General features: G+C 61.5%; 47 protein-coding genes and 1 tRNA gene (2 of these 48 cut by a window edge). 24 read left to right on the top strand and 24 right to left on the bottom strand.

Translation table 11 applies throughout. The features are described from left to right. On the bottom strand, positions 1 to 900 hold the 5' portion of the coding sequence (locus tag AAA021_RS00475) for a Fic family protein (protein ID WP_195445967.1). The gene continues 273 nt to the left of window position 1, outside the view; 900 of the gene's 1,173 nt are visible here — the first part of the coding sequence; its start codon is at positions 898 to 900; its stop codon lies off the left edge, out of view. A gap of 576 nt (positions 901 to 1,476) precedes the next feature. On the opposite strand from AAA021_RS00475, the gene AAA021_RS00470 reads away from it, so the two are divergent. Together AAA021_RS00470 and AAA021_RS00465 are read left to right on the top strand one after the other, a co-directional pair. Next, positions 1,477 to 2,013, top strand: coding sequence for a PTS glucose transporter subunit IIA (locus AAA021_RS00470; protein WP_035136613.1), 537 nt, complete (start codon positions 1,477 to 1,479; stop codon positions 2,011 to 2,013). A gap of 267 nt (positions 2,014 to 2,280) precedes the next feature. Then, positions 2,281 to 2,808 carry a hypothetical protein gene (locus AAA021_RS00465; RefSeq protein ID WP_349087534.1) on the top strand — a complete coding sequence of 176 codons (528 nt, stop codon included), beginning with the start codon at positions 2,281 to 2,283 and terminating at the stop codon, positions 2,806 to 2,808. Between the two features lie 490 nt (positions 2,809 to 3,298). On the opposite strand, the gene AAA021_RS00460 is transcribed toward AAA021_RS00465, so the two are convergent. From AAA021_RS00460 to trxA, 8 genes are all read right to left on the bottom strand, one after another. Further along, positions 3,299 to 3,967: an HAD-IA family hydrolase gene (locus AAA021_RS00460; protein ID WP_349087532.1), complete on the bottom strand. Its 669-nt coding sequence runs from the start codon at positions 3,965 to 3,967 to the stop codon at positions 3,299 to 3,301. 123 nt (positions 3,968 to 4,090) lie between these two features. Continuing rightward, a complete protein-coding gene (gene hypE, locus AAA021_RS00455) occupies positions 4,091 to 5,125 on the bottom strand; it encodes a hydrogenase expression/formation protein HypE (RefSeq protein ID WP_349087530.1) in 1,035 nt (344 codons plus the stop codon). Positions 5,126 to 5,173: 48 nt separating this feature from the next. Further along, entirely contained in the window at positions 5,174 to 6,286 is a 1,113-nt protein-coding gene (hypD, locus tag AAA021_RS00450) for a hydrogenase formation protein HypD (protein WP_349087528.1), read from the bottom strand. Next, positions 6,286 to 6,546: a HypC/HybG/HupF family hydrogenase formation chaperone gene (locus tag AAA021_RS00445; RefSeq protein WP_195521097.1), complete on the bottom strand. Its 261-nt coding sequence runs from the start codon at positions 6,544 to 6,546 to the stop codon at positions 6,286 to 6,288. Before AAA021_RS00445 ends, hypD begins: the two co-directional genes overlap by 1 nt. Before the next feature lie 131 nt (positions 6,547 to 6,677). After that, positions 6,678 to 9,149 (bottom strand): carbamoyltransferase HypF, encoded by a 2,472-nt coding sequence (gene hypF / locus AAA021_RS00440; protein WP_349087526.1) that lies wholly within the window; start codon positions 9,147 to 9,149, stop codon positions 6,678 to 6,680. A gap of 117 nt (positions 9,150 to 9,266) precedes the next feature. Further along, complete coding sequence (gene nikR / locus AAA021_RS00435; protein WP_118205863.1) at positions 9,267 to 9,779, bottom strand: nickel-responsive transcriptional regulator NikR; 513 nt, start codon at positions 9,777 to 9,779, stop codon at positions 9,267 to 9,269. 1 nt (position 9,780) lies between these two features. Then, positions 9,781 to 10,029: a hypothetical protein gene (locus AAA021_RS00430; RefSeq protein WP_006235225.1), complete on the bottom strand. Its 249-nt coding sequence runs from the start codon at positions 10,027 to 10,029 to the stop codon at positions 9,781 to 9,783. Positions 10,030 to 10,260: 231 nt separating this feature from the next. Beyond that, positions 10,261 to 10,581 (bottom strand): thioredoxin, encoded by a 321-nt coding sequence (gene trxA / locus AAA021_RS00425; protein ID WP_022093990.1) that lies wholly within the window; start codon positions 10,579 to 10,581, stop codon positions 10,261 to 10,263. A gap of 136 nt (positions 10,582 to 10,717) precedes the next feature. Here trxA and AAA021_RS00420 point away from each other — a divergent pair, with 136 nt between their 5' ends. Continuing rightward, positions 10,718 to 11,293, top strand: a complete 576-nt coding sequence (locus AAA021_RS00420; RefSeq protein WP_260699689.1) for a hypothetical protein — start codon at positions 10,718 to 10,720, stop codon at positions 11,291 to 11,293. A 64-nt stretch (positions 11,294 to 11,357) separates the two neighbouring features. Here the strand turns inward: AAA021_RS00420 and AAA021_RS00415 are convergent, their stop codons facing one another. After that, a complete protein-coding gene (locus AAA021_RS00415) occupies positions 11,358 to 12,635 on the bottom strand; it encodes a GHKL domain-containing protein (RefSeq protein WP_349087524.1) in 1,278 nt (425 codons plus the stop codon). Further along, a complete protein-coding gene (locus AAA021_RS00410) occupies positions 12,635 to 13,357 on the bottom strand; it encodes a LytTR family DNA-binding domain-containing protein (RefSeq protein ID WP_022093993.1) in 723 nt (240 codons plus the stop codon). Before AAA021_RS00410 ends, AAA021_RS00415 begins: the two co-directional genes overlap by 1 nt. Before the next feature lie 292 nt (positions 13,358 to 13,649). Here AAA021_RS00410 and nadA point away from each other — a divergent pair, with 292 nt between their 5' ends. Genes nadA through AAA021_RS00390 form a run of 4 tightly spaced genes read left to right on the top strand, consistent with a single transcriptional unit; the run spans position 13,650 to position 17,516 of the window. Then, positions 13,650 to 14,675, top strand: coding sequence for a quinolinate synthase NadA (nadA, locus tag AAA021_RS00405; RefSeq protein WP_349087523.1), 1,026 nt, complete (start codon positions 13,650 to 13,652; stop codon positions 14,673 to 14,675). A 55-nt stretch (positions 14,676 to 14,730) separates the two neighbouring features. Next, the gene (locus tag AAA021_RS00400) at positions 14,731 to 16,107 is read left to right on the top strand and encodes an FAD-binding protein (RefSeq protein WP_349087521.1); all 1,377 of its coding nucleotides are present in this window, start codon (positions 14,731 to 14,733) and stop codon (positions 16,105 to 16,107) included. Between the two features lie 3 nt (positions 16,108 to 16,110). Next, entirely contained in the window at positions 16,111 to 16,971 is an 861-nt protein-coding gene (gene nadC, locus AAA021_RS00395) for a carboxylating nicotinate-nucleotide diphosphorylase (RefSeq protein ID WP_117793939.1), read from the top strand. After that, positions 16,971 to 17,516 carry a transcription repressor NadR gene (locus AAA021_RS00390; protein WP_055310045.1) on the top strand — a complete coding sequence of 182 codons (546 nt, stop codon included), beginning with the start codon at positions 16,971 to 16,973 and terminating at the stop codon, positions 17,514 to 17,516. Before nadC ends, AAA021_RS00390 begins: the two co-directional genes overlap by 1 nt. 200 nt (positions 17,517 to 17,716) lie before the next feature. Here the strand turns inward: AAA021_RS00390 and AAA021_RS00385 are convergent, their stop codons facing one another. Further along, a complete protein-coding gene (locus AAA021_RS00385) occupies positions 17,717 to 17,902 on the bottom strand; it encodes a 4Fe-4S binding protein (protein ID WP_006235216.1) in 186 nt (61 codons plus the stop codon). A 658-nt stretch (positions 17,903 to 18,560) separates the two neighbouring features. Here AAA021_RS00385 and dnaK point away from each other — a divergent pair. The 5 genes from dnaK (at position 18,561) to AAA021_RS00360 (ending at position 25,605) form a co-directional block, all read left to right on the top strand. Further along, positions 18,561 to 20,453 carry a molecular chaperone DnaK gene (gene dnaK, locus AAA021_RS00380; protein ID WP_055310046.1) on the top strand — a complete coding sequence of 631 codons (1,893 nt, stop codon included), beginning with the start codon at positions 18,561 to 18,563 and terminating at the stop codon, positions 20,451 to 20,453. 2 nt (positions 20,454 to 20,455) lie between these two features. Then, positions 20,456 to 21,298, top strand: coding sequence for a nucleotide exchange factor GrpE (locus AAA021_RS00375; protein WP_117746522.1), 843 nt, complete (start codon positions 20,456 to 20,458; stop codon positions 21,296 to 21,298). Positions 21,299 to 21,406: 108 nt separating this feature from the next. Next, the gene (locus AAA021_RS00370) at positions 21,407 to 22,372 is read left to right on the top strand and encodes a DnaJ C-terminal domain-containing protein (RefSeq protein ID WP_055285310.1); all 966 of its coding nucleotides are present in this window, start codon (positions 21,407 to 21,409) and stop codon (positions 22,370 to 22,372) included. Between the two features lie 72 nt (positions 22,373 to 22,444). Next, on the top strand, positions 22,445 to 22,861 hold the full coding sequence (locus AAA021_RS00365) for a helix-turn-helix transcriptional regulator (protein ID WP_006235210.1): 417 nt from the start codon (positions 22,445 to 22,447) through the stop codon (positions 22,859 to 22,861). 443 nt (positions 22,862 to 23,304) lie between these two features. Beyond that, entirely contained in the window at positions 23,305 to 25,605 is a 2,301-nt protein-coding gene (locus AAA021_RS00360; RefSeq protein WP_349087518.1) for a hydratase, read from the top strand. A gap of 207 nt (positions 25,606 to 25,812) precedes the next feature. On the opposite strand, the gene AAA021_RS00355 is transcribed toward AAA021_RS00360, so the two are convergent. Then, positions 25,813 to 26,460, bottom strand: coding sequence for a hypothetical protein (locus tag AAA021_RS00355; RefSeq protein WP_349087517.1), 648 nt, complete (start codon positions 26,458 to 26,460; stop codon positions 25,813 to 25,815). A gap of 605 nt (positions 26,461 to 27,065) precedes the next feature. On the opposite strand from AAA021_RS00355, the gene clpB reads away from it, so the two are divergent. The 3 genes from clpB to AAA021_RS00340 all read left to right on the top strand — a co-directional run bounded on the left by clpB (position 27,066) and on the right by AAA021_RS00340 (position 31,702). After that, the gene (gene clpB / locus AAA021_RS00350) at positions 27,066 to 29,693 is read left to right on the top strand and encodes an ATP-dependent chaperone ClpB (RefSeq protein ID WP_349087516.1); all 2,628 of its coding nucleotides are present in this window, start codon (positions 27,066 to 27,068) and stop codon (positions 29,691 to 29,693) included. Positions 29,694 to 29,823: 130 nt separating this feature from the next. Beyond that, complete coding sequence (locus AAA021_RS00345) at positions 29,824 to 30,027, top strand: hypothetical protein (RefSeq protein WP_138340859.1); 204 nt, start codon at positions 29,824 to 29,826, stop codon at positions 30,025 to 30,027. A 322-nt stretch (positions 30,028 to 30,349) separates the two neighbouring features. Then, positions 30,350 to 31,702: an ATP-binding protein gene (locus AAA021_RS00340; protein ID WP_195535668.1), complete on the top strand. Its 1,353-nt coding sequence runs from the start codon at positions 30,350 to 30,352 to the stop codon at positions 31,700 to 31,702. A 73-nt stretch (positions 31,703 to 31,775) separates the two neighbouring features. Here AAA021_RS00340 and AAA021_RS00335 read toward each other — a convergent pair whose 3' ends face one another. The 3 genes from AAA021_RS00335 to AAA021_RS00325 form a co-directional block, all read right to left on the bottom strand. Continuing rightward, entirely contained in the window at positions 31,776 to 33,278 is a 1,503-nt protein-coding gene (locus AAA021_RS00335; RefSeq protein WP_349087514.1) for a hypothetical protein, read from the bottom strand. Positions 33,279 to 33,511: 233 nt separating this feature from the next. Then, the gene (locus AAA021_RS00330; RefSeq protein WP_349087513.1) at positions 33,512 to 34,519 is read right to left on the bottom strand and encodes a DUF5692 family protein; all 1,008 of its coding nucleotides are present in this window, start codon (positions 34,517 to 34,519) and stop codon (positions 33,512 to 33,514) included. A gap of 63 nt (positions 34,520 to 34,582) precedes the next feature. After that, positions 34,583 to 35,245: a TetR/AcrR family transcriptional regulator gene (locus AAA021_RS00325; RefSeq protein ID WP_349087512.1), complete on the bottom strand. Its 663-nt coding sequence runs from the start codon at positions 35,243 to 35,245 to the stop codon at positions 34,583 to 34,585. Positions 35,246 to 35,433: 188 nt separating this feature from the next. Between AAA021_RS00325 and AAA021_RS00320 the strand changes: the two genes are divergently transcribed. The 7 genes from AAA021_RS00320 (at position 35,434) to AAA021_RS00290 (ending at position 42,573) form a co-directional block, all read left to right on the top strand. Next, on the top strand, positions 35,434 to 38,211 hold the full coding sequence (locus tag AAA021_RS00320; RefSeq protein ID WP_349087511.1) for an FAD-dependent oxidoreductase: 2,778 nt from the start codon (positions 35,434 to 35,436) through the stop codon (positions 38,209 to 38,211). A gap of 34 nt (positions 38,212 to 38,245) precedes the next feature. Continuing rightward, positions 38,246 to 38,674 (top strand): hydrogenase maturation nickel metallochaperone HypA, encoded by a 429-nt coding sequence (locus tag AAA021_RS00315; protein ID WP_349087510.1) that lies wholly within the window; start codon positions 38,246 to 38,248, stop codon positions 38,672 to 38,674. Between the two features lie 405 nt (positions 38,675 to 39,079). Beyond that, positions 39,080 to 40,069: a PTS sugar transporter subunit IIB gene (locus tag AAA021_RS00310; protein ID WP_349087508.1), complete on the top strand. Its 990-nt coding sequence runs from the start codon at positions 39,080 to 39,082 to the stop codon at positions 40,067 to 40,069. A gap of 18 nt (positions 40,070 to 40,087) precedes the next feature. Further along, a complete protein-coding gene (locus tag AAA021_RS00305; protein ID WP_006235195.1) occupies positions 40,088 to 40,906 on the top strand; it encodes a PTS mannose/fructose/sorbose transporter subunit IIC in 819 nt (272 codons plus the stop codon). A 16-nt stretch (positions 40,907 to 40,922) separates the two neighbouring features. Next, on the top strand, positions 40,923 to 41,843 hold the full coding sequence (locus tag AAA021_RS00300) for a PTS system mannose/fructose/sorbose family transporter subunit IID (protein ID WP_055310058.1): 921 nt from the start codon (positions 40,923 to 40,925) through the stop codon (positions 41,841 to 41,843). Between the two features lie 120 nt (positions 41,844 to 41,963). Beyond that, positions 41,964 to 42,362, top strand: coding sequence for a DUF956 family protein (locus AAA021_RS00295; RefSeq protein WP_006235193.1), 399 nt, complete (start codon positions 41,964 to 41,966; stop codon positions 42,360 to 42,362). 135 nt (positions 42,363 to 42,497) lie between these two features. After that, positions 42,498 to 42,573, top strand: a tRNA-Arg gene (locus tag AAA021_RS00290). Between the two features lie 299 nt (positions 42,574 to 42,872). Here the strand turns inward: AAA021_RS00290 and pknB are convergent. The 7 genes from pknB to AAA021_RS00255 form a co-directional block, all read right to left on the bottom strand. Further along, positions 42,873 to 44,834: a Stk1 family PASTA domain-containing Ser/Thr kinase gene (gene pknB / locus AAA021_RS00285; protein WP_349087507.1), complete on the bottom strand. Its 1,962-nt coding sequence runs from the start codon at positions 44,832 to 44,834 to the stop codon at positions 42,873 to 42,875. A gap of 132 nt (positions 44,835 to 44,966) precedes the next feature. Next, entirely contained in the window at positions 44,967 to 47,837 is a 2,871-nt protein-coding gene (locus tag AAA021_RS00280; RefSeq protein WP_349087506.1) for an FtsW/RodA/SpoVE family cell cycle protein, read from the bottom strand. Positions 47,838 to 47,853: 16 nt separating this feature from the next. Continuing rightward, a complete protein-coding gene (locus tag AAA021_RS00275) occupies positions 47,854 to 49,653 on the bottom strand; it encodes a Stp1/IreP family PP2C-type Ser/Thr phosphatase (protein ID WP_349087504.1) in 1,800 nt (599 codons plus the stop codon). After that, the gene (locus tag AAA021_RS00270; RefSeq protein WP_006235180.1) at positions 49,650 to 50,066 is read right to left on the bottom strand and encodes an FHA domain-containing protein; all 417 of its coding nucleotides are present in this window, start codon (positions 50,064 to 50,066) and stop codon (positions 49,650 to 49,652) included. Before AAA021_RS00270 ends, AAA021_RS00275 begins: the two co-directional genes overlap by 4 nt. Before the next feature lie 6 nt (positions 50,067 to 50,072). After that, positions 50,073 to 51,086 carry an FhaA domain-containing protein gene (locus tag AAA021_RS00265; protein ID WP_195503750.1) on the bottom strand — a complete coding sequence of 338 codons (1,014 nt, stop codon included), beginning with the start codon at positions 51,084 to 51,086 and terminating at the stop codon, positions 50,073 to 50,075. Beyond that, the gene (locus AAA021_RS00260) at positions 51,083 to 52,936 is read right to left on the bottom strand and encodes a serine/threonine-protein kinase (RefSeq protein ID WP_349087502.1); all 1,854 of its coding nucleotides are present in this window, start codon (positions 52,934 to 52,936) and stop codon (positions 51,083 to 51,085) included. Before AAA021_RS00260 ends, AAA021_RS00265 begins: the two co-directional genes overlap by 4 nt. Positions 52,937 to 53,320: 384 nt before the next feature. Then, positions 53,321 to 54,037, bottom strand: coding sequence for a hypothetical protein (locus AAA021_RS00255; RefSeq protein ID WP_271746831.1), 717 nt, complete (start codon positions 54,035 to 54,037; stop codon positions 53,321 to 53,323). Positions 54,038 to 54,152: 115 nt separating this feature from the next. On the opposite strand from AAA021_RS00255, the gene dnaX reads away from it, so the two are divergent. After that, on the top strand, positions 54,153 to 56,630 hold the full coding sequence (gene dnaX, locus AAA021_RS00250) for a DNA polymerase III subunit gamma/tau (protein WP_349087500.1): 2,478 nt from the start codon (positions 54,153 to 54,155) through the stop codon (positions 56,628 to 56,630). Between the two features lie 21 nt (positions 56,631 to 56,651). On the opposite strand, the gene AAA021_RS00245 is transcribed toward dnaX, so the two are convergent. Then, positions 56,652 to 57,125, bottom strand: a complete 474-nt coding sequence (locus AAA021_RS00245; protein ID WP_161178034.1) for a hypothetical protein — start codon at positions 57,123 to 57,125, stop codon at positions 56,652 to 56,654. 340 nt (positions 57,126 to 57,465) lie between these two features. Between AAA021_RS00245 and AAA021_RS00240 the strand changes: the two genes are divergently transcribed. After that, a protein-coding gene (locus AAA021_RS00240; RefSeq protein ID WP_006235174.1) for a YbaB/EbfC family nucleoid-associated protein crosses the window boundary here: on the top strand, positions 57,466 to 57,671 show its 5' portion. Its footprint extends 115 nt past the window's final position; 206 of the gene's 321 nt are visible here — the first part of the coding sequence; it begins with the start codon at positions 57,466 to 57,468; its stop codon lies off the right edge, out of view.

Genomic DNA, 57,671 nt, shown 5'->3' with positions numbered 1-57,671 from the left:
ATGGAGGTCAACAAGGTTTTTTAAAGACCCTACCGAGTCCTCCGCACTCTCGAGAAGACTGTTGCAGAAAAACTCTATCCATTCCTCGTAAGTGCCTCTCTCCCTTACGGATGTGAGTTGCCGGTAGTACTCGCTTCGATTTTTCTTGAACTGGAACGATGGATAGAACAAGCAAGAATGAAGAACGCCATCATTGATGAGCATAAGTGTAATGAGAAGCCTGCCCAGGCGACCGTTTCCGTCTAGGAATGGATGGGCAGTTTCAAATTGGTAATGGACGAGCGCCGCCCGCACAATCGGATCCATTTCGACTTGAGGCTCATTGATAAAGCGTTCGAGGTCCTGGAGCGTGTTACTCAAATCTTCAATGTTTGGAGGGACAAACGATGCGGTTGCAATGGTGCAGCCTGAGGGGCCAATCCAGTTTTGTGAGGAGCGCAGCTCGCCTGGATTCTTCTCCGTTCCGCGCACTCCGTCCAGCAGGACCGCATGAACTTGCCTAAGAAGTCTCGTGCACAAGGGCATCTTTTTGAGCAGTTCTACGCCGCGGTCGACAGCACGGACGTAATTCACGACGTCTGCGACATCTTTATGATGGAGTCGTGTTTGCGATGGACTAAGTAGGTCGTCAAACGTGCACTGGGTTCCCTCAATTTGCGAAGAAAGGAGTGCTTCTTTGCGCACGTACATTGTCAGATACATGTCGGCGTTGGGAACAAAGTAGAGCATGCCTTCAAGCTCTCCAAGCTTTCGTGAGCATGCGGAAAGCGTGCGATAGGTTTCCTCGGTGAGGTTTAGCTGCCTCAATGATTGCAAGGGCGTTGGAAAAAACGAATAGTAAGCCAATTTCCCCGATAGATTATTGCGGAGCGTTCCCTGGCCGTTCTCCTCGATTTGCATCGCGCCCTCCATATCTTTAGTGCCGGAAACTCGTTATTAGGCTAATCATATCAATTCTAATAACGAGTTTAAGGATTAAATAGTTATTAGAATTGATGTAAACAATCTAATGATGAGAAGTCGTTATTACTTGACCATGGAGCTCGGCTTGGTACAAGGGGGTCATCCAAAATGAACGTGGATAATCTCCCGTTTTTGGCTCGGTGACGGCCTCAAAGTGGGAGATTATCCACGCTCGTTAGTTAAGCGTCCGAAAATCCACACTCGCCAAACCTACCAAAAAGGGACAGGTTTATTTTGGCACGTTTCGGTCGGTATCAGGAAGTGTCAGGGACGGGGCGGCGGCAGGACTCGAGAGCGAAAAGAAGTATCGGGTTTGGCGTGCCCGCTTCTGCCCGTCCCGCGCGTGGGCGATACTCGGCTTATCGAACCGCGATGCAAAGGAGATGCTCATCCCACGAGCACTACCGAGAAGGGCTTGCGATTCGAGTCCCCACCTTAGCATTTGAACCATTTGGCACTATAATTACCGTAGGCATGCGCACAACGTTGCGCTTAATCAAGAGGAGAAAACGTATGGGTCTGTTTGATATGTTCAAGAAGAAGGCTGAGCCCGCGGCTGCCGCTGCTCCGGCCTCCATCTCTGCTTCTGCCGGCGCCGACGTGCTGTGCTCGCCCGTCAAGGGCAAGGTCATCAAGATGGCCGACGTGCCCGATCCCGTCTTTGGTGGCGAGGTTCTGGGCAAGGGCTGTGCCGTGTGGCCCGAGGACGATCTGGTCTACGCTCCCTGCGACGGTAAGGTGACCGTCACCATGGGTCACGCCGTGGGTCTGCAGTCCGATAGCGGCATCGAGGTTCTGGTGCACGTTGGCGTCGATACCGTCAACATGAACGGCGATGGCTTCGAGGGCTTCGTCAAGGCCGACGACGTTGTGAAGGCCGGCCAGCCCATACTCAAGATCGACCGCGCCAAGATCGCCGCTGCCGGTTACAAGGACTGCGTCGTGGTGGCCGTGTCCAACACCGCCGAGTTTGCCGACGTCGAGCTCACCGTTGAGGCAGAGTCCGCCGTCGCCGCCGGTGACGCCATCGTTAAGGTCGTTCGCAAGTAAACTGCGGCGTTCAAAGGATGTGCAAGGGTGGTCGGGTTTTCCGGCCACCTTTTTTATTGCACCGTGGGGAAGCGTTTTATTGCGCGTTGGGCGGGCTTGCAAACCGTTCGGACGCTAAAACGAACCGACCGCGCCTTCGCGTTGCCGAGGGTGTTCATAAGTGGATAGTATGGGCTTACTTATTACAACGTGTGCCGCGTCCGGGAAGCGCGGTGCCGCTCATTGGGAGGAACAACATGAAAAAAGAAGCTGCTGCTTGCGCCCCTCATGGCCGTCTTGGTTGCATGCGTGGTCGTGCTTTCCGGCTGTGGAGGTCCTTCGGTTGAGGAGCTCATCACCGAGGATCTTACGACGCAGTTTGACGAGGTCAAGAACGGTGGCGACGACTTCCTTTCTGGTCTGGAGGAAGCTTCGGGCGACGAGTTCGAGCAGCTGGGTATCGATCCCAAGGAGTATGCCAAGACCTATCTCGAGGGCTTTGACTACAAGATCGGCGACGTGACGGTCGACGAAGACAAGGGTGTCGCGACCGCCGAGGTCTCTATCACATGCAAGTCTATGAACAAGATCGTCGAGGACTTCTCCACCCAGTATCAGGAGAAGGTCGCTGCGCTTGACACGGTTCCTTCCGATGACGAGCTGTACAAGATGGCCGGTCAGGTTATGGTCGATGTGACCAAGGCCACCGAGCCCAGGAAGACCACGGTTATCTTCAAGTACACCTGCAACGACGACGGCGAGTGGTCTGCCGACGACTCCGTCAACTCCGAGATGATGGATGCAATGCTGAGCTAGTTCGTTGCGCGGTAGTTCGTTACGGCGTTTTACCAAACGCCGTAACTGCTCGACGCTGCAAACACCCCTAAGCGGCAATCTGACGTTCAATTTCAAGGGCGCGACCAGAAGGTCAGCGCCCTTTCATTTCACGTCACCTTGCTCGCTTAGGGGCGTTTTCGCTGTCCGTTCTCTACCTGCGGCGTTGCCATGGTGGTCATTGGGGCGGCACTTGGGGACGTTCCTTTTCTGCCGGCAGTTGGGGACACTCCTTGTGCCAGCGTTGCATCGAGTGCTTGGGAAACCGCGACCCGGTTTTTGGCCGAATAGTGGGTCGCATTTTCCGGATGGGGTGGGTTGCGGAAAGTACGACCCGGAATATTGCTCTGAAACGGGATGCGGTTTCCCTGATGAGTCTCAAACGGAAAGCGCATCCCATTCCGGAGCTCCAAAACGGGATGCGCTTTCCGCGCGGAAGAATTGTCGCAGCTGCGTTAAGCAGTGTCGCTCGTTACTCGCCCAGGATCAGCGCCGCGAGCTCGTCCTGGGTGTCCACCACGTAGTCGGCGCCGGCGGCTTCCAGCTCTGCGCGGCCGCGGAAGCCCCAGCTGACGCCCGCGCTCTTAAGGCCGGCGTTGTGACCGGTCAGGATATCGACATTGGAATCGCCCACATAGAGCGTGGTCGCCGGATCGGCGCCTAGCTCTTCCATCACATGCAGCGTAACAGGCGCCTCGGGCTTGGGGGGAAACGCATCGATGCGGCCCTGCACCAGCGCAAAGCGCTCGGAACCAAAATACTTCTCGATAAGCGGAGCCGCCGAGACGTGGTCCTTGTTAGTGAGCACGGCAAGCTGCACGCCCGCGGCGCGCAGGCGGTCGAGCATCTCGATCGTACCGGCATAGGGGGCGGTGTGGTCCTCCTTGTGCTCGCCGTAGTAAGCCCTAAACTCGGCAAGCGTTTGCTCAAACATACGGCTGTCGCCCGCATACTCGGCAGGCATAAAGCGCTCAACCAGCTTGAGCATGCCGTTTCCCACCTTGTAGCGGTACTCGTCAACGGCAAACGTGGGCCAGCCGTGCGCCTCGCAGGTATGGTTGCCGGCGGCCGCCAGGTCCTCGAGCGTGTTGAGGATGGTGCCGTCCAGGTCAAAGATCACATGGGAAAAAGCTGCTGCCATAAAAACTCCCGTCATTGGGTTTAAAACGCACCCCATGATACTGGGCTTCCGCGTTGGGCGTGCTTGGAATCTGAACATCTCCAGGGGTATCAGGCCGCATCGCGCCGACCGTGTGGTTTCGCCCTAGCAAATTCTCGGCAGCTGCTCTCCTACGAGCATGTCGAGGATGCGGGTCGAGCCCCAGCCGGTGCGCACGCGCACGGCGGGTCGAGCGCTCGATCCAAGCGGCACCACGCGGCCGATAATCGCGGCGTTCTCGCCGTAGCGGGCGGCGCGCATGGCGGCCAGCGCCGCATCGGCTTGTTCGGCCGGCACGACGGCAACCATCTTGCCCTCGTTTGCCACCTGCAACACGTCATAGCCGAGCATTTCGCAAGCCGCCTGCACGTCGGGACGCACGGGCACGGCATCCTCGTCGACCTCCATGGCAACATTGCTGGCCTGCGCAAACTCGTTGAGCGTCGAGGCCAGGCCACCGCGCGTGGGGTCGCGAAAGCAGCGCGTGTCGGGTGCTGCGGAAAGCACATCGGCAATCAGGTGGTTGAGCGGTGCGGCATCGCTTTCGATGGTGCTCGAAAACGCCAAGCCCTCGCGTTGGCTCATGATGGCGATACCGTGGTCGCCCAGCGTACCCGATACCAGAATGACATCGCCAGGCTGGCAGTTTGCGCCACTGAGCGTTACGCCCACGGGCATTTCGCCCACGCCGGCGGTATTGATGTAGACGCCGTCGGCCCCGCCGCGCTCAACCACTTTGGTGTCGCCGGTGATGATCGCCACGCCCGCCTCGCTCGCCGTCTCGGCCATGGTCTGCACAATCTGACGCAGCTTGTCCATGGGATAACCCTCTTCGAGGATAAAGCCGCACGACAGGTAGCGCACATTGGCACCCGAGGTCGCGACATCGTTGACGGTTCCGCACACGGCGAGTCGGCCGATATTGCCACCGGGGAAGAACTGCGGCGAGACTACAAAGCTGTCGGTCGACATGGCGATGCGCCCGCTCGCGGGCAGCGCGGCGACGCCGGCGTCGTTGCCTTCGAGCAGCTCGGGCGACCCAAAGGCATCCAAAAAGACCTCATCGATGATGCGTTTCATCATCTGTCCGCCAGAGCCGTGGCCCAACAGGACGGTGCTATCGGTGATGCTATGGGACATATCCAAAACTCCAATCGTGGGTGGTGCCAGTGTGCGGGTGCGTCCGGGCTAGTTACGGTAGCGATAGTACGCCGCGCAGCTGCCCTCGGAGCTCACCATGCAGGGGCCGACGGGATGCTCGGGTGTACAAGCGTGGCCGAACAGAGGGCAGTCGCTCGGCGTAATGGCCCCGCGCAGCACGTCGCCGCAGCGGCACCCACGCGGCTCGACCGTCTCCTCGACGGGCACGTCAAAGCGGGTACGGGCATCAAAGCGCGAGAACTCGGGGCGGATGGAAAGGCCCGAGTTAGCAATCAGCCCCAGCCCGCGCCATGTGGTATCGCACGGTTCAAATACCTGCTCGACCAGCTGGCGCGCCACGGGATTGCCGTCGGCATTGACGCCACGGCGGTAAGCGTTATCGATCGCGGGTCTGTCCTCGACAACCATCTGGACCAGCATGCAGATGCCCTGCAGGATATCGACCGGTTCAAATCCCGTGACCACGCCCGGGGTATCGAACTCATCGACCAAAAAGCTAAAGGGCGCCAAGCCCGTGATGGTGGCGACGTGGCCCGGCAGGATAAAGCCGTCGATGGCGGTCTCGGGGTCGTTGGCGATGGCGCGCAGAGCCGGCGGCGTGGTCTTGTGGGCGCAATAGACCGAGAAGTTCAAAAGCCCGCGCGCCTCGGCCTCCAAGATGGCGGCGGCGATGGTGGGCGTCGTAGTCTCAAAGCCTACGCCCATAAAAATGACCGGGCGATCGGGGTTTTGCTCGGCAATGTCGAGCGCGTCGAGCGGGGAGTAGACGATGCGGATGTCGCGCCCGGCCGCCTTTTGCGCAGCGAGCGAGGTAGACGATCCGGGCACGCGCATCATGTCGCCAAAGGTGGTGATGATGGCGCCGTCTATGTTGGCGAGCGCGATTGCGTGGTCGATGTCGCGGTTGGCGGTGACGCAGACAGGGCAGCCCGGGCCGCTCAGCAGCTTGAGTCCCGTCGGCATAATGGAGCGAAAGCCATAGCGGCCGATGCTCACGGTATGCGTGCCGCAGACTTCCATAAGGTTGATGGTGCGGTCGCCGACAAGCTCATGAATGCGCTCGATGAGCTCGCGAGCCAGCTTGGGATCGCGGAATGCCGAGAAATCGATACCGGAGCGAGCCGGCTGCTCGGGCGCCACTAGTAAGCCTCCGCCGGGTTGGTGGCCAGCTGGTCTTCTTCGACCAGCTCGGACATGGCATTAACAAGCTCGAGCGTTTCCTGTGCTTCCTGCTCGTCGACAATCTGGATGCCAAAGCCGGCGTGTACGAGAACATAGTCTCCTACCTGCGCCGTCGGCACGAGTCTCAGCGAAACAGGGCGCTCGATGCCCATCATGTCGACGGTGGCCTTGAGGTCATCGTCGCGTTTGACTACTTTACCGGGAACGGCAAGGCACATAATGTTCCTCTTTTATACGCTTTGCGCTGGATGGGCGCTTAATAATCCATCAGTTGATGGTAGCGCTCGCGGGGTTCGCGGGCAAACGCGTTACGCCTGTGAGACGGCGGCGCGCAGGCTGGCAAAACAGCCTATCTCGACGCCGTCTGCGCGAGGCAAGCGCGAGCGATGGCGGCCTGACCGTAGGCGATGCAGCCGTCGTTGACGGGCACAGCGTGGGGGACCAAGACGGCAAGACCGGCGTCTTTGAGTTCGTGGGTAAGGAGCTGAAGCAAAAGCCGGTTCATGAACACACCGCCCGAGAGCGCGACGGTATCGAGGCCTTCGCGCTCACAGATCTCGCACGCGACGTGGGCCGACGCGCATGCGATGGCGACGTGGAAGTCGAGCGCGAGCCTGTCGGCCGGCGCTCCGGCTTCAATTCCTCCCAAAAGTGCCTCAAAGAGCGCTTTCTGGTCCAGAACATAGGGGCCGTCCAGCCACGATGGGCCAGATGCGAAATAGCCGGCGTTGTCGTCGGGAAAATGGGCGATTTCGTTGTCGAGCGCGCGCCAGGCGGCGGCTTCGAGTTCTATGGCGGGTTCGCCCTCGTAGGTTGCCTTGTCGCAGATGCCCAGAATTGCTGCCGCGGCATCAAAGAGACGCCCCATGCTGCTGGTACGCGGGCTGTTGATGCCGCGCTCGATCATGGTGGCTGTCACGCTGCGCGTTTGTTCGTCGAGGCTGTCCAAAAGCCGAGCGGCACCTGGGTGCTCGAGCAGGCCGAGCTCACTGAGCAGGGCGAAGGCGTTGCGGCGGGCGTCGCGCACGGAGGCCGCCCCACCGGGGAGCGCCCAGGTGCGCAAATGCGCGGCGCGCTCAAAGCCGCCAAGGCTGGCAACAAGAAACTCGCCGCCCCAAATGGTCCCATCGGTGCCGGCGCCGGTGCCGTCAAAGGCGATGCCAAGGACGCGCGCGTCGGTTGTAAGCTGGCCCGCGGCGATGGCCTCGGCCATTACGCTCGCGATATGCGCATGATGGTGCTGCACCTCGACGAGCGGCAGATTGCATTTTCGCGTCTGCTCGCGCGCCCACTGGCCCGATAGATAGCTGGGGTGTAAATCGCAGGCCAAGGCGGCGGGCGCCAAGTCAAAGAGATCTTCCAAGCGCGTGCGCGCGGCGTTCCAGGCATCGAAGGTCCCGCCGTTTTCAACATCGCCGATATGCTGCGACACAAAACAGGTCGCCTCGCCGTTCGTCCCTTCACGCGTGAGCGCAATCGTGGCCTTTTGTTGTGGCCCGCAGGCGAGCACGCAGGACGGAGCGCCGTCGAGCGCCGGCAACGGCAGCGGCTGGGGTGCATATCCGCGAGCGCGGCGAACGGGCATAATGGCGCCGTCGACCACGCGCACTACAGAGTCGTCGTAGCGCGAGAGGATCGCGCGGTCGTTACCGAGCAACGCGTCGGCGATGCCGGCAGCAACGAGGTGTTCCCAGGCAAGGTCGTCGTCGGTCTCGATGGGTTCTTCGCTCAGGTTTCCGCTGGTCATGACGAGCGCGTGCATACCGTGCGACGCGGCAGCTGCAAGCAGAAGATGCTGAAGCGGGGTGTAGGGGAGCATAACGCCAAGCTCGGGCAGGTCGCGCGCGACGGACGGTGCGAGTACGAGGGCGTCGGAAGAATCGCCGTCGTTCCCGCAAACAGCCCGCCGGCGCAGCAGCACGATGGGGCGGATACTGCCGGCGAGCAGATCGCGTTCAGCATCGTCGATATAGCACAGGCGCCCGGCATCGGCAAGACTGCGCACCATAACGGCAAGCGGCTTGTTGCTGCGGCGTTTGCGGCGGCGAAGCTCGGCTACCGCCTGCTCGTTGGAGGCGTCGCATGCCAAGTGGAATCCGCCCAGGCCCTTGATGGCGACGATGCCACCGCTGGCCAGCAGCTCAACGCAGCGCTCGATAATGGCGTCGCTGACCTCGCGTGTGGTGCCGACGGCCGGTGTCGCGGACGAATTCCCGCACGCATCGCCGTTCACAGCCTCACGCCACGTAATATGCGGCCCGCAATCAAAGCAGGCATCGGGCTGTGCGTGAAAGCGACGGTCGAGTGGATCGGCATACTCTGCGGTGCAGGCGGGGCACATGGGGAAACGGTCCATCGAGGTAGCCGCTCGGTCATAAGGCAGCGACCGGATGATGGTAAAGCGTGGGCCGCAGTTAGTGCAGTTGATAAAGGGGTAGTGATAGCGTCGGTCGGCGGGATCGAACAACTCGCGCAGGCAATCGTCACAGGTAGCGATGTCGGGCGAGACGAGCGTCGTGTGTGCGGTCTGGTCCTGCGATGCTACGATGCGAAAGCCCTGTTCATCGGCGGCATCCCAACCGTTGGCTGCCAGGTCCACAACCTCGACATACTCTATGCGGGCTGCTGCAGGTGCATGCTCAGAAAGCGCGGCAACAAAAGCATCGAGCGCATCGGCCGGAGCGTGCGCCTCGATATGCACGCCGTCGCCCGCATTGAGCACCCATCCGCAAATGCCATGCGCCATGGCCTCGCGATACACAAACGGTCGCATGCCAACACCCTGCACAATGCCCGTCACATGAATATGCACATGCCGCATGCGACACCCCTCATCAAAACCGACCAAAAAAGGACAGGTTTATTTTGGTCGGTAAAACTTCTAAACCTGCCAAAACAAACCTGTCCCTATTTGGCAGGTGCGCTGCGGGAAATCCCGCTACAGCCCCAGGCTCTGCTTGGTGGCGGCGCACGTGAGCTCGCCGTGCTTAACGCCGCGCAGGCCCAGCAGACGGTCGGCTAGTTCGTAGACGCGCTCGCCGCGACCCTTGAGCGCCAGAATCTCCAAGCAGTTGTGGTGATCCAGATGCACGTGCATGGTCGATACGATCTCGTCGGTGTAGTCGTGCTGCACCTCGTCCAGGCGGCGCGTCAGGTCGCCGGTATGGTGGTCGTAGATCATGGTGAGCGACCCGATAACATGCTCATCGGGCGTGCGCATCTGCTCTTTGGCGATCGAGGCGCGAATCAGGTCGCGCACGGCCTCGGATCGGTTGGCCACGTCGCCGCGGCGTGCGATCTGCTCGTCAAAACGGCGCAGCAGGTCGTCGGGTGCGGTAACCGAAAAACGGACCAGCTCGGAGCCGGAGCCACTACAGTGGCAGCCCGCGTCACCGTCCGCCCCGTGCGGGTGCTCGTGCTCGTACCCGCAGCCGTGCTCGTGTTCGGCCACCTTACACCAGCTTCACGGAGCCGACGGAGTTGTGGTCGGCCTCGATGGCTTCCTCGTAGCCCTCGAGTGCGTCGTGGGCCTCGTGCAGCGCGGCCATGGCGGCCTCGAGCTTGGCGCCGATGCGCTCCATGTCAAAATTCTCGGTCGCATGCAGCAGCTGATGGCTCCACTCGTGAGCGAGCTCGATGGTGTCGTCGACCTGCTTGACGCTCATGGCAAGCTGGCTCATGTTCATTCCAACATCATGCATGGGAAATCTCCTTTTGTATGGGGCAGTTCAGTGGTTCAGATTTTACTACGCCCGCTCTGCGCGCAGTTGCATAAGAAAACGGGTACGAGTCTGTGCGACCCGCACCCGTTCACTGGGGGCTGTTTGTGACTACCATACTATCCGTGGTTGCACTCGGTGCATTCAGAAGTCCGGCGAGCGGCGTAAAAGCGCTCATGGACGGCAGGCAGACGGCAACATGTAACAAGCGTATTACAGATGCTTCTCCAGCAGCGCCTGCAGCCTCGCCTTGGGCAGAGCGCCAACCGAGCGGTCAATCTCCTCGCCGTTCTTAAACACAATCAGCGTGGGGATGCTCATGACGCCATACTTCATGGCCAGGTCCTGGTTGTCGTCGACGTTGCATTTGGCAACGGCAAGCTTGCCCGCCAGCTCATCGGCAACCTCGTCAACGATGGGCGAGAGGGATCGACAGGGCCCGCACCACGGTGCCCAAAAATCGACCAGCACGGGCAGGCTGTCGTTAACGATGGAATCGAAGTTCTCGGGGGTAATCTGATTAATGTCAGCCATGGTGACCTCCATAATGCGACGCGGCTCGGCCGCGTAAAACTCAGTACGACCGTGCTTATACCCAGCCGCCCGCAAAGCAACCACTCGCGGGCGGCTCTTTTATATAATGGTGGGCACGCAAACGATTGGAGAGCGCATGCCCACGTCACAAAGCCAGAAAAAAGAAGCCATCGCCCAGGCGACCGAGCAGGAGCTCGCATCGCTCGCGGGTCGTGGCGTGCGTATCGCGGGCAACGCGTGCTCGCCGATCGTGCTGGTCAAAGGCGATCTGGACGAGGCCGAGCGTTCGGGTGGCGAGCTTGCCGCCGGCCCGGATGGCGCGGCGTTGCGCAAGGCGCTTGGGGCCATCGGCTACGCGCCCGAGGATTTTTGCGTGCTGGCAAGCGTCGCCGGCGTGGGTGATGGGACGGTCGCGGTGGGCGAGACTCTGCCGTGCGAGCTGTTCCGTGAGGCGCTTGAGGCTTTGGACCCCGAGGCGGTGCTGCTGCTCGACAACAACGCGGCTGACGCCATGCGCGAGACCTACGCCGATATGCTCGTGGCGATCGATGACTTCGACACCGCCATGCTCAAGCCCGGCCTGGTCGCCCATGTGCAGGGCCGCCGCGTGCTCGCGCTCGATGGCTTTGAGGCGGCGCTGACCGACAAAGCGGCCAAGCAGCGCATGTGGGCCTACATCAAGCAGCTGACCCCGGCGGCCGCTCCGCTGTAGCGGATTGGCGCCGGTGAGCGATTGCCTGGCGGGCAAGACACGCCGCGAGATCGGCGCCGCACTTCTACATCACAGCGCGCAGCTCAAACCGATCGCCGTTAATGCGGAACTGACAGTTGCCGTTCATGCGCTCCACGGCAAGTTTGATGCTCTTGGTGCCAAAGCCGTGGCCCGCATGCCGGGTCACGGGCATGCCGTCGACCATGCGCGGCGCGCGGTCAAACGTGTTGGAAACTAACAGCAGCAGCTGGCCGTCCTCTAATCGCAGGTCAAAGTCGACGAATCGCTTTCCCTGGGGCGCGGCGCTCGCGGCGGTGATAGCGTTTTCCAAGGCATTTGAGAGCACGCTAAACAGGTCGGCGTCACCTACGTGGATGGTTTCGGGTACGGCGGCGCGCAGGTTGGCGGTAATGCCGTTTCTATTGATATCCGAGTTAAATGACGAAAGCGCGATGTTTACGGTCTCGTTGGCGCAGAAGCGGCGTACGGCGGTGCGATCGCCGGCTTCGCAGAGTTCATCGATGCGTTTGAGCGCCTCGTCGGTGTGGCCCTCCTCAATTAAAGCGGCCAGGCCGCGTAGGAAGTGGCGCATATCGTGGCGAAGAATCGACAGCTCGCGCCCAGATTGACGCCAAGCCTCGAGCTCTTTGATGGCGGCGCTGTCGCGGGTTTCGAGCATCCAGCGCTCTCGCTCGGCGGTTTCCTTTTCTTCGTATTCGCGCAGGTAAACGGCAAGAAACATAAGATAGAAGGCACAGAGCGCAAATGCCAAAAACTCAACCGTTACCACCGAGCCCGAGTGGAACAGCGTGGTGTAGACGTTGGTGGCATAGTCAAAGACGTAATAGACGAGCGGCAGGATTAAAAGGATGCCCAGCTCGGTGGTGCTTTTAATCGCCAAGCGTGGACCGATGTCGCCGGCCCAATGCAACAGGACGGCAAAGACGGCGAGTGTGGTCGCGATGCGCGCCAGATAGTACGCGATCTGCGAATCGGTTGCGGCAAAGGCGGCGATGCCCATCCAATTGCTGAACTGGCAGCTCAGATAAGCACTCGTAATGCCGAGCGCGGCAAGCAGCGGGCTCAGGCGGTAGCGCGCACACAGGTAGACGATAAGCGGCAGGTGCACGGCAAGTGGATAAACCTGTCGGGCAAATAGTTCGCCGCCAACGACATTGGCGATCGAAAAGGCAGCGCCGGTCACGATGCCGACCAACACCAGTTCAAGCGCATGACGCCGGTTGATCTCGACACCGCACAGCGCCGCCGAGGCAAAGACGCCAAAGAGCAGCGTCGTGGCGTGGTGGATTGCCCAAAGGACCATTTCGACCGAGGAGACCATCAGTGTCTCCCACCCTCAAAGCGCACCGCAAAGTAGGCGTCTTGGAATCCCTGCTTGCAACTGCGCGAAAGCGGGATGCACGCGCCCGAGCGCATGACGATGTCCGTGCGGTCAAAGTGATCGATATTGCGCAGGTTGACCTGGTAGCTGCGGTGGCATTTAAAGAAGACTGCGTTTTGCTCCAAGCGGTCCTCGACGCTGCGGAACGACTCGAGTGCCTCGATATCGCGTCCGTCGCGCAGGTGGAAGACCACGTGCTTGTTGCGCGCCTCGGCATATTCGATGTCGGACAGGCGCAGGGCGTGGTAGCCAAAGGAAGTTTTGATCACGAGCTCGTCGGTTGCCGCCGGGCGCATGCTCGAAAGCTCGTCGAGTAACTGCGCCAGGCGTTCGTAAGTCACGGGCTTGAGCAGATAGTCGAAGGCGCGGACCTCGTAGGATTCCAGCGCGAACTCGGGCGACGAGGTGAGGAACACCAGGCGCACGGCGGTGTCGGCCTGGCGCAGTTCGCGTGCGGTGTCCATGCCGTTGACGAGCGGCATGATCATGTCGAGCAGAATGATGTCGGCGCGCGATGCGGCATGGCGGGCCAGCAGGTCCTCGCCGCGTGTGACGAGCGCAACATCGACCGCCGTGCCCGTCTCGGTCGACCAACGGTCGATCATCCGGTGCAGTCTATCTAGAAAAGCGACATCATCGTCGCAGGCAATAATCTTGAGCATTCGGCCCCCTTAAGTAGTTCGATTTTGCCACATCGGGTACGCGCCGCTTGCGGGGGTGCGGACCGTTTGCGCCCCACGGCGTGCAACTCGCGCCAAGCGGTATTGCGGTGGCGAAAGATGCCTCCTGCGCCATCGAGAGCTCAGCTATCCTCAGCTTGCCAGTTCGAATATGGACCTGCCACATGATTGAATCTTTATTTCAACTTTACACCTAGGTTTACAGCTGTCTTGTCAGCTGTAAACCTAGGTGTCATACTAAAGCCCCAAGATTCGCCAAAAGAGAGGGGCCTTGATGGCACAGAGCGCGAACATGGATGCGTCGGAGCTTGCACGCGATATCGCGGCCGGCCTGGCATCGGCAACGACGGCAACGGAGCGTGCGGCACTGGTGCCCGCAGAGCTCGTCGAGGCCATTCAGCAACTAAAAACCCAACGTGACGCGGTGATCCTGGCGCACTATTACGTGGCGCCCGAGGTCCAAGCCGTTGCCGATTACGTCGGCGACAGCTTCTACCTGGCAAAGCTCGCCAAGAGCCTGCCGCAGCAGACCATCGTGTTGTGCGGCGTGGAGTTTATGGGCGAGAGCGCCAAGCTGCTCAATCCCACTAAGACCGTGCTGCTGCCCGAGCCGGGCGCAGACTGTCCCATGGCGCACATGGTCAAGCGCGAGACGGTTGATGCGGCGCGCGCCGAGTACGGCGACGACCTGGCCGTGGTGTGCTACGTCAACTCCACGGTCGAGATCAAGAGCTGGAGCGACGTGTGCGTCACCAGCTCCAACGCCGTCAAGATCGTCTCCGAGCTGCCGCAGCAGCATATTCTGTTCATTCCCGACCAAAACCTGGGACGCTTCGTAGCCGAGCAGGTGCCGCAAAAGCACGTCATCCTCAACAACGGCTACTGCCCACGCCATCACATCATCACCGTCGAGCAGATCGTCGACGCGACGGAGGCCCACCCCGACGCGCTCGTGCTGGCGCACCCCGAGTGCAAGGCCGACGTCCTGGCCGAGGCCGACTACATCGGCTCCACCGCCGCCATCATCAAGTATGCCGAGGAGTCCGGCGCGAGCGAATTCATCATCGTGACGGTCCGCGGTGTGCTCTACGAGCTCGAGCGCCGCTGCCAGGGCACCGGCAAGAAGTTCTACTTCCCCGCGGTGCAGCCCACCTGCGTCAACATGGATCTCATCACGCTCGAGAAGCTCGTGCGCTGCCTGGAGACGGGTGAGGGCGAGGTGCAGATCGGCGTGTCGGACGAGGCTGCCGACCAGGCCAAGCTCACGCTCGACCGTATGCTCGAGTACGCAGCACGCTAGAACAATGTTGCATGAGGGACGGTCCCTTATGTCACATTCAAGGGAGAGGATTCCTGTGGAAACCAAGCAATACCCCGATATGGAGTGCGACGTCGTCATTGCCGGCTGCGGCGTAGCGGGTCTGTACGCGGCCCTCAATCTGCCGACGAGCACGCGCGTGATCATGCTCTCCAAGGGCGCGGTCGATGAGTGCGATTCGATGCTCGCGCAGGGCGGCATCTGCGTGCTGCCCGAAGGCTCGGACTACGATGCCTTCTTTGAGGACACCATGCACGCCGGCCACTACGAGAACCGCCGCGAGAGCGTCGACATCATGATTCGCTCGAGCCGCTCGGTCATCAACGACCTGCTGGCCATGGGCGTGGATTTTGAGCGCAGGGCTGACGGCAGCCTCGACTTTACCCGCGAGGGCGCGCATGGCCGTCCGCGCATCGCCTTCCATGCCGACATCACCGGCAAGGAGATCACGACTAAGCTGCTCCAGGCCGTCCGCAAGCTGGACAACGTGCAGATTTTGGAGCACGTGGCCATGACCGACATCCTAACGGGCGAGCGCGATGGCGCCACGGTGTGTACCGGCGTCGTCGCCGTTCCCGTGGACGAGGACAACTCGGTTCGCCCCGCCGACGAGCTGGTAAATGCCGCCGAGGGCGTGCATGCCGGCGAGCCGTTTAAGATCCATGCCCGCCACACGCTGTGGGCGACGGGCGGTATCGGCGGCGTATACGACCATTCGACTAACTACCCGCAGCTCACGGGCGATGCCTGCTACATCGCTCAGGAGCATGGCATTAAGATGGAGCATCTGGACTACGTGCAGATCCACCCCACGGGACTGTTCTCGCCACAGCCGGGCCGCACCTTCCTGATCAGCGAGAGCTGCCGCGGCGAGGGCGCGATTTTGCTCAACGCCGCCGGTGAGCGCTTTACCGACGAGCTTCAGCCGCGCGATGTGGTCGCCGCCGCTATTCGCGAGCAGATGAAGCAGGACGGTACCGAGCACGAGTGGCTGAGCTTTGCCCCCGTCGAGCGCGACGTGGTGACCGGGCACTTTGCCAATATCCGCGCGCGCTGCCTGGAGGACGGCCGCGACATCTTGGACGAGCCCATCCCCGTTACGCCCACGCAGCACTACTTTATGGGCGGCGTGTGGGTCGACAAAGACGGCCGCACCTCGATGCCCGAGCTCTACGCCGCCGGCGAGACGGCCTGCAACGGCGTTCACGGCAAGAATCGCCTGGCTTCCAACAGCCTGCTCGAGGCGCTGGTCTGGGGTCGTCGCGCCGCGTGGTACATGCGCACCGGCGAGTCGCTCGCAGTGGATCAGGCGGGCGATCCCGCGCTCGATGGCCGTCATCGCGCCCTGGGCGCCGACCCTCTGGCAATCGATGATTTGGCCCGTGCCGCCGGCACGCAGGCCGTGGAGGAGTAGACCATGAATCCCATTACCATGAAGCTCGTCGTCGATGATCTGATTTTGCAAGCTCTGCGCGAGGACATTACGTTTGAGGACGTGAGCACGGCGAGCGTGTGCCCCACGGCGCGTCCCGCCACGGTGGAGCTTATCGCCAAGGCCGACGGCATTATCGCCGGCTTGGATGTGTTTGCCCGCACCTTTGAGCTGCTGGATTCGCAGAGCTCGGTGCTGCTCGACGTTGCCGATGGCGACGAGGTGCATGCCGGCGACCATGTGGGTCAGGTGCGCGGCGATGCGCGCGTGCTGCTTTCGGGTGAGCGCGTGGCGCTCAACTACCTGCAGCGCATGAGCGGCATCGCTACCTACACGCACAGCATGGCCGCGGCGCTCGAGGGAACCAAGACCGTGCTCGTCGACACGCGCAAGACCACGCCGGGCATGCGCGTGTTTGAGAAGGCGGCGGTTGAGATTGGCGGCGGCAGCAACCACCGCTACAACCTGTCGACGGCCGTCATGCTCAAGGACAACCACATCGATGCCGCCGGTGGCGTGACGCGCGCGATCGAGATGGCGCGCGCCCACGCGTCGTTTACCACGACGGTCGAGATTGAGTGCGAGAACCTGGACATGGTACGCGAAGCCGTGGAGGCCGGTGCCGATATCATCATGTTCGACAACATGACCCACGACGATATGGCTGCCGCGATTGAGCTTATCGCCGGCCGCGCCAAGACCGAGTGCTCGGGCAATGTGGATGCCAGCAATATCCGCGCCCTGGCCGATCTGGGCGTCGACTTTATTAGCTCGGGCGCGCTGACACACTCCGCCCCGATTCTCGACCTCTCGCTTAAGCACCTGCGTCTGCTGGACGGTAAATAATGAACGCCCGCGAGCGTCGCCGTGCCATCATGGACGTGCTCGAGGTGGCCAAGGAGCCCGTTTCGGGCAGCGCACTTGCCCGCGAGGTTGGCGTGAGCCGTCAGATCGTGGTTCAGGATATTGCCCTGCTGCGTGCCGATGGGCACGATGTCGTGGCAACCAACCGTGGTTATGTGCTGCAGGAGGCCCCCAGCAGCCCCGCCGTGCCCACGCGCTTGGTCAAGGTTCGCCACAGCGTGGAGCAGGCAGGCGATGAGCTCACGAGTATCGTCGACGCCGGCGGCGCCGTGCTCAACGTGATCGTCAATCACCGCGTGTACGGTAAGATCACGGCCGACCTGGACATTCGCAATCGTCGAGATGTTGAGCGCTACCTGCACGATATCGAGAGCGGCAAGAGCTTTCCGCTGCTAACGGTGACCAGCGGCTACCACTTCCATCGCATCGCCGCGGAGGATGAGCAAACCCTCGACGAGATCGAGGCCATGCTCAAGGAGAAGGGCTACCTTGCCGATTTAATGCCCTACGAGGATGATCTCTCGTAGCCGACGCTGCATCTATAAGTTGCGGTGAAATAGTTCCTAAAATCGGCATCTAAGCCATAAAACAGGAACTATTCCACCGCAACTGCCAAGGGTCCCGCTCCAAATTAGCTGCCCACACATGCAAAAGGAGGCCTCCGCGGCGATGCGGAAGCCTCCTTTTTTGTGCACGGTGTACTTTTGAGTGTGCAAGTGGGGAGTTGTTACTCCTCGACGATCTCGGTGATCGCGCCAGCGGGGCAAGCGTCCTGGCAAGCGCCACAGGCGACGCAGGAGTCCTCGTCAGCGACGGTAGCGACGTCCTGGAGCTCCAGAACGCCAGCGGGGCAGGAGTCGACGCAAACGCCACAAGCGATGCACTCGTCGGCATCAATTACGGGATGAGCCATGGTAGTTTCCTCTCTGTTGACCGACGCTACAGGCGATGCGCGCCGGTTTGATTCGGGCAAAAACATACCACGGGAGCGACCGTTTGCAATACCCTCTGGCCGGCATCTTCATACCGTTCGCCGAGTATGCCAAGGTTTACTAAAAAACACGCAGGTGGGGCCGTTGAGCTGCGCAAATGTTAGCTAAAGGTGACTTGAAATATTGAGCTATTGAGCGCGCCTGCGGAAAGGGCATCCCGTTATTTGGCCGAAAAACGGGTCGCAGTTTCCGGTTGGGCCCGCTAGCGGAAACTGCGACCCGGTATCAGCTCTCAAAACGGGATACGGTTTCCGGTTGAGTCTTCAGACGGAAACTGCGACCCGGAATCCACGCTCAAACCGGGACGAGCTTTCCACAAGACGGCCCCCAGGCACCCCCGGACGCAAACCTCAGCCATCTCTACATAGATCTCGATAGATTTGCCGAGAACTCAAACAGTGCGTCTACCTGCGTATTTGCGAACCTAAACTCTCGGCAATAAGAAATCTTATATGAATTGACTTAGATTTTGTATATTCCGGCCCATAAGGGGATACACTACATCCTGAAAGACAAGCCGAAGCGCCGCGCGACAGATCGTCGAGGCGGCGCGAACGCAAAAGAGAGAGGGAATTTCTAATGAGTAAGATTCTTGGTATCGACCTTGGTACTACTAACTCCGCTATGGCCGTCCTCGAGGGCGGTTCTCCGACCATTATCGTGAACGCCGAGGGCGACCGCACCACCCCGTCCGTCGTGGGCTTCCGTGCCGACGGCGACCGCGTCGTTGGTAAGGCCGCTAAGAACCAGGCTGTCACCAACCCCAAGAACACCGTGTTCTCCATCAAGCGCTTCATGGGCCGCAAGTACTCCGAGTGCACCTCCGAGATCAAGACCGTGCCGTATGAGGTCAAGGAGGGCCAGGGTGGCCGTGCCGTCGTCGACATCGAGGGCAAGGATTACACCGCCGAGCAGGTGAGCGCCATGACGCTCGCGAAGATGAAGGCCGACGCCGAGAAGTATCTGGGCGAGACCGTCACCGACGCCGTCATCACCGTCCCGGCCTACTTCAACGACGCCCAGCGTCAGGCCACCAAGGACGCCGGCAAGATCGCTGGCCTCAACGTCAAGCGTATCGTCAACGAGCCGACCGCTGCTGCTCTTGCCTATGGCCTGGACAAGCAGGGCACCGACCAGCGCATCCTGGTCTTCGACCTGGGCGGCGGCACCTTCGACGTCTCCATCCTCGACCTCGCCGACGGCGTGTTTGAGGTTCTGTCCACCTCGGGCGATAACCACCTGGGCGGCGACGACTGGGATCAGCGCGTCATCGACTGGATGGCCGATAAGTTCCAGCAGGAGAACGGTGTCGACCTGCGTCAGGACCCCATGGCCCTGCAGCGTCTGAAGGAGGCCGCCGAGAACGCCAAGAAGGAGCTCTCCGCCGCCCAGCAGACCACCATCAACCTACCGTTCATCACCATGAACCAGTCCGGCCCGCTGCACCTCAACTACACGCTGACCCGCGCCGAGTTCGAGAAGATCACCCGCGACCTGCTCGAGCGCTGCAAGCAGCCTGTCACCAACGCCCTGCGCGACGCCAAGCTTAAGCTCTCCGATCTGACCGAGGTCATCCTCGTCGGCGGTTCCACCCGTATGCCCGCCGTCCAAGAGCTCGTCAAGACCATGACCGGCAAGCAGCCCAACATGTCCGTGAACCCCGACGAGGTCGTTGCCGATGGCGCTGCCGTCCAGGGCGGCGTGCTTACCGGCGACGTCGAGGGCATCCTGCTGCTCGACGTTACCCCGCTGTCGCTGGGCGTCGAGACCATGGGCGGCATCATGACCAAGATGATCGACCGCAACACCACGATCCCGACCTCCAAGACCGAGGTCTACTCCACCGCTGCCGACAACCAGACCAGCGTCGAGATCAACGTGCTCCAGGGCGAGCGCGAGCTTGCTCGCGACAACAAGTCGCTCGGTAAGTTCCAGCTGACCGGCATCCCGGCTGCCCGCCGCGGCGTGCCGCAGATCGAGGTTACCTTCGACATCGACGCCAACGGCATCGTCAAGGTTTCCGCTAAGGACAAGGGCACCGGCAAGGAGCAGCAGATCACCATCTCCGGCTCCACCGCGCTTTCCGATGACGAAGTCGATCGTATGGTCAAGGACGCCGAGGCTCATGCCGAGGAGGACAAGAAGCAGAAGGAAGAGGTCGAGGTTCGCAACCAGACCGACAGCCTGTGCTACTCCACCGAGCAGACCCTCAACGAGCTGGGTGACAAGGTTTCCGCCGACGTGAAGTCCAAGGCCGAGGCCGCTATCGCCGACGCCAAGAAGGCGCTCGAGGGCTCTGACGTCGAGGCCATCAAGGCCGCCGGCGAGTCCCTGCAGTCCGTGGCCTACGAGCTGGCCCAGGTTGTCTACGCCGACGCTCAGCAGCAGACCGACGGTGCCGCAGGCGCCCAGCCTGCCGACGATGATGTTGTCGACGCCGACTACGAGGTTGTGGACGACGAGGACAAGTAATCATGTCCGCTCGTAAAGCTCGCACGGAGGCGGCCGCCGTTGGTGCCGCCCCCGTTGACTCTGAGGAGAAGGACGTGAAGATTCCCGTAGAGGCCGCAGACGTTACCGAGGCCAACGAGGCCCCGGCCGCCGAGGCTGCCGAGAACCAAGTAGAGGATTCCAACAAGGAGGCGACGATGACCGAGGACGAGATGGTGGAAGCCGCTATCCGCGCCGGTGAGGAAGCCGCCGACAACGACTTTAAGCTCAAGTTCGAGCAGGCTCAGAAAGAGCTTGCCGACGTGCGCAACGAGCTCGATGCTGCGGCAGAGGCTCAGAAGGCCGCCGAGGACAAGGCAAAGGACGCCACCGAGCGCACCGCCCGTCTGCAGGCCGACTGGGAGAACTTCCGTCGCCGCACCGCCAATGAGCGTATCGCCGAGCGCGAGCGCGCGACCGAGAAGCTCGTCACCGCGCTGCTGCCGGTGGTCGACGATATCGAGCGTGCGATCGACCATGCCCGCAGCCAGGAGCTTGCCGACGACTTTAAGCAGTTCGTCGACGGTGTCGACGCGGTGCATGCCAAGCTGCTCGATGTGTTTGCGCACGAGGGCGTTGAGCCCATCGACCCCAAGGGCGAGGCGTTCGATCCGCTCGAGCATCAGGCCGTGGGTCGCGTCGAGGACGCATCGCAGTACGACGAGACCGTCAACGATGTATACCAGAAGGGCTACCGCATGGCGGATCGCATCCTGCGTTCCGCGATGGTGACGGTGACCTACGGTGGCGAGAAGCGCCCCGCACCGGAGCCCGAAGCGGCGCCCGAGGATGCTGCGGCCGATACGGCCGAGAGCACCGAGGAGTAATTGAGAAGGGCCCCGGGGCAACACCCGGGGCCCTTTCTGGCCTAGTGCCATATGAAAGCATGAGCCGCCGTCCGCAGGGGCGGCGGATGAAACAGGAGAGGAGCTACGATGGCTGCAGGCAAAACCTTCTATGACATCCTGGGCGTATCCAAGAGCGCCTCCGACAAAGAGATCAAGAGCGCGTTTCGCAAGCTCGCGCAAAAATATCACCCCGATGCCGGCGGCGACGAGGCCAAGTTCAAGGAGATCAGCGAGGCCTACGAGACGCTTTCGGACGAGAAGAAGCGCAAAGAGTACGACCAGATGCTCATGTTTGGCGGCATGCCGGGCGCGGGCGGCGCGTATGGCGGCGGCTACGGTGCCGGCGCGGGTGCCAGCGGCTGGGGCGACATCTTCGACAGCATCTTTAGCGGTAACGGCGCCTGGGGCAGCGATTGGGGCTCGGGCTTTGCCGGGGCTGCGGGCGCTGCCGGTGCCGGCGCGGGTCGCAGCCGTGCTCGCAAGGGCGGCGACCTGTCGCTGACTGTCGACGTGACGGCCGAGGACGCGTTTCGCGGCGTGACGCACAAGGTCACCTACCGCATTCCCTCGACGGGCGAGCAGCAGACCATCACGGTCTCGGTGCCTGCGGGTGCGGTCGACGGCGGCAAGCTGCGCTACAAGCGTCGCGGCGAGTATGGCGTTGCCGGCGGCGAGCGCGGCGACCTGGTCGTGACCACGCACGTGGAGGAGCATCCACTGTTTAAGCGTAAAGGTGCCGACGTGACCATGGAGGTACCGGTCTCGGTCTATGAGGCGGCGCTTGGCTGCACGGTTGACGTGCCGACGCCCGGCGGTGCGACGGTTCGTCTAAAGGTGCCCGCGGGTACCCAGACGGGCAAGAAGTTCCGCTTTAAAGAGATGGGTGCGCCTGACGTTAAGCATCGCGGGCGCACCGGTGCACTGCTTGTCGAGATCAAGGTGCAGGTTCCCACGAACCTGTCCGATGACGAGCGCGATGCCATGACCAAGCTGCGCGAGGCCGACACGCGCGACTACCGCGAGAAGGTCAACCGTTACAAGGCGACATACTAGGGCGGGCGTGGCGCACGCCCGCGCCCACGGGCTTATGATGGACGATAACGAGACGGAAAGGGGTCAGGTAGCATGGCCGAGGACAATAGGAACAAACCGCTGTACATGATCAGCGTGGCGGCCGAGCTGACCGGCATGCATCCGCAGACTCTGCGCGTCTACGAGTCCAAGGGCTTGGTGAACCCCCAGCGCTCGGGCGGCAACACGCGTCTGTATTCGCGTGCCGATATCGAGCGCCTGGAGCTCATCAACCAGCTGACTGACGAGGGCATCAACCTTGCCGGCGTGGTGCGCATCCTCGATATGAAGGAGCGTGCCGAGGAGCGCGAGCGCGAAAACGAAAAGCTCCGCGCCCGCGTGCGCCAGCTCGAGGACGAGCTGCACGAGTACAAGATGCAGAAGAAGATCACCGCCCTGGCCCCGCGCGACGGCTCAGTTAACCCCGAGCAAGTCATGCGCAAGCTTTTGGGCGCCGGAGGGGATTTGTAGTTACGCGGTTTTTCCAAACCGCGTAACGGGCCGACGCTGCGCGCCGCCCAGAGCGACAATTTGTCATTCAAAAGGCAAGGCATGACCAGAAGGTCTATGCCTTGCCTTTTTCATGCCAACTTGTCGCTCTGGACGTCGCTCGCTGTCCGTCCTCTACCTGCGGCGTTGCCTTGCTCCGGATACGGTAGGGTAGTCATTGGGGACGTTCTTAAATGACTGGTCAAAGGGGACATTCTTGCGGCACTTGGCAGTTGGGGACGTTCCTTTTGTGCCGGCACTTTGGGACACTCCTTGTCAGAAGAGTGATGCAAGGTGCTCGTCCTTTACTTTACTGAGATAAAGTGAACGTGTAGATTCGTAACCCACTCGCAACCGTTCTATGGCACGATATTGAACGAATGTATGCTATGCGCCCAAATCTTTTGGGCAGAGTGGGAGACAGTATGGTCAAGCTGTACGAGGACGGCATCTACCTGCGCGGCGGCAGCGAGGTTGTGCCTGCGGCCGAGGCCGCCGAGCGCGGTATTACGCAGACGCCCGAGGATGCCAAGCGTGGCACCATCGCGTATTCGATCCTCCAGGCACACAACACGTCCGGCGACCCCGAGGCGCTCAAGATTCGCTTCGATGCCATGGCGAGCCATGACATCACCTTTGTCGGCATCATCCAGACGGCGCGCGCCTCGGGCATGGAGCAGTTCCCGCTGCCTTACGTGCTCACCAACTGCCATAACTCGCTGTGCGCCGTGGGCGGCACCATCAACGAGGACGACCACGTCTTTGGCCTTTCCGCGGCCAAGAAGTACGGCGGCATTTTCGTCCCGCCGCACATCGCCGTCATCCACTCCTTTATGCGTGAGAACTTCGCCGGTTGCGGCAAGATGATCTTGGGTTCCGACTCGCACACCCGCTACGGCGCCCTGGGCACCATGGCCGTGGGCGAGGGCGGCGGCGAGTTGGCCAAACAGCTGCTGCGCGACACCTACGACGTTGCCTATCCCGGCGTCGTCGCCATCTACCTCACGGGCGCCCCACGCCCCGGCGTCGGTCCGCACGATGTGGCGCTCGCCATCATCCGCGCCGTCTTTGCCAAGGGCTACGTCAAGAACAAGGTCATGGAGTTTGTGGGCCCCGGCATCGCGAGTATGACGACCGACTACCGCAACGGCGTCGACGTCATGACTACCGAGACCACCTGCCTTTCCTCCATTTGGGCAACTGACGAGGACACACACGCGTTTTTGACCATGCACGGCCGCGGCGACGACTACCGCGAGCTCAAGCCCGCCGATGTTGCCTACTACGACGGTTGCGTCGAGGTCGACCTGTCGAGCATTAAGCCCATGATCGCGCTGCCGTTCCATCCTTCTAATGGCTTTGAGATCGACGAGCTCAACGAGAACCTCGAGGACATCCTGCACGAGGTGGAGCTCGAGGCCGCCAAGATCGGCGAGGGCAAGACACACTTTAGCCTGCTCGACAAGATCGTCGACGGCAAGCTGCACGTGCAGCAGGGTGTTATCGCCGGCTGCTCGGGCGGCAACTACGACTCCGTGGTCCAGGCTGCCCGCGTGCTCAAGGGCGCCAACACCGGCTGCGGCGAGTTTTCGCTGTCGGTCTATCCCACAAGCCAGCCCGTGGCGCTCGAGCTCACGCGCCGTGGCTACATCTACGACCTTATGGAGGCCGGTGCGATCGTGCGCACGGCGTTCTGCGGCCCGTGCTTCGGTGCCGGCGACACGCCCGCCAACAACGGCCTTTCGATCCGCCACACCACGCGCAACTTCCCCAACCGCGAGGGTTCCAAGCCGGGTAATGGCCAGCTGAGCGCCGTGGCCCTGATGGACGCCCGCTCCATTGCGGCGACGGCTGCCAACGGCGGCATCCTGACGCCGGCGACCGACCTGCCCGAGGAGACTTGGGACGAGGCCTGCGAGTACACCTTTGACGATGCGCCGTACAAGAAGCGCGTGTACTGGGGCTTTGGCAAGGCGGAGCCTGCCGACGAGCTGGTCGAGGGTCCCAACATCAAGCCGTGGCCCGCGATGGAGCCCCTCGGCGACGACATCCTGCTTAAGGTGTGCTCCAAGATCATGGACCCGGTCACCACGACCGACGAGCTTATTCCTTCGGGCGAGACGAGTTCCTTCCGCTCCAACCCGCTGGGTCTGGCCGAGTTTACGCTCAGCCGTCGCGATCCGGCCTACATGGGTCGTTCCAAGGAGGTCGACGCCGTGGAGAAGCGCCGTGTGGCCGGTGAGGCCGCAGGCGACCTGGCGGCAATCGATGCCGAGCTTGCCAGCGTGTTTGAGGCGCTGGCCGGTGCGGGCGTCGCGGCAGACGCCAAGGCGACCGAGTACGGCTCCATGCTCTATGCCAAAAAGCCCGGTGACGGTTCTGCCCGCGAGCAGGCCGCGAGCTGCCAGCGCGTGATTGGCGGTCTGGCCAACATCGTCCACGAGTACGCCACTAAGCGCTATCGCTCCAACGTGATGAATTGGGGCATGGTGCCCTTCCAGATGGAGGCCGAGCCCAACTTTGAGGTGGGCGACTACGTCTTTGTGCCGGGTATACGCGACGCGCTCGATGGCGACCTAAAGGACATCGCCGCCTACGTGGTGCGCGCCGACGGCACGGTCGAGCAGATTGAGCTCTACATTGCCGATATGACGGCAGAGGAGCGTGCCATCGTCAAGGCCGGCTGCCTGATCAACTACAACAAGTTCAAGGCCGCTGCCGAGTAACGTTGCTGTACGCCCCGGACACACCTTTCCCTCGTGCTCACGCGCTTCGCGAGGGTCGCCCGAGGGAAAGGTGTGGCCGGGGCTATCGCGACGTTCTCGTTGGGTCTTGAGGGACGCTAATAAATAGACTTGCTTGATGCCGCCTCTGTTATCGGGGCGGCTTCTTTTTGTCGAAAACCACCACAAAGGTGCCTGCCCGGCGGGTCCTTACTTCGATGGGGTCCAGGTTATTTCATCGTCAAATAGCCAAGTGCGTGCCGAGCCACTGTTGCGCGCTGTCTGCGGATCGGGCTCGCAAGTTTGTTCGTAGGCATCCTCGGTACACCGATCCATAAAATCGACGACTGCCGTCTGGTCGCCCTCCATGACGTAGATTACGTTGCCATCCGAGATATAGACCCCCGGTCCTTCATTGTCCACGTAGCCGGGGTCGTATGAGACGTTGCACAATCTGCTCCCGTTTGCCGCATCGAGCTCAAGGGTCGAATAATACCCGCCAACCATTTGGCCATTCTTGGCTCGATATGTTGCGGCGCCGTACCACCGCTTAAACGTCTTGCCTTTGAGTAAACTGGTTGCCTTGCCGATAAGTTGCTCATTTTTGGTGTAGCGTGTGGCCCCAAGTTCGATACGGGGATAGTTGCTGACCCCAAGCGCTGCGGGCGTACCGTCAAAATCGACGGTGATCGAATCGGGTTTGACGATATCGGTGAGGACCTCGATGGGATAGCTTACGGTCTCAACCGCCGCCTGCGTCGCAGAGGCGGGGAGAAATGCGAGATAGATAATTCCTACGCCGACTGCGGTAATCGCAAACGCTAAGACGAGCAGGCCGATATAGGTGGAGCGTTTCACGGCGGGTACCTCGCAAACAGTATGCATTCATTAAGATAAGTGATACCAGCTTACGACAATATTCAAAAGAAAGCGATCGGTCGAAATGACGGGGCGAAAAGGCCCTATTGGGCTTCGATTTGACCTCTAATAGGAATATTTGCCCCACTCATTCTGGGCGAGAGGTCAATAATTGAGTCCACGAGTCTTGAGCGATACTATTCTCACTAAATCTCGATTTGTAACATCTTGGTCGCTAAAAGTGGGCCTGGTGTTACAGATTTAGATTTTTGATCCGGGTGTTTTCTGTTCGTCTCGATCTGTAACAGTTAGACCCTAATTTGCCGAGTAGATGTTACAGATTTAGATAAACGGGTGCCGCTGGTCATTTCATCTCGATCTGTAACATCTAGAGCCATAAACAGCCGCTAGATGTTACAGATTGAGATAGTAAGGGGACGAGGCCGTAGCGGGTGAGCGCACCTGCTCCCTATCTTTCAATCACTCAGAAAATCTTATATATAGAGACTTAGATTTGTGTATAAGATCGCGCAAAGCTGGCAACAATACTTCTCGAACAACGTGAAGCCGCCCCGTAGGGCGGCCACCCCAAGAGAGGTGATTCCATGAGAATCGATAAGCTAGCAATGACGTCGCGCGAGGCGCTGCAGACCGCCATGAGCGCGGCTGCCGATGCGCAGGCCGGCGCGGTGGAGCCGATCCACCTGCTGTCCGCCCTGCTCGGTGCCGGCGAGCGCAATATCTCCGTGATTATTGAGCGCATCGGTGCCGACCCGGCTCAGCTTGCACGCTCCACACAGGATGCCATCGACCACGCGCCCAAGGTTTCGGGCGAGGGCCAGCAGATGGGCCTGTCCAACGAGCTCGTCCGCGTCATCGAAAAGGCCGAGAAGAAGGCCACCAAGATGGGCGACAGCTTTGTGGTGACTGAGCATCTGCTCATGGCACTTGCCGAGGACAAGGGCGAGGCGGGCCGCGTGCTGCGCGACGCCGGCGTGACCAAGGAGCGCATCGAGCAGGTCTACGAGGAGCTGCGTGGCGATGACCGCGTGACATCTGCCGAGGACAAAACCCAGTTTGAGGCGCTGGAGCAGTACGGTCGCAACATCTGTGACCTCGCCCGCGCCGGCAAGCTCGACCCGGTCATCGGCCGTACCGACGAGATCCGCCGTACCATTCAGGTCCTGTCCCGCCGCACCAAGAATAACCCTGTGCTCATCGGCGAGCCGGGCGTCGGCAAGACGGCCATCGTCGAGGGCATCGCCCAGCGTATCGTGGCCGGCGACGTGCCGAGCACCCTGCGCGACCGCGACCTTATCGAGCTCGACATGAGCGCGCTGGTCGCCGGCGCCAAGTACCGCGGTGAGTTCGAGGACCGCTTGAAGGCCGTGCTCAAGGAGGTACAGAAGTCCGAGGGCAAGGTCATCCTGTTCATCGATGAGCTCCACACCATCGTGGGTGCGGGTGCTACCGAGGGTTCTATGGACGCCGGCAACATCCTCAAGCCGGCGCTCGCCCGCGGCGATCTGCATGCGATCGGCGCGACCACGCTCGACGAATACCGCAAGTACATCGAGAAGGACGCGGCGCTCGCCCGTCGTTTCCAGACCGTTATGGTGAGCGAGCCTACCGTCGAGGACACCATCTCAATCCTGCGTGGCCTCAAGGAGAAGTACGAGATCTTCCACGGCGTGCACATCACCGATAGCGCGCTCGTGGCTGCCGCCGACCTCTCCGATCGCTATATCGCCGACCGCTTCCTGCCCGACAAGGCCATCGACCTGGTCGATGAGGCCGCAAGTCGCCTGCGCATGGAGCTCGACAGCATGCCGGTCGAGATCGACGCCACCACGCGTCAGCTCACCCAGCTGCAGATTGAAGAGCAGGCGCTCATGAAGGAGACCGACGACGCCTCCAAGGAGCGTCTGGAGGCCCTGCGCCAAGAGATTGCCGAGGTCCAGGAAAAGCTCAACGTGCAAAAGGCCGGCTGGCTCAACCAGAAGAACGCCATCGACCACGTGCAGGAGCTTAAGGGCCAGCTCGACGAGGCCAAGAGCGAAGAGGAGCGCGCGACGCGCAACGGCGACCTGGGCCGTGCGTCCGAGCTACGCTACTCCGTGATTCCGGGTCTGCAGCAGCAGATTCAGGATTCTGAGGCTGCGCTCGAGGCGCAAAAGCAGCAGGACGGCGAGGGCCTCAACGAGCAGGTGACCTCCGATGAGATCGCCGAGGTTGTGAGTGCCTGGACCGGCGTGCCCGTGTCCAAGATGATGCAGGGCGAGCTCGACAAGCTGAAGGGCTTGGAGGGTGAGCTGCATAAGCGCGTCATCGGCCAGGACGAGGCCGTCTCCGCCGTGGCCGCGGCCGTGCGTCGCAGCCGTGCGGGCCTTTCCGATCCGGACAAGCCCATCGGCAGCTTCTTCTTCCTGGGCCCCACCGGCGTGGGCAAGACCGAGCTCGCCAAGGCGCTTGCCGAGTGCCTGTTCGACGACGAGCGCGCGCTCGTGCGTATCGACATGTCCGAGTACATGGAGAAGTTCAGCGTCCAGCGTCTGATCGGTGCGCCCCCGGGATACGTGGGTTACGACGAGGGCGGCCAGCTCACCGAGGCCGTGCGCCGTCGTCCCTACTCCGTGATCTTGCTCGACGAGATGGAGAAGGCCCATCCGGATGTCTTTAACGTGCTGCTGCAGGTGCTCGACGACGGTCGCCTGACCGACGGTCAGGGTCGCCAGGTGTCCTTCAAGAACACGATCATCATCATGACGTCTAACGTGGGCTCCAAGGCTATCGCCGAGCTTTCCGGCAAGGACGAGGAGGAGATGCGCCATCAGGTCGACGCGGCCATGGCTCAGACCTTCCGCCCCGAGTTCCTCAACCGTATCGACGATATCGTGGTGTTCCATCCGCTCGGTATGGCGCAGATCGAGAAGATCGTCGACATCCAGCTCGCCGACGTCCGCGCGCGTCTGGCCAAGGAGCGCATGACGCTTGCCATCACCCCGGCGGCCAAGCAGATGCTCGCCGTGGGCGGCCTGGACCCGGTCTTTGGCGCCCGTCCGCTCAAGCGTCTGGTTCAGCGCGAGGTCGTGGATGCCATCGCCGCCGCTATCATCGACGGCACGGTGCGCGAGGGCGATCAGGTGACGGTCGATGTCGACAAGGACGGTGGCTTTACCGTCGTGTGCGACAACACGCCGGCGGCCACCTACGAGGTCCCCGACGCAGAGTAAATTATGGGGCCGGCTTTAACCGCACCTCATCGCAAAACGCCAAGGGCGGCGGATCCAATCGGGTCCGCCGCCCTTTTTCGTGCGACAATCGATGATGTTGAGCATGAGCACATGGCAAGGAGATATGCAGATGAAAGACGAGAACAAGACGCACGCACCGGTTGCTGAGGCAGCGCCCGCCGCGCCGGTCGCACCGAAGGCTTCTCCCAAACCGGCGCCCAAGCCGCGCGACCCCTACATCCGTGCCGAGAACGAGGACGATGACGGCTACGATCCCTACAGCGATCGCCGCCCCGAGCGCGAGCCGATGTTCGAAGCCGACCCCTGGCGCTAAGTGCCACCCAAAAGGCCACCAATAAGTTGCGGTGAAATAGGGACTGTTTTGCGGTTTGACCAGCAAAAACAGCCCTATTTCACCGCAACTGCGTTAGGGATTTTTCTACAGGGGGAGGGTAGTCAAAAAAGCCCCGTCCCAAATTGACTGCTCAGGGGAGTCGCATTCGAGCTCGGTTGTCCTCTTAGCCACTCGATATCCTTCGGAGCAATAACGGTGATAAAACTTGCTTAAGTGTTAATCAAGCTACACACAATCTTGCTCTCTAATTAATCAAGAATCGCTATAATTTTGATTAGCTAGAGAGCAAGATTGGAGAATCATGGCATTCAACGACTTGATCGCCCAGAAAATAAAGGACTTTGAACAGCAGGGGGTTCCGCAGGTCTTTGAGCGAGACCTTGATCTAGGAAACCCACAGGAGCCAAAGCGCGACAACATCGTAAATGTGATTGTGGGGGCCCGCCGTTGTGGAAAGACGTATCGCCTGTATCAGGAGATGCGGCGGCTTCAGAGCCGGGGCGTCGAGCTTGACCGGATGCTTTACTTCAATTTTGAGGATGAGCGCTTGCGCCCGTATGAGCCATCGCTGCTGGCGGACGTGCTCGACACGTTCTATGCGCTGTATCCTGTTGCTCGAACCGAGGGCGCTTACATTTTCTTTGACGAGATCCAGGAAATTCCCGAATGGGGTGCGTTTCTGCGGCGTGTAGTCGATACGGAGAAAGCGACCGTCTATGTGACGGGATCTTCTTCTAAGATGCTGTCCTCAGAACTTAAGAGCGAGTTCAGGGGTCGTTCTCTTGTGCGAGAGCTTTTTCCGTTGAGTTTTTCGGAATACGTTCGATATAAGACGGGGAGCGTTCTCGAGCCAGATGCGACCTTTTCCCCGAGCGATGCAGCGCTGCTTCGACATCATCTGATCGGGTATCTTGAACAAGGGGGATTCATCGCGACACTTGAGCAGACGCCCACAGACGCGATTCAGCTGCTACAGGAATATGCTTCGCGAACGGTCGCTATGGACGTCGTTGAGCGTTACGACGTCAAGAACCCTCGCCTGGCATCGCTGTTCTTGACGCGGTGTATGGCATCTTCGGGACGAGAGCTGTCAGTGAACAAAGTGTACAACGAGTTCAAGAGCAGACAGATACCCGTCAGTCGTAATTCGCTCAGCGATTTACTTGAGTATTATGAGGACGCCTACCTGTTATTTTCTGTGCCGGAGTTCACGCGTTCACTGGCAAATAACATGCGGTCTGCGTCTAAGGTCTACGCTGTCGACCCTGCGATGTTTGGAGCATTCTCTCCCGCATCAGCATTGGACCAGGGCCAGAGGCTCGAGACCGCAGTGTTCAATGCGCTAAGAAGAAAGACTCCCGCGGTGAGGACCGGCTCGGTCTGCCGCCTGCTGATCAAAGAGAAGAGCAAAAGCCATGAGGTGGACTTTGTGGCTGGGGACGCGCTTCTCATGCGGGCTTATAGCCTGATTCAGGTGAGTGCGGATATGGCACGTGAGAAAACGCGCGAGCGCGAAATTGCCGCGCTTGATGCCTCGATGGCCCAGTTCGATCTTGGCGAGTCGGCAATCGTTACCATGGATGAACAGACCGATATTTCATGCGAGCACGGTGTGGTCCACGTTGTGCCCGCATGGAAGTGGCTCCTTGCCTAATCATCTATGGACCTGTGGGGTCAGGACCTCCTGGCTCCCTCATCACGGTTGGGGAGCACCTTGCTGCGCCAGGCTAGTCCTGGGCTTTGATACTCGGCATCAGAATCTGGGCGAGGTAGTCGGTCTCGAGTTTGGCGGCGGCGTCGGCCTTGCCGTCTTTGCCGACCAGCACGTTCTTGATCTGGCTATAGGTATAGCGGTTGCCGGTCGTAAGCTCGACAAGCTCAATGGCCGTGTCCATGGGGTAGGTTGACACGGGGTTCTGCGTCTGTCCGTTGATGGTCTGGGGCACCACGTACGGATAGACGGGGCCGCTGGCGTAGACGGTATAACCGTTGCCTAGATTGGCCGCGCCCAAAACCGTATCGCCTTCATCGGGCGTAAAGCTCTCGCCCTCGCGCACCGCGACGAGCGTCACGAGCGGCGTATTGGCGTCGTCGCCCAGATAGATGCATAGCGTGCTTCCGTTTTGCCAAGTTGCGACCTTGCCGTACCACTCGACGGGAATATCGAGCTGGTAGAGGTCGGTTGCCTTGTGGCGAGCGTCAGCATCACGGGACGCCTGTGCCTTTTGCGCGCTCACGGCATTGACGGCGGCGTCGCGCCGCGCGGTTGCTGCCTGCTGGAGCACTTTGGCAGCCGCGGCGGAGCTCGCACCGCCCTCCTCGGCATACTTGGCGGCGGCATCGATCTGGTCGTCGGTTACCGTGTCGGCCGAAGGCACCTTGAGCTTAAAGGTAGCCTGGGCACTTAAATCCTGTTCATCACTCTTAACGGTGACCTGCGTCTTGGTGGTCGGGACGGTATAGATGGTGCCGTCGGCCGCGATGGGGGAGGCAGCGATGGAGAGCGTGTAATCGCCAGGCAGCAGTTTGATGCCGCGGCCGTGCTCGTCAACATAGAGCGTTTCGCTCACGGAGGAGCCATCAGCGTCCTGACCACTCACCTGTACGGGAATCTTGGAGCCGGTAGAACAGTCGAGGCCCGCGGCATGCACGCCAATCTGCACTGACATCATCGTGTGGGCATTGGCGGCGGTGATGGCAGCCTGCTCTTGCCGGTATCCGTTCCAGGCTGCGTAGCCTGCGCCGCCGGCGACGAGCGCGACGGCCACGACACCGGCAACCATCAGGTTGCGGCGCTTGGGCGACATCTTGCGATGACGAACCTCGGCTTCGCGTGCCGAAGGAACGGACGGTAGGGGAATATCGCCCATGGCGATGGTCTCGTCCACGGCAGGAGCGGAGCCCAGGCCGGGAAGCTCGCGGGTCAGGGAATCTTCGGCCGGCAAGCTGCCGAGCAAGATGGTTTCCTCGCTCGTGTCGGATTCGGGCTGGTCGTCGGCCTCGCATTCGGATTCCTCGTGCCCCGCCTCGTCTTCGGTGGGCGCGGCGCCATCGTCTTTTGCATCCTGATCATCGGGCTGCGCCTCGATTTCCGGCTCATCCCGCACATCAACGCTCGAATCGTCAAACGCAATCTCGGTCAGCGCGATCTGGTCTAGGCTCTCCAGGGCCTCGGCACACGCTTCTGCATCTTGGGCCGCATCCTCTTGGCCTATCGTCTCATCTTTCATATATCCCCCAAGCTCAATATCGGGACAACACTGTACCCAAAAATGGAGCCATATAAAGCGCGTGCGAAATATAAGATCCGATTTAACTCGAGCGTATCGTTCGGCCGCATCCTCGCGGCAGCAAAAGGCCCCCGGAACGCGAACGAATCACATTCCGGGGGCTCTACAATGCGTTGAGTTGCGCGGAGCCGGCTATGCTGCTTCGTGCTCAAGCGATGTCTGCGCCAGGCGCGTTACTCGGCGTGTGCGTAATCAACCTTGGCGCGGCGAGCGGTAGCCTTCTCCCAATCGCTGGTGCCCTCAAAGACATCCTGCTTGTAGGGATTGCGGCCGAGCTTTTTGGCGCGGTAGGCGATGTAGATGATCGCGGCGACGTTGGCGATCAGTGCGGCGATCGAGACCGCGGTAGCGGCGCCGGGGTCGAGCGTGGAGTGGGTCACAAAGACGGACTCCTCCTGGAAGTACGGGAACACCTGGGCAAACATGCACCAAATGGCCAGCGTAAAGGCGCGGTTCTGGATCCAGCCGCCCTTGTTCCAGATAAAGGCGGCGACGGTGGGCGCCAACAGCAGCGCAAAGCCGCAGAACCAGGAATGGGTGGGCAGGCAGTTGTAGGTGTAGCAGAAGTTCCAGATGTCGTAGGCGATGATGTAGACCCAGGTCATGTCGGGCCACAGCATGTCGGTTTGATCCTCGGAGGCGTAGACGCTCCACCAACCGGTCATGCAGAAGATGTTGATGATACCGGCGATGCCGTTGAACACGTTGTTCCAGCCGGCCAGCTGCCTGGCGCCCTCGGAGGTGACCCAGGTGGACTCGCCCAGGACAAAGAAGTGATAGGCGCTCTCGAAGTCGGACACGACGGCGATCATGATGTTGATGGCGACGATCACAAACGGCCATGCGCGGAACCAATGCGCCTTGCCGATTTTGCCCCACTGGTACTTAATGGCAATGAAGCCCCAGCAACCGGCCAGCGCCGCGTATACCTTGGCGTAGTGGAACCAGCTGTTCTGGTACACATGGGTGGGGTTGGTGAGCGCCCACTCGGCGCCCTGTGAGACGCCGATGGCGATGGCGACGCAGTAGATGGTCATGGCCAGCGGAGCCACGCCAAAGATGATTGCCGCGCCCAGCTTGGTGCGGCGGCCGACCTCGTTGAGCACGATGAGACCAATAAAGACCATGGCCCAGCCGGTCCAGTGGATAAGGGTATCGCTACCCCAAACATCGAACAGCATGCTGCTCTCCTTTCACACGCCCGCGGCCCCTCTTCCGATCGCGGGCAGTTTGGCCAAATGTCGTCAGTTTTGGGGCTTGCGCTCCGGATACTTGGCGGTATAGCCCTCGATGTGGAGTGTCGAGGCGATGATTTCCTTGACCGTCTCGTCGGGCACATCGGGGTGCGTGCGGATATACATCAACAACCCCATGATGAGGGTGTAGAACGTCTCGTAGACATGGTCGATGCGTAGCTCATGATGGGCGACAAAATCCACCACGGTGGTGTCGCAGATATACTGCGCCACGCGCTGGACAACGTTGTGCAAAAAGCCGCCGTAGAGCGCACCGCTGCTCGAGGTGAGCGTGCTCGGCAGCTCGTGGCCGCTCACGACCAGACGCTTAAAGAGCGGGGCGACGGTGTCGAGCGCGCCCTCGATATCACCGACGGTGCGGCCGGCGTTCCACTGCTCGAGCTCGGAGATAAAACCGTCGATCGCCTCGTCCATAACAGCGGTGACGGCGGCGTCCATGTCGGCGAAGTAGTGGTAGAACAGCGAGCGTGTGCAGCCGGCTCGCTTGGTCACGGCTGATACCGATAGGTGGGACACGCCCAGCTCGGAGCTTACGGTGCGCACGGCATCGAGGATCTCGCGACGGCGTTCGTCGCCCGTCAAGCGCTTTGCCGCGCTATCGGATGCGGGGACGGCATCGACCACAGAGGTACCTGCTGTGTTGTTGCCCATGTTTTGCCGCCTTTCATCCTCTTTTGCCTGACCGTTCGCCTAACAGTCTTGAATATTGTTGACGGTTCGTCAATACTATTTTTGACACAATGTCAACAATGGCGGGTGAACGGCATGGGGCATGCCCGGGCTGCAAAAAAAGAGGGGCGCTGCGGCCTCGTCGGGCTGTGGCAAGAGAAGGGACAACCATGATTCTCAACGGACCGGGGATTAGCTACACCGAGCCCGATATCGGTGCGGAGTTCGTGCCGCCGCTGCCGGAGCATCCGCGCGAGGCCATCGTCAAGCTGTGCGAGCACTGCACCAACCGTCAGCTGCATCGCGACGAGCTGTTGGGCTACGAGTACTGGTCGTTTGCCGAGGCCGCGACCGACGAGCAGGCCGAAGTGCTCTGCAAGATGAAGATGCGCCGTCCCTATACGCTGCCCGAGATGGCCAAGCTCACCGGCATGCCCGAGGCCGATATCGAGAAGATGCTCGACGACATGAGCTACACGGGTCTGCTCGAGTACAACTGGGAAAACCCCGAGCGCGCCAAGCAGTGGGTGCTGCCCATGCTGGTGCCGGGTTCCGCTGAGTTCCTCAACATGCGCGTGAGCCAGCTCGAGGAGCACCCGGTCTATGCCAAGTTCTTTGAGCAGGCGTCCAAGGGACCGCTGTCCAAGGCCACGCCGATGGTGCCGCCCGGAGGCGCCGGTATCGGCATGCATGTCATTCCGGTCGAGAAGGCTATCGATGCTTCGAGCACCTCGGTGCCGATCGAGCGTATCGAGCATTGGCTCGACAAATACGATGGCAAATATGCCGCTAGCACCTGCAGCTGCCGCGCGAGCCGTCGCGTGATGGGTGAGGGCTGCGCCGACGACCCGGCCGATTGGTGTATCGCCGTGGGTGATATGGCCGACTACGTGGTCGAAACCGATCGTGGCCATTACGTGACCCGCGACGAGGTTTACGACATCCTGCGCCAGGCCGAGGACAACGGCTTTGTGCACCAGATCACCAATATCGACGGCGAGAACAAGATCTTCGCCATCTGCAACTGCAACGTCAACGTGTGCTACGCCCTGCGCACCTCGCAGCTGTTCAACACGCCCAACCTGTCGCGCTCGGCCTATGTCGCCAAGGTCGAGAAGGACAAGTGCGTGGCCTGCGGTCGCTGCGTTGAGGTGTGTCCGGCCGGCGCCGCCAAGCTGGGCCAGAAGCTCTGCAGCAAAAAGGCCGGCGGACAGGTGCCCGAGTATCCGCGCCAGGAGCTGCCCGATGCCACCAAGTGGGACCACACCAAGTGGTCGCCCAACTACCGCAACGACAACCGCATCGAGACGCACGAGTCCGGCACCGCTCCCTGCAAGACGGCTTGCCCCGCGCATGTCGCCGTTCAGGGCTATTTGAAGCTCGCGGCTCAGGGTCGCTATGACGAGGCGCTGGCGCTCATCAAGCGTGAGAACCCGCTGCCCGCCATCTGCGGCCGCGTGTGTAACCGCCGCTGCGAGGATGCCTGCACTCGCGGCCGTGTGGACGCCGCCGTGGCCATCGACGAGGTCAAGAAGTTCATCGCCCAGCGCGATCTGGATGCCGCGACCCGCTATGTCCCACCTGTGGTGACCCCAACGCGTGCCGGCGGCTTCGACCAGAAGATCGCCATCATCGGCGCCGGTCCGGCCGGTCTGTCCTGCGCCTTTTATCTGGCCGAGAAGGGCTACAGGCCCGTCGTGTTCGAGAAGAACGAGCACCCGGGCGGCATGCTTACCTACGGCATTCCCAGCTTTAAGCTGCAGAAGGATGTTATCGAGGCCGAGGTCGAGGTCATTCGCCTGATGGGTGCCGAGTTCCGCTATGGCGTGGAAGTCGGTCGCGACGTGACGCTCGACGAGCTGCGCGCGCAGGGCTTTAAGGCCTTCTACGTTGCCATTGGCTGCCAGGGCGGCCGCCTTGCCGGCATTCCGAGCGAGGATGCCGAGGACGTGACCGTAGCCGTCGACTTTTTGCGCGAGGTCAACAGTGGCAAGATCGACGCGTTGCCCGGCCGCACCATTGTGGTGGGCGGCGGCAACGTGGCTATCGACGTTGCCCGCAACGCCTGTCGTCTGGGTTCTGAGCACGTTGAGATGTTCTGCCTGGAGAGCGAGGCCCAGATGCCCGCCAGCGAGGAAGAACGTCGCGAGGCCGTTGAGGACGGCGCGCACATCAGCTGCGGCTGGGGCCCCAAGGAGATTCACTTGGACGAGGCCGGTCGTGTGTGCGGTATCACCTTCAAGCGCTGCACGCGTGTCTTTGACGACGAGGGCCGTTTTGCGCCCGAGTACGACGAGAACGACCTGCGCCGTGTCGATGCCGACCGTGTCGTCATGTCGATTGGCCAGTCCATTGTGTGGGGCGACCTGCTGGCTGGCTCCAAAGTGGAGCTCGGCCGCGGCCAGGGTGCCCTTGCCGATCCCCAGACCTACCAGACCGCCGAGCCAGACATCTTTGTGGGCGGCGACGTCTACACCGGCCCCAGCTTTGCCATCGACGCCATCGCCGCCGGCCACGAGGCCGCGGTGTCCATCCATCGCTTTGTGCAGCCGGGCTCCACGCTCACCATCGGCCGCAACCAGCGCCGCTACACCGCGCTCGACCGCAACGACGTTGTGCTCGAGAGCTACGACAACGCGAGCCGCGAGGTTGCGCATGTGGACCGCGAACGCGAGAAGGCTGCGCCGTTTAGCGAGTATGTTGAGACCTTTACCGAGGAGCAGGTGCGCGCCGAGACCGCCCGCTGCCTGGGCTGCGGCGCCTCGATCGTCGACCCCAACAAGTGCATTGGCTGCGGCCTGTGCACCACCAAGTGCGCGTTTGACGCCATCCATCTGGATCGCGACCGCCCCGAGTGCTCCACGATGGTCAAATACGAGCAAAAGCTCCCAAGCCTCGGCAAGTACGCTCTAAAGCGCGCCATCAAGATTAAGTTCGGTCGCAAGTAAGTAGTCATAACGGGAACGGCGGAAGGAATTAAAAGTGCACGAGCTCGGAATCGTGTATCACATCATTCGCGATGTCGAGAATGTGGCGCGCGCTCATGGCGTGCGTCGCGTTTCGAGCGTGACGTTGCTGCTGGGCGAGGTCTCGGGCGTCGTTCCCGACTTGCTGCTCGACGCTTGGCGCTGGGCAGCAGATAAAAAGCCTATCGCGCAGGGCGCGGAGCTTATCGTGGAGCCCGTCGAGGCCGTGACACATTGCGAGGCGTGCGGCTGCGACTACGCGACGGTCGAGTACGGCAAGACCTGCCCCCATTGCGGTAGCGGCGAGACATACCTGCTGCAGGGCCAAGAGGTCATGATCAAACAGATCGAGACCCCCGACGAGGACCCGGCAGACGCTGCTCCTGACGGCCTCTCCGACGCCCCCGATGCCGTCGACGCCGCCAACCCTCTCCACATCGTCTAGGATCCCCTATAAGTTGCGGTGAAATAGTTCCTAAATCCAGCCTTCTGGCTCTTAAACAAGAACTATTCCACCGCAACTATTTTGAGTGGTTTCATAGACCATAAGTCACGAAAATAGTCAAGCCATGTCTGTTTAAACAAAATAGCGGCAGTACAAGCGCATTCGCGCTTGCCTAAAATCGATATTAATGAACAGCCTGCTTGTATCTGTAAAATGCATGGCTTGATGAGCGACGCCTTGTCGTGTAATGAGTCAAAAAGCAGTAACGTAATCAATTTGTAACAAACTTAGACGTTTATACAAGTAATCCAACCATTTGCGAATTTAGCTATAATTCCACAATCCAAACAGGTATACTCCTTTCATGTCGTGTAGGAAATACGTAGACAAAAAGGAGGTTATGTGATGGTAAGTATTGTTCTTGCTAGCCACGGGGACTTGGCAGCTGGAATCAAGCAGACGGGCTCGATGGTCTTTGGCGATCAGCCGTCTGTTGCCGTGGTCTCGCTCGAGCCGAGCATGGGCCCCGACGATTTCCGTGCCAAGGTCGAGGAAGCAGTCGCTTCCTTCGAGGACCAGGAGCAGGTGCTCTTCCTCGTTGATCTGTGGGGCGGCACGCCGTTCAACCAGATCAGCGGGCTCATCGAGGGCCACGATTCCTGGGCTATCGTCACCGGTGTCAACCTGCCTATGCTCATCGAGGCATATTCGCAGCGCTTTGACGCAAAGAACACTGCACATGCGATCGCAAAACATCTCGTGACTGAGGCTAAGGCTGGCGTGCGCGTCAAGCCCGAGTCTCTGGAGCCCGAGGAGAAGAAGCCGGCTGCGGCCGCCGCTGCTCCTGCAGGCGCCATCTCTCCGGGAACGGTCATCGGCGATGGGCACATCAAGATCGCCCACGTCCGTATCGACACCCGTCTGCTTCATGGCCAGGTGGCCACCACGTGGACCAAGCAGATCAACCCCAACCGCATCATCGTGGTTTCCGACGGCGTTGCTCACGACGAGCTCCGTAAGACCATGATCGAGCAGGCTGCCCCTCCGGGAGTCCATGCCAACGTCGTGCCCATCAAGAAGATGGCCGAGGTCGTCAAGGACACGCGCTTTGGTGACACCAAGGCCATGCTGCTCTTTGAGAACCCGCAGGATCTGCTCAAGGCCATCGAGGCCGGCGTCGACATCAAGGAAGTCAACATCGGTTCCATGGCTCACTCCAAGGGCAAGGTCGTCGTCACCAACGCCGTCGCTATGGGCGATGACGATGTCAAGACTCTCGAGGCTCTCAAGGCCAAGGGCGTCAAGTTCGAGGTCCGCAAGGTTCCTTCGGATTCCTCCGAGGATCTCGACGCCATGTTGAAGAAAGCTAAGGCCGAACTGGCCGCTCAAGCATAGTAAAGGAGGGTCCGATACATGTCTGCAATCACTATTCTGCTTGTTGCGATTGTCGCGTTGCTTGCCGGTATGGAAGGCATTCTGGATGAGTTCCAGTTCCATCAGCCGCTCGTGGCATGCACGCTTATCGGTCTCGTAACCGGTCACCTTCAGGAAGGCATCCTCCTGGGCGGTTCGCTCCAGATGATGGCCCTTGGCTGGGCTAACGTCGGCGCCGCTGTCGCGCCTGACGCCGCTCTGGCCTCGGTCGCTTCTTCGATCATCATGGTGCTCGCCCTCAACGGTGGCGCCACCGATTCGGCCAAGGCCGTTACCACCGCTATCGCCGTCGCCGTCCCGCTGTCGGTCGCTGGTCTGTTCCTGACCATGATCTGCCGTACCATTGCTACCGCTATCGCTCACGCCATGGACGGTTGCGCCGAGAAGGGCGACTTCTCCGGCATCGAGCGCTGGCAGTATGCTGCCATCCTCATGCAGGGCCTTCGTATCGCCATCCCGGCAGTGCTTCTGTGCGTCATCCCGGCCGAGGCCGTTACCAACGCGCTTAACGCTATGCCCGACTGGCTGTCCGGCGGCATGGCTGTCGGCGGCGGCATGGTCGCTTCCGTCGGTTACGCCATGGTCATCAACATGATGGCCACCAAGGAGACCTGGCCGTTCTTCGTCCTCGGCTTCGTCCTTGCTGCCATCCCTCAGCTCACGCTGATCGCCCTTGGTCTCATCGGCATCTCCCTTGCCCTCATCTACCTTGGCCTTAAGGATCTGGCCAAGCAGGGTGGCGGCATGGGCGGTGGCTCCGGCGACCCGCTCGGCGACATTCTGAACGATTACGAGTAGGAGGGGAGTGATACATATGGCAGAGAACAAGATTCAGCTCACCAAGGCTGACCGCAAGAAGGTTTGCTTCCGTCATCAGTTCCTTCAGGGCTCGTGGAACTACGAGCGTATGCAGAACGGCGGCTGGTGCTTCGCAATGATCCCTGCGATCAAGAAGCTCTACACCAGCAAGGATGACCAGATTGCCGCTCTTAAGCGCCACCTGGAGTTCTATAACACCCACCCCTATGTTTCCGCCCCCGTCATTGGCGTTACCCTCGCCCTCGAGGAGGAGCGCGCCAACGGTGCTCCGATCGATGATGTCGCCATCCAGGGCGTCAAGGTCGGTATGATGGGCCCGCTCGCCGGCGTCGGTGACCCCGTCTTCTGGTTCACCCTTCGCCCGATTCTGGGCGCTCTGGGCGCTTCCCTGGCCATGTCCGGCAGCATCGTCGGTCCGCTGCTGTTCTTCTTCGCGTGGAACATCATCCGTTACGCTTTCCTGTGGTACACGCAGGAGTTTGGCTACAAGGTCGGCTCCTCCATCGCCAAGGACCTCTCCGGTGGTCTGATGGGCAAGGTCACCGAGGGCGCTTCCATCCTGGGTATGTTCATCATCGGCGCCCTGGTCGAGCGCTGGGTGTCCATTTCCTTCACCCCGATCGTCTCCACGGTCAAGCAGTCTGCTGGCGCCTTTATCGACTGGGCTAGCCTGCCCTCCGGTTCCGAGGGTATCAAGGAAGCGCTGACGATGTACAACTCCGTCGGTGCTACCGCCCTTGATCAGATGAAGGTCACCACGCTTCAGGCCAACCTCGATCAGCTCATCCCTGGCCTTGCCGCCGTGTGCCTGACCCTGCTGGTCTGCAAGCTCCTCAAGAAGAAGGTCAGCCCGATCGTCATCATCCTGGCTCTCTTCGCCGTCGGCATCATCGGTCGCTTCTGCGGCTTCATGTAAGCACGCTTCGGCTTAAGACCGAGAGTTGCTAGGTAAGGGCTTTTGAGCCATTGAAACGGACCGCACCCGGTGGGTACACTGGATGCGGTCCGATTGTTTTTATTGGAGGGCGAGGCGCGTATGGCGCAATCTCAGAACAGCACGGTCGATCTGGCAACGCCGGCAACCTGCCTGATGGGGCTTACCAGCCACGGTAACGTGATGGTGGGCAATAAGGCGTTTGAGTACTATAACGAGCGCAATCCCGAGGATTATATTCAAATCCCGTGGGACGAGGTCGACTATATTGCCGCCGAGGTTTTGCGCGGCACCAAGAAGATCACGCGTTTTGCCATCTTCACCAAGGACAACGGTCACTTTACGTTTTCGACGCGCGACGACAAAGAGACGCTTCGTGCTGTCCGCAAGTACGTCGACGAGGATAAGCTCGTGCGTTCGCCCGACTTTATCGATGTAACGGCCAAGGGTGCCAAGAGCATCCCCTCCGTTATCAAAAACCTCTTCCACAAAGGTAACTAGCTCCTCATAAGTTGCGGTGAAATAGTTCCTAAATACGGCTTTAGATGCTTCAGACAGGAACTATTCCACCGCAACTTCGAAGTCTAGTCATGCGACGTATTGCGATGCAGTAAATCTGCTACACTAGTACAACATGCCTCCGTAGCTCAGGGGATAGAGCACCGCTCTCCTAAAGCGGGTGTCGACGGTTCGAATCCGCCCGGGGGCACCAGAAGATTATGACGGCGTCGCGAGAGCGGCGTCGTTTCTGGTTTGTGGGAGCTGCCGGCGGATTCGAACCGTCGACACCCGCGTCACTCATTTCCCCGCGGGGGAGTTTTCGAATCCGCCCGGGGGCACCAGAGGAATATCGAGCCCGGTACCGTTACGGTGCCGGGCTCTTTTGGTTTAAGGCATGCCGTAGTATTCGCTGCTTCAGATAAAGAAAGCGCCCGCTTACTGGGGGAGCAAGCGGGCGCCTGTGAGCGAATATGTTTGCGGCGAAAGCCGCGATGAGCGGTGGGGTGGCGACTAGTTGGTCGTACCGGAATCGTCGCCCGTGCTCGTGCCCGAGCCCGAGCCCGAACCAGAAAGTGCGACCGTCAGCGTAATCGTGCTGTCGGTGGACTGCTTGCCAGTGGGGGAGACGCCCGTAACGGTGGCATCCTCGTTACCGCTTACGGGATTGCCGTTTTGGTCACAGAAGCCAATGTTATAGAAACCGGCGTTGTTGAGCGCGGTAACGGCGGCGGAAATGCTCTTGCCGTACAGGTTGCCCGGGACGGTGGCCTTGCCGGACTTCTTGGCGATGACGACGGTAATCGTGGCGCCGGGCTTCTGCTTGCCGCTGGGGTTCCAGCTGATCACGGTGCCCTCGGTAACCGAGTCGTTCTCCTGGTAGCTCACGTCGACACCAAAGCCTGCCATATCGAGGGCGTTGCGCGCCTGGGCCTCGGTCATGTCGGTCAGGTCGGGGACGGACGTGGTATCCGGGCCGCTCGAGACCTTGTACGAGATGGTCGTGCCCTTCGCGACTTCCTTACCGGCTTCGGTGCCCTGCTCAAAGACCTGGCCCTCATCAGCCTCGTTGGCCTCCTCGGAGGCGTTGCCCTTCAGGCCAACGCTTGCCAGTGCGGCTTCTGCTTGGTCCTTGGTCAGGCCGACAAGTTTGGGAACCTCAACCTTTTCGGAGGGCTTGGGGCCCTTGGAGATTACCAGGTTCACCTTGGTGCCCTTGGTCTTCTTGGTGTTGCCGTTGGGCGTCTGCTCGGCGACCTTGCCCTCGTCGACATCGTCGTTGTAGCTTTGGTCGATGGTGCCGACCTCGAGGCCGGCTTCCTTGATCAGCTCGACGGCAGTCTGCTGGTCCTTGCCCAGCACATCGGGCACGGTGACCTGCTCGCCGCCAAAGAGTCCTGTGGCAAAGGCCACCACGATGCCGATGACGGCAACGGCTGCCACCACGGCGGCGATGATCTTGTTCTTGTTGGATTTGGGCTTTTCGACCTCGTAGGAGCCGGTGGAGCCCGAAACCGAGCTGCGGGCGGTATTTTGGCCGCTCACGCCCGAGACGGGACGCACCATGGCGCGCGTCTGATCGGAAAGCTCGCGAGTCTTGGTGGCGCCCAGCTCACCGGGGGCACCGATGATGCGCGTGGGCTCCGAGACGTTGACGGCACGGCCCGACAGGTAGCTGTTGAGCACCTGACGCAGCTCGTCGGCGGTCTGGAAGCGGTTTGCCGGGTCCTTCTCCATGCACTTGAGGATGATGCGCTCAAGGTCGGCGTCGACACCGGAGTTGATCTGGCTCGGCGGAATAGGCAGCTCGTTGACCTGCTTGAGTGCGACCGAGATAGCGTCGTCTCCGTCAAAGGGGACGCGGCCGGTGGCGCACTCGTACATCACGACGCCCAGCGAGTAGATATCCGAGGTGGGGCCGAGGTCCTGACCACGGGTCTGCTCGGGGCTGACGTAGTGGGCGGTTCCCAGCACGTTGTTGTCTTGCGTGAGGTGGCTGTTCTTGGCGCGCGCGATGCCAAAGTCCATCACCTTGATGTTGCCGTCGGGCAGCACCATGATGTTCTGCGGCTTAATGTCGCGGTGGATGATCTCGTGCTTGTGGGCGACCGAAAGCGCGGAGCTGATCTGCGAGCCGATCTGGGCGACCTTCTTGGGGTCGAGGGCGCCGTGGCTCTTGATGCCGCTCTTAAGGTCGGTGCCGCGCAGGTACTCCATGACGATGTAATAGGTGTCGCCGTCCTTGCCCCAATCGTAGACGCCCACGATATAGGGGGAGGAGAGGCCGGCTGCTGCCTGGGCCTCCTGCTTAAAGCGTGCGGCGAAGGTCGCGTCGCCAGCATACTGCGGCAGCATGATCTTGACGGCTACCGTGCGGTCGAGAACCTGGTCCTGTGCACGGTAGACGGTCGCCATGCCGCCTGTTCCCACCTTATCCTTGAGGAGGTATCTTCCCCCGAGGACCCTCTGTTCCATTCCTGCTCCTAACATAACTATTCGCTCAACGATGTGTGTAGTACCTACGATGTGGCCGCTGGGGCCGTGTGACGCGTTGCCGCTAACCCTTAGGCCGCGGCGCGCCTCGGGTGTCCGATTCGATCATGGGCATCACGCTCCCTGTGCGGCAAGCGCTGCGGTCAGGACGATACCGGCGATCTTAGCGGCCTTGACGTCATGCTTGTCGAAATCCTCCAAGGCCACCGAGATGGCGACCGTGGGTGAATCGTAAGGTGCAAAGCCAACGAACATCGAGTTGACGTTGGTGCCGCCAGTCTCGGCCGAGCCGGTCTTGCCGGCGACCTTGACGCCGGGGATTTGGGCATCGGTGCCGGTGCCGGACTGGACGACGGCAAGCATGGCCTGCTTGACCTGGTCGGCCGTGGCGGAGCTGACGGCCTGACCAAGCGAGCGGGACTGCGTGGTCTTGACCACGGTTCCGTCCGGGGCGAGTACCTGGGCTACAAAGTACGGGTCCATGACCACGCCGCTGTTACCGATGGCGGCGGCAATCACGGCGTTTTGCATGACGGTGGTCTGCGGGCCGGGCGTGTGGTCCATGCCGACAGGCTGGCCGGCGCCGGCCCAGGCGGTCTCCCACTCGGTCATGAGCGACGGGTCGGCCATGATGGAGGCCGCGGAGGTCAGGTCCTGGCCGAGCTTTTGGCCGTAGCCAAAGGCGTTGGCAAACTGCACGAGCGTGTTTGCGCCAACTTCGTTTGCCACCTGGCCAAAGACGACGTTGGAGGACACGGCAAAGGCCTGCTGCAGGCTGATGGTGCCGTAGCTCTCGTTGGCATAGTTGGTGACCGGTGCGTTGCCGATGTCCATGGAGCCGGGCGCCTGGTAGGTGCTGGTAAGGCTGGCGGTACCGGTCTCGAGTGCCGCGGAAAGCGTAACGACCTTAAACGTTGAGCCCGGCGTGTACAGCGCGTCCATGGCGCGATTGTACATGGAGCCGTCCTCGCCGCCGCCCGTCTGCAGCAGGGCATCGATGTTGGTGTTGTCGTAGGTGGGCGAGCTGGCACATGCGAGCACCGCGCCGGTACGCGGGTCGATGACCACTACAGCGCCCTTAAAGCCCTTGAGTGCCTGCTCGGCCGCCGTCTGGATACGCGAGTCGATGGTGAGCTTGGCGGTGTTGCCCGGTTGGGTCTGGCCCGCGAGCGACGCGATGGCATTGTTCCAGCTGGAGTAATCCTTAGAGCCGGTGAGCGTGTCGTTCATGGCGCTCTCGATGGCGGTGGTGCCATACTGCTGGCTCACATAGCCAACCACGTGCGCTGCCAGGTTACCGTTGGGGTAGGAGCGTACGTAGGTGCCGTCCTCCTGCTGCAGCGACTCGGCCAGCGTCACGCCGTCGGACGTGATGATGGAGCCGCGCTGGATGTACTTGGAGCGGGCGATGGTGTGGTTGTTGGTCGGCATGTCCTGATAGTCCTTGGCCTTGATGACCTGGACATAGGTGAGGTTGCCGATAAGGATGGCGAACAGCGCCGTAAAGGCGAGCACCGCACGGGTTAGACGGTTGGCGAGCGCAACGCGGCCGAGCACACCGGATTCAGGCGTGTCGAGCAGGCGACGGCGCATACGCGAGCCGATGGAATGGCTGCCGCTGCCGTAGGAAGACGAGGTGGCAAAGCGCGTGCCCGTCGGGGCGGCGGCAGATGCGACCTGATCATCGGTGATGGCGGCCATGGTGCCGGTGCCGGTAAGCTCGGCCTCGCGTCCGGTCGCCTCGTCACCGGCGCGCAGCAGGAGCGCGACGATGATAAAGCTCGCCAGCAGAGAGGAGCCGCCCTGGCTCATAAAGGGCAGAGTGACGCCGGTCAGCGGGATCAGGCGGGTTACGCCGCCAACGATCAAGAAGGCCTGGAAGCTGATGGCGGCCGTAAGGCCTGTGGCACTAAAGGCGGCGAGGTCGGATTTAGCGCGGGCAGCCGTGGTGAGGCCACGCACGGCAAAGAGCATAAACAGGATGAGCACGGCGCCGCCGCCCAAAAGGCCCATCTCCTCGCCGATAGCCGAGAAGATAAAGTCGGACTCGACGACAGGGATGTTGTTGGCCATGCCGTTGCCGATGCCAACACCGACCAGACCACCATCGGCAAGCGAGAAGAGCGACTGGACGATCTGGTAGCCCTGGCCCTGGGCGTCCTTAAACGGATCGAGCCAAACCTGGAAACGCACCTGAACGTGAGACAGGAACTTGTAGGCGCCCACGGCTCCGACGGCTAAGAGCGCAAGGCCGATAACGACATACGAAAAGCGCCCCGTGGCAACGTAGAGCATCAGCAAGAAGATGGTGTAGAACAGTACGGCAGAGCCCAGATCGCGTTCGAAGACGACGACGAGCAGGCACACACCCCACACGGCAAACAGCGGCAGCAGCAGTCGCAGGCGAGGGATCTTAAAGCCCAGAATCTTGCGGTTGGAGATGGAGAGCAGCTCGCGGTTCTCGGCCAGGTAGCCGGCCAGGAACAGGACGATAAAGACCTTGGCGAACTCGCCGGGCTGGATGGTAAAGCCCGCGATGCGAATCCAGAGCTTGGAACCCGAGATCGTGGTGCCGATAAAGATGGGCAGCATCAGCAGAATGATGCCGATGATGCCAAAGGTGTACTTGTAGCGCATGACCACGTCGAGGTTCTTAACCAACGCGAGCGTCCCCACCATCAGGGCCACCGAGACAAACAGGATGATGAGCTGTGAGATCGCGAGAGCGGGTGCGAGACGCGTCACGAACGTGATACCGATGCCCGAAAGCACAAAGACAATGGGCAGGATGGCGGGGTCGGCACCGGGCGCCAAGATGCGCACGGCAATGTGGGCCGCGGCAAAGGCGGCAAAGAGGCCGATCGGTACGGCGAGCGTCTCAAAGGAGATGGCAGCGCCCGCGGTGAGGACGTACATCGCATACAGCAGGATGACGGGGAACGCCGAGGCGATGAGCAAGAGCAGCTCGGTGTTGCGGCGACTCATAAGCGGCACTCCCTTTCTAATTCTTATCGGAGGCTTCGGCCTCGGCGGACTGTTCGGCGGTTTTCTCGGAATCTGATTCGGAGGTCGATCCCTGATTGGTGTTGTCGCGAATCGTTTGCGCGTCGATCACCTGGCGGGTCTGCTCCTCGTCGATCTGGTGGCGGTACTTGGATATCGTGTCCTGCGCATCGTCGACACTTGTTTGCGGAATGCCCGCCTTGAGGCGGTTTTGCGTGTCTTCGGGCAGGTCGGACAGCTTGATGCTGGTTTCGCTTTCGAGCCAGTGGAGCTTGAGTCCGAGTGGCTTGCCGGGCAGGCCGCGCCAGACGGCGACATTGCCCTGGTAGGTACCCAGGTAGTACGAGCCGGTGACACCCGTGTAGGCCCAGATGCCAGCTGCCAGCACAAAGACGAGGGCCAGGATGGCGGCGATAGTAACGTTGCGGCGACGCACGCGTTGCGCCTCGCGCATAACGCCATCGTCAACCAGGTCAACGACTACTACGGTTACGTTGTCGTGGCCGCCGGCGGCAAGCGCCGCGTCCACTAGGTTGTCGACGCAGATTTGCGCGGTTGAGGACTGCGTGGCGATGTTCTCGATATCGCTATCGGGAATCATGCTCGAAAGGCCGTCGGAGCACAGGATCAGACGGTCGCCTTCCTCGATATGCAGAGTGAAGTGGTCGGCATACATGGCGGGGTCCGAGCCCAGTGCGCGGGTGATGACCGAACGGTTGGGGTGGACGCGAGCCTCGTCTGCCGTGATCTCGCCGGCGTCCACGAGTTCTTCCACATAGGAGTGGTCGCGGGTCACGCGGATGAGCGTGCCCTCGTGGAGCAGGTAGGCGCGCGAGTCGCCCACGTGGGCGATGGCGAGCGTGTCGTTTTCGATATAGGCGCAAGTGGCTGTGCAGCCCATGCCGGGCTTGCCCAGGCCATTCAAGGCGGCCTCGATTACGGCGGCGTTAGCAGCCTCGACGGCTGCCGCCAGGCGTGCGGCGTCGGCAGACTGAGGAGCTGTCTTGGCGATGGTCTCGACAGCGATAGAAGAGGCTACCTCGCCGGCGGCGTGACCGCCCATGCCGTCGCATACGCAAAAGAGCGGCGACTGCACCAGGTAGGAATCCTCATTGTGCGGGCGCACGCAGCCAACGTCAGAGCGGGCGCCCCACATGAGTTGCGTGGTGGTGCCGGCATCATAGGTCGAGTCGGTCTCGATGCGTTCCTCGGTCAGGGGCTCAAAGCTCATGGTCGACCCGGGGTCTTTGAGCTTGGCCTCAACGGCGGCAACGTCGATCTCTGCTGTGTCACCGGGAGAGACGGTGTCGGTCTCGGCGTTTGATTCAGAATCGCCGGTGTCCGGGGAGCCGGGCTCCTCGGACACGCGGGCGGTCGACTCGTCGTCTTGCGGGCTGACGTCTATAGGCTCGGGCGCCGGCGTAGACGCGGGCGCAACCTCGGATGCCGGGGCTATGGGAAACGCCGGCGCGGCGGGCTCGGGTGCCGCAAACACCGCAGTGCTCTCGTTGATTGCCGCGGCGACGGGCTCTGCAAAGTGAGCCGGCGCCGGGGTTGCTTCGGGCGCTGTGGGCTGTTCCGCAGCATGTGCGCCGATGGGCGCCGCTACGGCATCCTCTTCGTCCTCGTTATCGGCTAGATCCGAAATATCATGCGTTACATGCGAAAGAGGCAGGGAGAACACGGTGTCCTCGGGCTCCACGGGTGCGGAGCCCGCCGGAGCGGCGTGGGCCGGCGCAGCTGTGGCGGCGGCCGGTGCCTCGGTCATAGTTGCGGACTTGTTCTCCTCGTCGATCATCGACGGTTCACCTTCATGACCACGTCGCCAATCTGGACTTCGTCGCCCTCACGCAGCGTCGCGGGCTCCACGAGCTGGCGGCCGTTGACGAGCGTGCCGTTAAGCGAGTTGAGGTCCTCGATGATGAGCGCCGGGCCCTGCAGCGAAAAGCGCGCATGCGAGGCCGAGACGAACGGTTCGTTGATGCAGATGTCCGAAGACGGCGAGCGACCGACGATGACGGGGCCGAGCATGTCTACGTGGATGCCGCGGATACCGCGCGGACCCTTGTCCACATCAATCGTCCAGATAGCCGAGTCGCGGCGCTGCCCGCGCACAAGTCCCACGCCGGTCTTCATGACGGCGAACAGGAAGATATAGAGCAGGGCGACCAGGACGATGCGGCCTGCAAAAAGGACGATATCGATGTTCATAAGCGACTATCCCCTAAATTCAAAGGTACTCAGGCCAAACGTCAGCAGATCGCCGTTGCGCAGCGGGCAGCGCGTAATGCGGCGGTTGTTGACGAGCGTGCCGTTGGTGGAATTGAGGTCCTCGATCGACCAATCCGAGCCCGTAAAGGTGAGCTGGGCGTGGCGGCGCGACACGTTGGGGTCGCGCAGGGCAATGTCGGAAACTGAGCGCTCGCGACCGATGGTCACCTGTGCGGAGGTGATGCTATGGCTCTCGCCGCTCACGACGTCGACGAGCTGGGCGAGCGGGCGCTGCGGGGCGCGAGTGCTCGCCATGTTGGAGGCGATGCCGGCTGCGGCGCCTAGGCCCACGGCGGCACCGGTCGCGGCGGCTCCGCCCATGCCGGCAAGCGAGTCGCGCGAGACGGTCTGCGGCACCGGGATGGGTGCGGCGGCGGGGTCGGGGACGCTAGGCGCGAAGGGGTCTGCCACGGCAAGCGGGTCGGGAGCGGCGGCGCGAGGCGTCGGCTGCTGCTGGGGCATGGCGGCGGGGCGCTGCTGCTGCGGGGCGGCAAACTGCTGCTGGCCGGCGCGCGGGGCGCTGGCGGCACGGCTTGCCGCGGAGTTGTTCTGGCCCAGGCCGTTTTGATAGGCGCGCTCTTCTTCGTACAGGCGGCCGAGCGTGGGGGCATCGACGTTCTCGGCAAAGACCGAGAACTTGCCGGCGCGCAGCTGCGGATCGATCATAAAGCGCACGAGGGGCTCGCCGACAAAGACATAGCGGCGCTTTTCGGCCTGCGCCTTCACAAACTCGCGGACCTCGCGCGAAAGCTCGGGGTAGAACGGGGCGAGCATGGGATCGTCGTCGGCGGCGATAAGGATGGTATAGAGTGCCGGCGCCGTGTTGACGCCGTTAATCACCAGAGTCTGATCCTCCATGTCGCGAGCGGCCTGCTTGGCAAGCTTCTTAAAGGAGAACGGGGCACGGGTGGCACCGAAGATGCCGGCCACGTGGTCCTCGAAGATGTTCAGGAAGTTCACGAAAGATCACTCTCCGTATAGGTTCTTTGGTATCCGAGCAAATATAGGCATATCCCAACGATTATAGAGGATAGGATTCCCGCAACCGCCGCCTTGGCGACGACCGCGGCTGCAAGGCTGGCAATTTCCATATGGTGTGCAAGACAGGACGCCGCTGCGCAGCCGATGCCGGTGACAGCGATGGCGGCGATTGCGGCAAGGTTTGAGCCCTGGTCGGCACGCTTGGCATGGGCATTGAGCAGCGCGGATGACGCTGCGGCAGTTGCCGCGATCAGCCCAAAGGCAGTCCAAAGGAGCGGATCTCCCAGCGCTGCGGCAACGTTACCGAGCCCCAGCACGCCTCCGGCTGAAAGCGCGACCGTGGCCAGACGGGCAAAAAGCGCGCCCATGCCCGTTGCCGCGGCGGCGCTTGCCGGGCCGAGCCAAAATGACGCGACGCCGGCGGCGACCCCAGCTGCCAGGAAGGTATTGCCGGTCAGACAGCCAAGCGCGAGTGCACAGGTGAGTGCGGCGCTCGCGGCAGCCTCGGTGCGACCCCAGGCGATCCACCAACCGGACATGGCGGCGGCAAAGATCACCGCGACGGGCAACATCGACAGGATGCCCTGCGCCTGCATGGTGGCGTTGGCCATGAGCACCAAAAAGCCCACAGCCGAGATGGCCGAGCCAATCTGGGGGGCCAGGCCAGCCGCCGCTCCGATTGCGATAGCCGCAATGACCAGGCCGGGAAGCGCCGCGACCCCGGCCGTTTGCATCAGCAAAAAGCTAAAGGTGCCGCACGTTAGCGCCGAGATAATGCGCATGGTGTAGTCGCGCGCATGGCTCCAGCGCGTGCCCGCCCAGCCGAGTACGGGGTCGACCTCGATGGCGTCGTCCTCGTAGTGCGACGGCTCGATACCGTCGAGCTCCTGCTCGTCATCCGAAAGCTCGCCAACCATTTGCTCCAGGCTGCGACGGCCCTCGCGCACGCTGCCCAGACCGGCAAGGAGCTGGTCGCAAAATGCCTCGATGCTGTTGGGGCGGTCCTGCGGCATGGGGGAGAGCGCGCTCATGAGCGCGCTCTCGGCTCCCGGGGGAAAGTGTGGTATCAGCTCGCTGGGATAGGTGGCGCCGCCGATGATGCGGTCGAGCGAGTCGGCGGGCGTGGCCGCCATAAAGGGAGCGTTGCCGCACAGGCCCTCGTAGATCACACAGGCGAGGGCAAAGACATCGGCGCGCTCATCGACCGTGCCGGTCTCGATATCGAGCTGCTCGGGCGGCATGTAGCCGATGGTGCCGCCGCGTGAGCCGCCAAAGCCACCGGCAGACGACAGTCGCGCCATGCCAAAGTCGGTGAGCTTTACATTGCCCGAGTGGTCGATGAGCACGTTGGCGGGCTTAATGTCCAGGTGGAGTACGCCGTTACTGTGGGCGAAGGTGAGCGCCTGGCCCAAGGCATCGGCAATGGCCGCGGCCTCGTCAAAGGTAAGGGAGTGGCCGTCTACGCGATGCAAAAACTCGGCCAGCGACATGCCATCGACATATTCCATGACCAGGTAGGCATAGGCTGTGTCGTGCGTAAAGTCGATGACCTGCACGATATTGGGATGTTGAAGCATGGCGGCAGTGTGCGCCTCGCGCAGGACATCCATGATGTCGCTGGCGGGCATGCCGGCACCGTTGATAAGGGGGATGCGTTTAATGGCGACGCGGCGGCGCAGGTGCGTGTCGCGGCAGATCTCGATGGAGCCAAAACCGCCGGTCGCAAGTGTCTCGAGCGGCTGGTACCGCTTGAGCAGCTCGCGAGAGCTGGTGCCCTCCAAAGGAACGTCCGGCGAGAACCGGGCGGTATGTTGCGAGAAAAGCGGCATGGCCAACCCTCGTGCGTTTAAAGTTCGTTTGCGAGCGGCGGGCGCGGGACCGAGCCGTTCGCGGTGGCATAGATGCTGCTAGTGTAGCACGCTCGGGTGCATGGGGAGGAAAACGGGGACGGGGCGACATTCTTCTTGGCCCCGTCTTGAGCCGTCCGGAAAATGCATCCCAGTTCTCAGCCAAATAATGGGATGCGCTTTCCCAATGGGGCATACTGCGGAAACTGCATCCCAGAATATTGGCCCAGAATGGGATGCAGTTTCCGAATCGACGCCCAAAGGGAAACCGCATCCCGCTTTGGAACGCCAAAACGGGATGCGGTTTCCGCTGTCAGTCTAAGTTACGCCTAAGCAGGCGGCCGGAGCTTGGGCCCCGTGCTCGGGTTAGCGCTTTTTCTTGTTCTTCTTCTGCTTGCGCTGCTTGCCCTTGGTCTCCTGGGGCTTGTCGCCCTGCTTGGCCTCGACGGCGGCCTTTTCTGCCTTCATCTTCTTGCGTTTGGTCTCGATGCGGAGTTTTTTGTTGATGCGGGCCTTGAGGAAGGGACCGAACTGCTCGGCATCGCCGCGGACAAAGGTGTCCTTAGGGATCGTCACGCCCTGGTCGGCGAACATGGCCACAAAGATGCGCTCGCCGTCGAGCACGTGGTCGAGCTTTTCAAACGGGAAGAACTGTGACTTGCCGCTCTTGCCCCAAACCATCAGGCCGTCCTCGTTGGCGGCGACGCGGCGATAGCGGCCACCCATGGACTCGTCGGCCTCAACGGCGTCGATAAAGTCGCGGGCGAGGGTGTGGTGCAGGTTTTTGCTCCACCAGGCCAAAAAGGCGCCGAACACGATCAGGACGACGCCAAACTTGATCCAGTTGCCGCCGGCCACCAGCATGCCGATGCCGATGAGCGCGGCAATTGCCGCGGCGACATACAGCGAGCCGCGACGCCTGGGCGAGGCGACCAGGCGGGCGAAGTCGGTGACCAGGTCGTTTTCGTACTGGTACTCGTTGAGGTACAGGATGCCGTCGTCGGCTGCGGCCTGCTCCTCGAGCGCGACCTCGACCTGGTCGGCTGCTTCGGAGGGGACGAGGTTGCTCTCTGCGTCTGCCATGCTCTTTGGACTCCTATCGCGGCGGGCTCGCCGTACGGGTATTATGGAATGCAGTATGCCGTGCGACCGCATGGCCGCCGCGGCAACAAGACTCAGTATACCCGGGGGAGCACCCATGGAATCGTTGTACCGAAAGTATCGCCCGCTCACCTTCGACTCCGTGGTGGGCCAGCAGCATATCGTCTCGACGCTCGAGCACGCCATCACCGAGGGGCGCCTGTCCCACGCCTACCTGTTCTGCGGACCGCGCGGCACGGGCAAGACCACCATGGCGCGCATTCTGGCCAAGGCGCTGCTGTGTCGCAATGCCGAGGCGGCGCGCGCCGAGGGTGCAAGCGGCTGCATGCCCGACGGTACTTGCGAGGAGTGCGAGCTCATTGCCGAGGGTAACCACCCCGATGTCTACGAGCTCGATGCCGCCTCCCGCACGGGCGTGGACAATGTGCGCGAGGAAATCATCAACTCCGTCAACTTTGCCCCGGTGCGCGGCAAGTACAAGATTTATATCATCGACGAGGTCCACATGCTCACAACGGCGGCGTTTAACGCGCTGCTCAAGACGCTCGAGGAGCCGCCGGCACACGTGATCTTTGTGTTGTGCACCACCGACCCGCAAAAGATTCTGGAGACCATTCTCTCACGCTGCCAGCGCTTCGATTTCCACCGCATCGGCAACGAGGATATCGAGCATCGCCTGTCTTACGTGTGCGAGCAGGAGGGCTTCGATTACGACGACGAGGCACTCGCCATTGTGGCGCGCCATGCCAAGGGCGGTATGCGCGACGCGCTTTCCACGCTGGAGCAGCTGAGCGTCTTTGGCAACGGTTCTGTGCATGCGGACGACGCCCGCTCGCTTTTGGGCGAGGTTTCGGACCAGATCCTGGGCGAGTTTTCCCGCGCCATTGCCGATCGCGATGTTGCCGAGCTCTATGGACTGATCCGTGCGCAGGTCGAGGAGGGCAATGACCTGCTGGAGCTGACGCGCGACCTGGTGGCGCATGTGCGCGACGTGTACGTTGCCTGCGTTGCCGGTGCCCGTGCCGAGCTGTTTGAGGGCGGCTCCGAGCAGGCCGAGGCGCTTGCTGCCGAGGCCGCTGCCTTTGGCGAGCATCCTGCCGACCGCCTGGCCCGCGTGCTGACGGTGCTCGACGATGCCGCACTGGAGATGAGGGGCGCGAGCGACGTGCGCCTGGTGCTCGAGATTGCCTGCACGCGTCTGGCGCGTCCCGAGGCCGATTTAACGATTGAGGCATTGGCCGAGCGCGTGGCACGCCTGGAGGCCATGATTGCCAACGGCGCCGTGCCGGCGAGCGTGGCTGCTGCTCAGGCCGCCGCGCCTGCAGCATCCGTACCCGCTGCTGCCCAACAGCCGACGCTCATTTCGGGCGCTCGTGCTGCCGCTCCGGCGGCATCCGCTGCCCCCGCTGCTACGTCCGCGCGCCAGGGCGGTATGCCTTGGGACCGCGGCGCTGCTGTTCCGGCTGCCCAGCCTGCGACCAAGTCCGCGGCTCCTGCGCCGGCGCCCAGACCTGTAACGCCTGCACCTCAGCCCGTTGCGGCTCCGGCTTCCGCGCCTGCTGCATCGACCGTGTCGGTGTCCAAGCCCAACAACGCCGCCCAGGTTGCCGCCGCCGGTGCTGCCGAGACCCCCGCGGTTGAGGACGCCGGCGAGCTCCAGCGCAAATGGGCCGAGGTCGTCGAGCGCGTCAAGGCTCGTCAGGCCTCCTACGCAGGGCTTTTGCTCAACGCCCGCGCCACGGCCGACGACGGCTCCAAGCTCACGGTCTCGTTCCCCGCGGGTTCGACTTTTGCCATCAAGATGCTCGGTCGCGCCGATACGCAGTCGGTGGTCCTGCCGACGGTCTGCGCGGTCTTCGGTCGTCGTACCGTCGACTATGTCCTGGATGGGGGTGGCACGCCGGCTCCTCAACATGAGGAGCATTCTCCATCTGCACGGGCTGCGGTATCTGCGGACCCGCAACCCGTGTCCTCGGTGCCCCCTGCATCCTCGAGCGCCAGCGCGACGCAGCCAAAAGCGGCGCCGGTAGCGGCACCGACCCCGTCGGCGCCTGAACCCGCTGCGCCCAAACCGGCTGCTCCGATCCCCGCGCCCAAGTCCGCTGCCGCGCCTGCGCCCAAGTCATCTGACCTGGCCAAGGCCCCTTGGCTGCGCTCCGACAACCCTGCCGGTGCTCCTGCCACGGGCAAGCTCCCGACCGAGCCCGCGCCCCGAGCGCCCGAGCGCGCGTCCGTCCCCATGGCTCAGCCGCCTGCGCAGGCTGCGCCATGGGAATCCGAGCAGGTGCCCTACGACGATGCTATGGTCGGTGGTTTTGCTGCCGATGCCGGCGGGGACAATCTGCCCCCGTTCGACGTGCCGGGTGCGGCGTCCGCGACCAAGGCCGCTGCTGTGGCACCCGCAGCCTCTGCAAACGACGACGTCCCCGCCGCTCCCTGGGAATCCAATCCCGGTGCTGGCAGCCCCTTCGGCCATCAGGGCGCAGCCCCGAGCATCCCGCAGACCGAGGACGAGGCCAAGGCCCTCATCCGCAGCGTCTTCGGTCAGTCCACCATCTTCAAGCCGGTGGAGTAACCGTGCGGGCGGGTATGCTGCTCAAGAAGAGATCTCTTTGCCCGGGCGCATCTGTATTTCGGACATGTGCAACGTGGTGCCGCGTATGTCGCATTTGAGCAGACAGGTGCGTGACGGTCGGCCTAGGATGCTGAGGTCGATACGATACGTCGCATGGCTGTCCGTGTACTCGACTTGCTCGGCGTTAATGGTTGCTCCGATTGCCAAATAAACGCCTAGCTCGGCATCGACAATCTTGAAGTCCTTTATCTTGACCTTGAACTCTTGATAGAGGGACGGGCTGTTGTAGTAGACGGTTCGGGTTCCGTCGGTGCACTCATCGGTCGTCTCCCATTTGACGACGGGCTGGTCCGAGCTGGCTATCAGCAGTTCTGCTCCAAAAGCTATGGCATGGGTGATGACAACCAGCAATGCCCAGCCGACAAAGAGATAGAGAACCACATATGCAACGGGGTGTTTTGAGCGGATGTTTTGGAGCGCGTTGGGGGCATTCATGGGGCACCTCCAAATTACTATCTATGGCAATCAAATTATACCTCGCCGTCATGAGCGCCGCCTCGAGTAGTGGCTCGGCATTTAGCCATTTAGTGGTACGCATTAAATGTCGGATTCCGGCTCTACAAGATTTAGCTTTAAATATTATGCAGATGCGAATTATTCAACTTTGCATAATCTATGGGTGCGGCTTGCGCTCCAGGACATGTATATCGACTGAGGTAACACGTCCGCCCCGCTTGCTTGCCCCGCGCCGTGGTACGATTTTTGAGTTTGAAAGTCCCGCCGTGCTCCGGCTGCCCTTGCAGCTCGGCGTGCGGCCGCACGTAAAGGAGCCATCATGGCCGGTATGAACATGCAGCAGATGATGAAGCAGGCTCGCAAGATGCAGGAGCAGCTTGCCGCCGCGCAGGAGAACCTCAAGTCCCAGACCGTCGACGCCTCTGCCGGCGGCGGTATGGTCAAGGTGACCGTTAACGGCGAGATGGAGCTCGTCAACCTCACCATCGACCCCGATGCGCTCGATCCCGAGGACGTCGATATGCT

The organism is Collinsella sp. CLA-JM-H32, from assembly GCF_040098165.1.
Taxonomy (GTDB): domain Bacteria; phylum Actinomycetota; class Coriobacteriia; order Coriobacteriales; family Coriobacteriaceae; genus Collinsella.
This window is presented reverse-complemented; position numbering and strand designations above follow the sequence as displayed.

Coding starts and splice junctions, on each gene's coding strand:
- AAA021_RS00470 (WP_035136613.1), top strand. CDS start 1,477: ATGGGTCTGTTTGATATGTTCAAGAAGAAGGCTGAGCCCGCGGCTGCC.
- AAA021_RS00465 (WP_349087534.1), top strand. CDS start 2,281: ATGGCCGTCTTGGTTGCATGCGTGGTCGTGCTTTCCGGCTGTGGAGGT.
- AAA021_RS00460 (WP_349087532.1), bottom strand. CDS start 3,967: ATGGCAGCAGCTTTTTCCCATGTGATCTTTGACCTGGACGGCACCATC.
- hypE (WP_349087530.1), bottom strand. CDS start 5,125: ATGTCCCATAGCATCACCGATAGCACCGTCCTGTTGGGCCACGGCTCT.
- AAA021_RS00445 (WP_195521097.1), bottom strand. CDS start 6,546: ATGTGCCTTGCCGTTCCCGGTAAAGTAGTCAAACGCGACGATGACCTC.
- hypF (WP_349087526.1), bottom strand. CDS start 9,149: ATGCGGCATGTGCATATTCATGTGACGGGCATTGTGCAGGGTGTTGGC.
- AAA021_RS00430 (WP_006235225.1), bottom strand. CDS start 10,029: ATGCATGATGTTGGAATGAACATGAGCCAGCTTGCCATGAGCGTCAAG.
- trxA (WP_022093990.1), bottom strand. CDS start 10,581: ATGGCTGACATTAATCAGATTACCCCCGAGAACTTCGATTCCATCGTT.
- AAA021_RS00420 (WP_260699689.1), top strand. CDS start 10,718: ATGCCCACGTCACAAAGCCAGAAAAAAGAAGCCATCGCCCAGGCGACC.
- AAA021_RS00415 (WP_349087524.1), bottom strand. CDS start 12,635: ATGGTCTCCTCGGTCGAAATGGTCCTTTGGGCAATCCACCACGCCACG.
- AAA021_RS00410 (WP_022093993.1), bottom strand. CDS start 13,357: ATGCTCAAGATTATTGCCTGCGACGATGATGTCGCTTTTCTAGATAGA.
- nadA (WP_349087523.1), top strand. CDS start 13,650: ATGGCACAGAGCGCGAACATGGATGCGTCGGAGCTTGCACGCGATATC.
- nadC (WP_117793939.1), top strand. CDS start 16,111: ATGAATCCCATTACCATGAAGCTCGTCGTCGATGATCTGATTTTGCAA.
- AAA021_RS00390 (WP_055310045.1), top strand. CDS start 16,971: ATGAACGCCCGCGAGCGTCGCCGTGCCATCATGGACGTGCTCGAGGTG.
- AAA021_RS00385 (WP_006235216.1), bottom strand. CDS start 17,902: ATGGCTCATCCCGTAATTGATGCCGACGAGTGCATCGCTTGTGGCGTT.
- dnaK (WP_055310046.1), top strand. CDS start 18,561: ATGAGTAAGATTCTTGGTATCGACCTTGGTACTACTAACTCCGCTATG.
- AAA021_RS00375 (WP_117746522.1), top strand. CDS start 20,456: ATGTCCGCTCGTAAAGCTCGCACGGAGGCGGCCGCCGTTGGTGCCGCC.
- AAA021_RS00370 (WP_055285310.1), top strand. CDS start 21,407: ATGGCTGCAGGCAAAACCTTCTATGACATCCTGGGCGTATCCAAGAGC.
- AAA021_RS00365 (WP_006235210.1), top strand. CDS start 22,445: ATGGCCGAGGACAATAGGAACAAACCGCTGTACATGATCAGCGTGGCG.
- AAA021_RS00360 (WP_349087518.1), top strand. CDS start 23,305: ATGGTCAAGCTGTACGAGGACGGCATCTACCTGCGCGGCGGCAGCGAG.
- clpB (WP_349087516.1), top strand. CDS start 27,066: ATGAGAATCGATAAGCTAGCAATGACGTCGCGCGAGGCGCTGCAGACC.
- AAA021_RS00345 (WP_138340859.1), top strand. CDS start 29,824: ATGAAAGACGAGAACAAGACGCACGCACCGGTTGCTGAGGCAGCGCCC.
- AAA021_RS00340 (WP_195535668.1), top strand. CDS start 30,350: ATGGCATTCAACGACTTGATCGCCCAGAAAATAAAGGACTTTGAACAG.
- AAA021_RS00335 (WP_349087514.1), bottom strand. CDS start 33,278: ATGAAAGATGAGACGATAGGCCAAGAGGATGCGGCCCAAGATGCAGAA.
- AAA021_RS00330 (WP_349087513.1), bottom strand. CDS start 34,519: ATGCTGTTCGATGTTTGGGGTAGCGATACCCTTATCCACTGGACCGGC.
- AAA021_RS00325 (WP_349087512.1), bottom strand. CDS start 35,245: ATGGGCAACAACACAGCAGGTACCTCTGTGGTCGATGCCGTCCCCGCA.
- AAA021_RS00320 (WP_349087511.1), top strand. CDS start 35,434: ATGATTCTCAACGGACCGGGGATTAGCTACACCGAGCCCGATATCGGT.
- AAA021_RS00310 (WP_349087508.1), top strand. CDS start 39,080: ATGGTAAGTATTGTTCTTGCTAGCCACGGGGACTTGGCAGCTGGAATC.
- AAA021_RS00305 (WP_006235195.1), top strand. CDS start 40,088: ATGTCTGCAATCACTATTCTGCTTGTTGCGATTGTCGCGTTGCTTGCC.
- AAA021_RS00300 (WP_055310058.1), top strand. CDS start 40,923: ATGGCAGAGAACAAGATTCAGCTCACCAAGGCTGACCGCAAGAAGGTT.
- AAA021_RS00295 (WP_006235193.1), top strand. CDS start 41,964: ATGGCGCAATCTCAGAACAGCACGGTCGATCTGGCAACGCCGGCAACC.
- pknB (WP_349087507.1), bottom strand. CDS start 44,834: ATGGAACAGAGGGTCCTCGGGGGAAGATACCTCCTCAAGGATAAGGTG.
- AAA021_RS00280 (WP_349087506.1), bottom strand. CDS start 47,837: ATGAGTCGCCGCAACACCGAGCTGCTCTTGCTCATCGCCTCGGCGTTC.
- AAA021_RS00275 (WP_349087504.1), bottom strand. CDS start 49,653: ATGATCGACGAGGAGAACAAGTCCGCAACTATGACCGAGGCACCGGCC.
- AAA021_RS00270 (WP_006235180.1), bottom strand. CDS start 50,066: ATGAACATCGATATCGTCCTTTTTGCAGGCCGCATCGTCCTGGTCGCC.
- AAA021_RS00260 (WP_349087502.1), bottom strand. CDS start 52,936: ATGCCGCTTTTCTCGCAACATACCGCCCGGTTCTCGCCGGACGTTCCT.
- AAA021_RS00255 (WP_271746831.1), bottom strand. CDS start 54,037: ATGGCAGACGCAGAGAGCAACCTCGTCCCCTCCGAAGCAGCCGACCAG.
- dnaX (WP_349087500.1), top strand. CDS start 54,153: ATGGAATCGTTGTACCGAAAGTATCGCCCGCTCACCTTCGACTCCGTG.
- AAA021_RS00245 (WP_161178034.1), bottom strand. CDS start 57,125: ATGAATGCCCCCAACGCGCTCCAAAACATCCGCTCAAAACACCCCGTT.